This window comes from Acinetobacter pullicarnis (genome assembly GCF_006352475.1).
GTDB classification, from domain to species: Bacteria; Pseudomonadota; Gammaproteobacteria; order Pseudomonadales; family Moraxellaceae; genus Acinetobacter; species Acinetobacter pullicarnis.
The window spans coordinates 749,730-807,400 of the sequence record NZ_VCMZ01000001.1 but is presented as its reverse complement, the minus strand read 5'-3'; the positions used below and the strand labels follow the sequence as shown (position 1 = coordinate 807,400).

Below are 57,671 nucleotides of genomic sequence, written 5' to 3'. Positions count from 1 at the left end.
CCACCAATATCAATCACCAAACGCCGACCACTATTGGCCAAAGTGTGTGATACCCCCAAATAAATCAGACGGGCTTCTTCTCGTCCTGCAATAATTTCAATCGGCTTAGGTAAAATTTCAGCCGCTTTTTGAATAAACTCTTGACCATTTTTAGCCTGACGTAAGGCATTGGTCGCGACAATCCGCAAACGATTCGTCTGTACAGAACTCAAACGCCCAACAAAACGGGCTAAACAAGCAAGACCGCGTTGTTGCGCAGCCTCAGTCAAATTTTTATTTTCATCTAAACCAGCAGCCAATTGTACTTTTTCTGACATAGAGGCAACTTTTTTAACTTCACCGTGATCAACACGGGCTATCGCTAAATGAAAGCTGTTTGAGCCCATATCAATTGCGGCTAACAATTCTTCATCAATTAAAAAATCAGACATTATTTATACAAGCTCTACGAAAACTGCGCTTAGATTAATTCACCTACAAGCAATTTAAAAGCCATTTATACAAGTACAATGAATGAGCCCTATATTTTCTTTATATATGACAATTGTGTTACACCGATCGTCGATATCGTGAGCTCCAATTGGACAATTTAACAATTAAGATTGAAAATTTACTTATTAATCGACATTGTTAAAAATGATGCTGTAATGAAGTAATATAGAATACATTGATTGCATCATCTTTATCACTATTTTGGAGAAAACCCATGTCTGGCAATATTGTAAATACGACCGATGAGAACTTTGAAGCTGATGTTCTAAACTCAGACACCCCTGTATTGGTTGACTTTTGGGCAGGTTGGTGTGCACCTTGTAAAGCAATCGCACCTGTACTTGAAGTACTATCAACTGAATATCAAGGTAAAATCAAAATTGTAAAAGTTGATGTCACGACATGTGAAGCCACAGCAGTAAATTACAACATTCGTAATATTCCAGCACTATTATTGTTTAAAAATGGTGAAGTTGTGGCTCAACAAGTCGGTGCTGCACCTAAATCAAAATTGACCGCGTTTATCGAAGACAACATTTAAGTCTCCTTTAATCGTAAAATACCGAATGCGTTATATTTATAGCGCATTTTTTTCATTCGAAAATTGACAAAGCGCTATATCTCACTTATATTGCTTGCACAAGAAGCATGAAGATTTATTATTCATCGTTTCTTATTAGGACACAAAACATAAAATCGCCACTCGGCAATAGGATTTGTTTCATACATTTTCTCCTCGAAAGTACTTATTAGATTTTAAGCATTGATTATTTTAAACAATAATCACGGCTAACCTCTTGCAATGTGACGATTTTTACTTCTTTCTCTATATCCGTGTACTACACATATCCTTATATCTATCTGATCATTTATGAACTTAACTGAACTCAAGAAAAAACCTATTGGCGAACTCATTAAAATTGCAGAGTTTATGGGCCTTGAAGGAATGGCGCGTAATCGTAAGCAAGACATTATCTTCGCCATTTTAAAGCGCCACGCCATGAATGGTGAAGAAATTTTCGGAGATGGTGTACTAGAAATTCTCTCTGATGGTTTTGGCTTTTTACGTTCGGCAGCGGGCTCTTACCTTGCAGGCCCAGACGACATCTATGTGAGTCCATCACAAATTCGTCGTTTTAACTTACGCACAGGTGACACAATTACCGGCACGATTCGTCCACCGAAAGAAGGCGAGCGCTACTTTGCATTACTAAAAGTTAACCAAATTAACTACGACACGCCTGAAAATTCTCGTAATAAAATTTTATTTGAAAACCTCACTCCATTATTCCCGACTGAACAAATGGTCATGGAGTTAGGGAATGGCACATCTGAAGACCTTACTTCACGTGTTGTCGACTTAATCGCGCCAATCGGTAAAGGCCAACGTTCAATCATTGTTGCTCCACCTAAAGCTGGTAAGACAATGTTATTACAGAACATTGCTCAATCGATTGTCCGTAATAATCCTGAAGTTTTTCTGATTGTTCTTCTGATTGATGAGCGCCCAGAAGAAGTAACTGAAATGGAACGTACTGTTCGTGGTGAAGTCATTGCCTCAACTTTTGATGAAGCACCTGCGCGCCATGTTCAAGTTGCAGATATGGTTATTGAAAAAGCAAAACGCTTAGTTGAACACAAAAAAGATGTGGTTATCTTACTTGACTCAATTACTCGTCTCGCTCGTGCTTATAACACCGTGATTCCATCATCTGGTAAGGTTCTCACTGGTGGTCTAGATGCACATGCTTTAGAACGTCCAAAACGCTTCTTTGGTGCTGCACGTAATATTGAAGAAGGTGGTTCACTCACTATCATTTCTACTGCGCTGATTGAAACTGGCAGCAAGATGGATGATGTGATCTACGAAGAATTTAAAGGTACAGGTAACCAAGAAATTACACTTGATCGCCGTATTGCCGAAAAACGTGTATTCCCAGCAATGAATATCAAGAAGTCAGGTACACGTCGTGAAGAGCGTCTCATGGACGAAGATAAACTACGTAAAGTTTGGATCTTACGTAAACTCCTCCACCCAATGGATGAGCTTGCTGCAATGGAGTTTTTACTCGATCGCATGAAAGAAACCAAAACCAATGATGACTTTTTTGACCAAATGAAACGTAAAGCGGCAAATTAATTGAGTTTTACGATAAAGCCCTCTTTTTAGAGGGCTTTATTTTTGGTTGACTTTTTTTACATACAATTACAATTAGATTTTAAAAATGTAATTTTTAATATACCCATTTTTACCACCCCACATCAAATGACAAAAATCATTAATTTTTAATGATTTAATTGGATCATCCCTATTAATATTCGCTTTTTGATTGTTAATAACTGTTAATAATAAAAAGTTTTTTCAAATTCTTAGTAGAAATTCTTCGTGCGCAGTGATAGCATGTTCACAGACCAGTTAGGCTGCTCCATGCGTTGTTAACCTATCTAACGTTAGGAAGAATAAAAGCACACAACAGGCTAACTAAGGTTTTTTTTTATCTCAAATATTTTAATGAGAGTGATGCCATGTTATTCAAGAAAATTGCTATTGCTGCTGCTGTTGCCACTACTTTAGCTTTCGTTGGTTGTACTAAGAAAGATGACAAAGCTGTAGATACTGCTGCTGCTTCTCAAGCTGCTGTTTCTGAAGCTGAAGTTGCTGCTTCTGCTGCTGAAGCTGAAGTTGCTTCTGTTGCTGCTCCTACTGAAGCTTCTGCTCCAGTTGACAACGCTCCTGAAGCACCAGCTTCTGAAGCTGCAAAATAATCTTTATTGATTATTAGCTAAAAAAGAGAACTTTTCAGTTCTCTTTTTTTATGCCCATTATTTGATAAGAATACCCTGACCGAACACAGCACAAGCAGCATCGCTCATAAGTGCATTAGATAAGACATCCACCCGCCACTGCAGAACAAGCTAAGAATAAGAATCGCTATCCACTCAGCAAAATAAAAGATAAAAAAAACCCAAGTCTTAACGACCTGGGATCTTTTCACTAGATGACTGAAACTCAATCATCAATCAGTTCTGTACCCACACGCTGTCTAAACTTCTGCCCTGCACGGAAAGTCACTACACGTCGTGCAGAGATCGGAATCTCCTCACCCGTTTTAGGATTACGCCCTGGACGTTGACGTTTATCACGCAATTCAAAATTTCCAAAACCCGAAAGTTTTACCTGTTCGCCCGCTATTAATGCTTGGCTAATTTCATCAAAAAATAGCTCAACCATTTGCTTTGCTTCACGACGGTTTAAACTCGTAAGCTCACTTAAATGATCAGCCATTTCTGCTTTTGTTAATGCTGTCATGAGGCCCTCAATGTCGCTTGATAAGTGTCTTCCAACACTTGAATAATATGATCCATACCAGTTTTAATTTCAGCATCTTCAAGTGTGCGCGTAGGGTGTTGCCACAACAATGCAAAAGCTAGAGAACGTTTGCCCTGTTCAACGCCTTGCCCCTTGTAAACATCGAACAACCAAGTAGAGCCTAAGAACTCACCACCCGTTTTTCCGATAAGTTGCTGAATTTCGCTAACATTAATCTTATCACTAATTAAAAGCGCAATATCACGTCTAACTGTTGGAAAACGTGATAATTCTGTAAAACTAGATACATAAGTTTGCAAAACAGCACTCTGATCTAATTCAGCAACCCAAGTAGCGCTCAAATCTAGTGCATCTTCTAAATTTGGATGTAAACGACCTAAATACCCAATCGACTTCCCATCAACCATAATCTCAGCAGATTGACCAGGATGTAGCCATGCACGCGTTGAACGTACATAGGTAGCTTCAACACGACCTGCAGCAAGAATTGTTTCCACCTCACCTTTCAGGTCAAAGAAATCGATTGCTTGCGCTTTAGCATGCCAAGATTCAGCATGTTTCGAACCTACTGCAATAAATGCCAAAGTTGGAATTTGTTTGAGATCATTAATACTCGCTGCATTTTGGTAGTCAAAACGCAATCCGACTTCAAACAAACGGACCCGGCTTTGCTGACGATTCAAGTTATATTGCACACATGGGATCAAACTTGAAAGTAAGCTTGAACGCATCACGGCCAAATCACTTGAAATTGGATTAGCCAACCTTAATGGCTTCACCTCAGGATTCAGTTGTTTTTCTAACTTCTCATCAGCGAAACTAAAGCTGATTGCTTCTTGATAGCCCAAATCAACCAAAGTCTGACGGAGTTGTGGCAACTCAAACTGATCCGCATGTGCTGCAAACTTCACATCGAGCACAGGCAAACTAATTTGAATATTGTCATAGCCGTGTATGCGTGCAATCTCTTCAATCAAATCTTGGTAAATTACCAAGTCATAACGATGTGATGGTGGCAATACAGACCAAATACCTGCAGCAAGTCGCTCAACCTGACAACCTAAGCGCACCAATGCCGCGTCAATGAACTCTTCATCAATGTGATAGCCCAATAAAGCATCAACTTGTGTCTGATTTAAACCAATTAATTCACGCTTAGGCAATTGTTCAAGGTTTTCAGCCGTAGTAATCGGACCAAATTCACCACCCGCCAATTCCTGAATCAATTGCGAGGCTCTATGTATAGCTTGTAAAGGCAGCTCAAAGTCCACACCGCGCTCATAGCGCTGCGAAGCATCTGTATGTAGGCCATAACGTCTCGCACGACCTGCAATCGCCAATGGTGCGAAGAATGCAGATTCAAGAAAAATATCATGCGTCGTATCACTTACAGCTGAAGAGGCGCCACCCATGATCCCAGCCATCGCCAATACCTGAGCATCATCGGCAATCACCATAACGTCATCAGCTAATTTAACTTCTTGATCATTCAACAAAATTAAACTTTCGTTTGCGACTGCTTGACGAATGTGGATCGTGCCCTCAATTTTTGCGGCATCAAATGCATGCAAAGGTTGACCGAGTTCCATCAAAACATAGTTGGTGATATCAACCAAAATACTATGCTGGCGAACACCAGAACGTGCGAGTGCTTGGCTCATCCAGTCTGGCGTTGCTGCTTTGGTATTTACATTTTTAATCAGACGACCCAAATAGCGTGGACAACCTGCCGTCGTTACTTCTAAACTCTTTTCATCACTCAATGTTGCAGCAACTGTTTTCAATGCTGGTTCATTCATCGTGATTTCATTAATGACTGCAACTTCACGCGCAATCCCACGAATACTGAAGCAGTCACCGCGATTTGGCGTAATACTAATATCAATCACATGATCATCAAGCTGCAAGTATTCACGAATATCTACGCCGACAGGAGCATCATCAGGTAATTCTAAAAGACCATCAATTTTATCTTCAAGATCAATTTCAGAAGCACCACATAGCATCCCTTGAGATTCCATGCCGCGCAATTTGCCTTTTTTGATTTTGAAATCACCCGGAAGTACAGCACCAATCGTTGCAACTGGCGCTTTCATGCCGACACGTACATTCGGTGCGCCACAGACAATCTGTAAAATTTCATCTGTACCAATATTTACAGTTGTCACACGTAAGCGATCTGCATCAGGGTGTTGCTCCACAGTGAGCACTTCACCGACAACCACCCCCGTAAATGGTTTTGCTGCTGGTGAGATTTCATCAACCTCAAGACCCAACATCGTCAACTGATTAGACAACGTTTCACTATCAATGGCTGGGTTAACCCACGTACGCAACCAATTTTCGCTAATTTTCATATCTTTAAAATCCTAAAATTCAAATTTTGTTTTAAGCAAATTGACGTAAGAAACGCACATCATTTTGGTAGAACATGCGCAAGTCGTTAATGCCATAACGCAACATTGCAAAACGCTCAACACCTAAACCAAAAGCAAAACCTTTATATTTTTCAGGATCTATGCCTGCAGCACGCAGTACATTGGGATGCACCATACCGCAACCCAAAACCTCTAACCAACGGCCACGTTCATCCATAATGTCAACTTCAGCACTTGGCTCTGTAAATGGGAAGTATGATGGACGGAAGCGAACCTGTAGGTCTTTTTCAAAAAATTCATTCAGTAAATTGATCAGTAAGCCTTTTAGCTCTGCAAAGCTCGTATTTTCAGCAACATACAAACCTTCAATTTGATGGAACATCGGTGAGTGGGTTTGATCCGAATCACAACGATACACACGTCCAGGGCAAACAATCTGAATTGGTGGTTGCTGATTTTCCATAGTACGTACTTGCACACCTGAGGTATGTGTACGCAGCAAGTGATTCACATCAAAGTAAAATGTGTCATGCATCGCACGTGCAGGGTGATGTCCAGGAATATTCAATGCTTCAAAGTTATGATAGTCATCTTCAACTTCTGGGCCTGTCGCAATCACAAAACCTGATTTTGTAAAGAATTGGCAGATACGCTCTTGAACTTGCACAACGGGGTGAATACTTCCTAAGCTTTGACCACGCCCAGGCAAGCCAATATCAATGGTTTCTGTTGCGAGCTTTTGAGCTAAAGCGGCTTGATGTAATTCAGCTTGACGCGCTGTCAATGCTGAATTAATCGCTTCCCTTACCGTATGTAAGGCAGCGCCTTGAACTTTACGCTGTTCAGGTTCCATTTTACCCAGCGCTTTTGATTGTTCTGCGAGCTGGCTTTTTTTCCCTGTAAATTGCACCCGTACATGTTCCAGTGCAGCAAGGTCTTGAGCTGCTGCAATTGCAGCAAGCGCTTCGGTGGTCAGGGCTTCCAGTGACATATTAACTCTCAAAGAAACAATATAAAAAAATAATAATTTAACCGCCTATTCTAACAGTTTTTAGGTACATTGAAGAAGCTTCCTCTACAGGAAAATCAGATTAGTATTCTTGTTAAATAAAAGTATAAAATATGTGCATTGTTACAGAGATTATCCTATGGCCCTCGATCAAATTTGGAAACAACAACTCACCCTGGTGAGCTACGGAAATGAGTTCTTTGCACAACGTTTAGACATTAAACAATGGGTGCAACATCAAGTTTTTAATCAACATCAACTTGCATTTCGTGACTTGCACAATCAACATTTGCTTGCTCAACACTTTCAAATTTGGCTAGAAGCATTGAAACAACAAGGTGTGAGCCGAATTAGCTTGCATCATGCGAGTCTGTTAGAAAAAGAGCAAAATCCAAATAGTAATGTAGAATTACTACCTATTTCACATTTTATTGTTAGCCATCATGGCCAGAAAAAAATAGCCTGGATCTTTGGTCAAGAACTTGCAGAATGGTATCTTGCCGAAGAAAATTATACATTCCCACCCTTACAACAATCGCAATTACGTCACGAAACCTATTGGCGATTTGAGCTCAACCCCAAATTATCCAAACTAGTCGATCAAGATCTAAACACTCCAAACTGGGATGATATTGAAGCCTATACCGAGTTTGAGCTATTCGAAAACAAATGCGCACAAGGTTTTAGCGCACCAGAACAGACAGAAATGCCTTACTTTGGCATTACCGATCATGCCATGCAATCCTTAGAATATGAACAGTACTTACCCTTACTCCCGAATCACTTGCCTGCAACATATGCCCATCAGACCCTGTATCGACTCGAAGCACTCTCAGAATATATACAAACTAAAATCAACCATCCATACGATGAGCAAGGTGAAATCCTAAGCCCCGAAATACAAATGAACTTACGCCATTTCTCACAAAAAGTTGATGAAATTACCGCAAAATTCATTGTAAAAGTTGCCAATCACTATACCACTGCGCAACTGAGTGTTAAATCTAAGCCATCGCCTTTTGATCCTGAGCCACAAGCACAAGTCGCAATCAATCCTCGGACTGAAATGCCGTATGCACAACAATCACCAAATACAAATAAAGTAAGTAAATTTAATGTACTGACTTTAATCATCATCACCTTGGCCATTTGCTTAGCTGCCTATTATTGGGGGCTATAACATCGCAGAGATCAGTTTGAGATTCTCATGACGCAAAATATTCGGTAATAAGCTGCGCTCTTTAGTTGCAGTTTATTACCCCAATGCGAGTTTAAGTGATTTCTAATACTGTAAAATCTAGATGAGCCATTGATAACAAATAATATTTAGACCATCAGCATAATCAGAAGCATCGCTTTGATCGGTTTTTTTCGCGCCTAATTTTTCATAGAACAAGCAACTTGGATTTCGATCAAACACCTCAAGCTGAACTTGATGATAATCAAATGCTTTACAGAGTGTAAAAGCCAGTTGCAGCATTGCTGTGCCAATGCCTTGACCTTGGCTTTTCTTCAACAAATAGAGTGCTTTGATCTCTGCAACATTTTGATTAGGAATCAGATAAACATCCATAAAGCCTTGAATCTGCTCCTCTTCTTCACACACCCAAACTTGATGATGACCATCTTTCATAACGTACTGCCAAATTTGCTGACACTTGGCAAAATCATGCGCATCCAAAATCGCAGGACGAATGATCCCCTGATAGCTTTCCATCCAACTTTTCACATGCACCTGTGCAATCGCATCAATATCGGCATGATTTGCAATTCTAATCATCAAAATCCTCTTTTTATTCTTGATATGATATTGATAAAACGAGTCTTAATAGAAAGATGCTTGAATATTACAAATCGATCATATCTAAGCCGATATAGCGCTTCAAGAGGTGATACTTCATAAATAATCAAATGCTTATTAAGCTTGGAAATTTAAATGAATTAAATCAATTCGGGCAAAATTTTCTTATTTCACCCAACATTGTTTAGGCATAAAAAAGACCGCAACAGCGGCCTTCTTAACAAGCAGTTTCATCAAATCAGAGCAACTTCACTCGTGCCTGCATTAAAGCAAAGCCAAGCAAATTCAAACCCTTCCAGTGCAAGGGCTGCTTTGCATCTGCATGATCTGCAGCAAGGCCTATCCCCCAAATTTTATCAACGGGTGATGCCTCAACTAAAACTTGAGTCTCCGTCCCGATTAAAAACTGCTTAAGCAAGGAATTCTGAGAGAACTTTGCACAATTACCTTGTACAACAATGTCAAAGCGCTGCTGCTGCCAAATGACATCATCATAGCCCTTCACTAAACGCCCCAAAGCCTTCATCTGCTTAGGATCAGCAGAAGCAATAATCTGTTGAAAAATTTCAGTATCTTTAAATAATTCTGCTTTTTTAGCCATCATAAACTGTTCAGCTGACTGGTATTGAATACCGTCCACTTCGAATATCGATGGAAACCATTGACTCAGGCAGCTCTGATCGACAGCCATTTTGTTCTTTGGGGTGTGTCCCCAAAAGCACAAATAGTTAAACGATTTCCCCTGCTGCACTTGGTTTTGTAAATCGGTTAAATAATTTATATCGTTCATATTTTTAAAACTCTATCTTAAGCTTAAGTCCTTAGACTTAATCAAATTGTTGTAGGTAATCTTGAATCTGCTGTCGAGACTTCATTTGAATAAATTTAATGTGTTGCAATTCAGGAGCCCGCATTATGCTCAGATATTTTTACGATTTTTCTGATGTATTTTAAGCAATCAACCTGCAATCTATTCGAAACAAAACCATAAAAAACAAAAAAGACCGCAAATGCGGTCTTCTTTAAATCAACTTAGCTTATGCAGCTAATGCGCTTTTCGCTTTTTCAGCGATAGCAGCAAATGCAACTGCATCATGCATAGCGATGTCAGCAAGAACGCGACGATCGATGATGATTTGTGCTTTTTTCAAACCAGAAATCATACGGCTGTATGATAAACCGTTTAAACGCGCACCAGCGTTGATACGAGCAATCCATAGAGCACGGAATTGACGTTTCTTTTGACGACGGTCACGGTAAGCGTATTGACCCGCTTTGATTACCGCTTGGAACGCTACGCGATAAACGCGCGAACGTGCACCGTAGTAACCTTTAGCGCGAGCAAGAATTTTTTTATGACGGCGATGAGCCTGTACACCACGTTTTACACGAGCCATTTATAATCTCCTTAGATGTATGGGCACATACGACGAACTGAAGCCACGTCACTGACGTGAACCATTACACAGCCGCGCAATTGACGAATACGTTTAGCAGATTTTTTGGTCAAAATGTGGCGTTTAAATGCTTGTTTACGCTTGAAACCGTTTGCAGTCGCTTTGAAACGTTTAGCTGCACCACGGCGAGTTTTTAACTTAGCCATAACAACCTCTTTAATCACCTGTTCGGCACGTGTGCACCATTGCAACAACGACCTGCAGGTAAGGAAGGCAGCATTCTAAATCATTCCAGTACAAAACGAAAGCATTAACGTGGATTTTCCTTCAGCTTTGCTCCGAATAATAGATGACGAAATCAACATATAGTATTGCTCGACACTCAACCTGCTCAAACAAAGCCTAGAACAGCAAAGTAAATAAAAATATAACGGCCTGTTTTAGCGATGCTTACCATCAATAAAAAACGATAAAAGTTTTCTTTCAGCAGGCCTGCAACCAACGTGATTGGATCACCAATAATCGGCACCCAACTGAGCAGCAAGGACCAATAACCATATTTTTGATAGATCACCTCTGCTTTGGCCATTTTGACCGCAGAGATTGGAAACCATTTACGATCTTTGAATTGTTCTATTTTAATACCAAAGTACCAATTTACGCAGGAACCTAAAATATTCCCTACACTCGCAAAAGCAATCAACCCAAATATCGAGTATTTATTTTGTAGCAATAAACCAACCAATACCGCTTCTGATTGTAATGGCAGTAAGGTTGCAGCGCCAAAGGCTGAGATAAAAAGCAGTAGATAAGCCATATCAGAGAGAATTACGTTTAATCTGCCTAGACAGATAGATAGCCATTGAAAATATAAATGGCAACAAATAAATGCCCCAGTAGGTCAGTTGACTACGAACAAACCTTTGCAAGCCTGTGAGTTGATCACGCCCCTCTGCAACTGCAGCCCAATCAATATACAAATGATGATAGCTGTAGTTTAAAAGCACCTGTATGAACGCAATCAGGCTAACCAATACTATTGTCAATTTGAGTGAGTTTTGCAATTTTCTTTGAAGCCCTGCAAAGAGTAATGAAAAAATTAAATTACTAAGCGACATAAATAACAATACAAGTAAACCAACTTGGTCAACTGCATAGGCATCCTGCATTAGGCTACACAATATGGCTGAAGCAGTGAGTAGACTCAATGCAATTATCCAATGTCTAAAAAATATTTTCTTCATAACACTGGGGATTCGCCCACGTCAAAATGCACATTGGATTCGTCGGAAAAGTACGCTTTTCTGAGAGCAACTCAAATAAAAAACAATAACTTAAGTCAATCAAAGCTGAATCGATAATGCTTTTTGCACTGCTGGTCGCGCAGTCAACCTCTCAACGTATTCTTTAATATAAGGATAGTCTTCTAACTGAATTTGTTGCCACTCATGTCTTAACACCCAAGGTAATATTGCCATATCAGCAATCGAGTAACTTCCTGCGACATACTTCTGCCCAATCAATTGTTGATTCAGTACCTTATACAGGCGCTTGGTTTCATTCACATAGCGTTCAGTCGCATAGGCAATGCGTTCAGGTGCAAACTTACTAAAATGATGATTTTGCCCTAACATTGGACCAAAACCACCCATTTGCCACATTAACCACTGCTCAACCTCAACGCGGTCTTGCTCATCTGTCGGATAAAACAAAGCTGTTTTGCGACCAAGATATTGTAAGATTGCACCTGATTCAAAAACTGAAATGGCCTCACCATTCGGTCCATCTTGATCAACAATGGCTGGAATTTTATTATTTGGGGATATTTTTAGAAAGTCAGGTTGAAACTGGTCATTTTCAAGAATATTGATCGGGAAAATTTGATATTCCAATTCCATTTCTTCTAAAGCAATCGTAATTTTCTGCCCATTGGGTGTACCCCAATAATATAAATCAATCATTTTAGATCCTTCGTCACTTGGAATTATTTGCAATATTCAACTTTATTTTAGAGAAATTTAAAAGATAAAGCTGCTCTGAAGTATGCACTTTTTCAGCATCTATATGTTATCAATCTCAAAACAGCATTAAAACTAAAAACTTTTATAAGAATGCAGCCATAAAAAAAAGCACTGCATGGAGCAGTGCTTTTTTGCGGAATGGGATTACTTTTTCTTTTTAGGTCCAAGTAACATACCCATTTGACGACCTTCCATTTTCGGTGCTTGTTCAACTACACCAAATTCAGCAACATCTGCTTCAATTTTCTGTAATTGTGCCAGACCCAACTGTTGATGTGCCATCTCACGACCACGGAAGCGTAAAGTAATTTTTACTTTATTACCCTCTTCCAAGAAACGCTGAATAGCACGCAGCTTCACATTGTAATCACCGATATCTGTACCGGGACGCAACTTAATCTCTTTGACTTGTACTTGATGCTGCTTCTTTTTTGCATCTTTTTGCTTTTGTTTCAGATCAAATAGATGTTTATTGAAGTCCATAATTTTACAAACAGGTGGTTCTGCATTAGCAACAATCTCAACAAGATCAAGCTCAACTTCTTCTGCAGCACGCAAGGCTTCGCTTAATAAAACGATTCCTTTCTGTTCTCCATCTGCACCAACGAGACGTACTTCTTTCGCACGAATCTCGTCATTTAGTGCAGGACGATTGCTTTTAGCACCTTGTTGTTGGTTACGATCAGGCTGTTTAATCTTTCTTACTCCACAATATACCGGCCACGTTCGGCTACGGCTGCTTTCACTAAGTCAATAAAGGCATCAATTGACATAGTCCCTAAATTTGTTCCTGAGCGGGTACGCACATTCACGGTACCATCCTCAACTTCTCGATCACCAAGGACCAATAAGTAAGGAACACGCTCTAAAGTACGCTCACGAATCTTAAAGCCGATTTTCTCATTTCTCAAGTCTGAAATGGCACGAATTCCACTTTCTTTGAGTTTTGCAACCACTTGCTCGCAAGCAACTGCCTGAGAATCGGTAATATTCATGACACATGCTTGGATTGGTGCCAACCATGGTGGCATAAATCCTGCGTAATGTTCAATAAGTATACCAATAAATCGTTCAAAACTACCAAGAATTGCGCGATGTAACATGATTGGATAATCACGATCATTGTCTTCAGTGACATAACTCGCGTCTAAACGTTCTGGCATATTCGGATCACATTGGATCGTACCACATTGCCAAACCCGACCGAGACAGTCTTTTAAAGAGAATTCAATTTTCGGACCATAGAATGCACCCTCACCTGGTTGTAATTCCCAAGGTAAGCCCGCTGCATCCAATGCATCAGCTAAAGCTTTTTCTGCGGTATCCCACATTTCTTCGCTACCTACACGTTTTTCAGGACGTGTAGACAATTTCATTTGCACTTCTTCAAAGCCGAAGTCTTTATACACATCTAAAGTCAGTTGGATAAATTTAGAAACTTCTTCAGCAATTTGCGCTGTGGTACAAAAAATATGTGCATCATCTTGGGTAAAACCACGTACACGCATAATACCGTGTAAAGAACCAGATGGCTCATTACGATGACAAGAACCAAATTCAGCTAAGCGAATTGGGAGTTCACGGTAAGATTTTAAGCCTTGGTTAAATACCTGTACATGACACGGGCAGTTCATTGGTTTGACGGCATATTCACGACTTTCTGAGTGGGTCGTAAACATGTTTTCAGCATAGTTTGCCGCATGTCCCGATTTTTTCCACAAGCTGATATCAACGACTTGCGGAGTACGAATTTCTTGGTAACCATTCTCATTTTGCACTTGACGCATATATTGCTCAAGTACCTGATAAATAGTCCAACCATTCGGATGCCAGAACACCATACCTGGTGCTTCTTCTTGCATATGGAAGAGATCTAAGGCTTTACCAATCTTACGGTGATCGCGCTTTTCAGCTTCTTCAATACGTTTGATATATGCCGTCAGCTCTTTTTTGTCTGCCCATGCTGTACCATAAATACGTTGTAACTGTTCGTTTTTCGCATCACCGCGCCAGTATGCGCCTGAAATTTTAGTCAACTTAAATGATTTTAAAAACTTAGTATTCGGTACGTGCGGACCACGGCACATATCCAAATAATCTTGATGGTAGTACAAGCCCAATTCTGTTTCTTCTGGCATGTCAGCAATCAAGCGTAACTTATATTCTTCGCCACGTGCGGTAAATTCTTCAATCACCAATTCACGCGGTGTCATTTTTTTGATGACCTCATAATCTTGGTCAATCAATTTTTTCATACGTGCTTCAATTGCAGCCATATCATCCAAAGTGAATGGCTCAGGTGTCCAGATATCGTAATAGAAACCATCTTCAATGACTGGTCCAATTACCATTTTCGCTTCTGGGAACAACTGTTTTACCGCATGTCCGACCAAATGCGCGCAAGAGTGACGGATAATTTCCACCCCGTCTTGATCTTTTGGTGTAATAATTTGTAGGCTCGCATCTTCAGTGATCATGTCGCTGGCATCGACTAATTGACCATTCACGCGTCCTGCAACCGTATTCTTTGCAAGGCCTGGCCCTATACTTTGAGCCACTTCTAAAACGGAAACTGCTTGGTCGAAACTTTTTTGGTCGCCATTTGGCAATGTAATAATCGGCATAAAAAATCCTTAAGGAGTGATGCCCCATACTGAAGAGCATATCACCGCGAGATTATGATCGAGGATCTACCTCAAGATAAAATCGGTGGGAAATAAATAAATTAGGTGTAAAATTTTACACCTTAAAAGAAGATTAATAAACCTTTGTCTCAGTTTTAAAAATTAGGATCACGCATAAAGCGTTAATTAGGTTATAAAGAATATCAAATTAAAAACAATAACAGTCATTTAAGTAAAGAAATTGAATAAAATTTTATCAAAGTACTGCTCACCTAAGCTTGAATAAACCGCGCTTAAATTGGCATATATGCAATAAAAACCAAACAATCCTCATAAGATAAATTACAGTCAGACCAACCCCAGTCTCAATAGACCTTTATCTACATCTGTATCTGCAAGCTATTCATGATGCTGTAAAATTACGCCACTAGGCCTAGGTTAATCACTTAATAAATATATAAAAAATATATAAAACCAATTCAACTGTATCAGCCTAATCGCTTTGTTTTAATACGATATATACATTACATAAAAGATGATTGTTTTTACTTTGACTGTCGCTATAAAGCAGCAAAGCACCTCCTAGCAGCAGTCCCGATCCAGTAATACCGTGGTCTATCCAACTATTTTCCAAAATAAAGCGCGACTAAAGCATAAATGCAATCTGTTGTGATAATTTATATCTTCTAAAACAGTGTGCTTAAAAAAATTAAATGGAGTTAATAAAATGAGCGCTTATGATGAGCTTATCCGCACCCCTGCCAACTTTGTGGCCTTAACACCGCTGCGTTACTTAGAACGTGCAGCCTATATTTACCCACACCAAGATGCGATTGTGCATGGCCAGCGCCATATCAGTTGGCAACACAGCTATCGTCGCTGTCGCCAGTTTGCCCATCAGCTTCAACAGCTTGGTATTCAAAAAAATGATACGGTTTCGGTCTTATTACCGAATATTCCGGCGATGATCGAAGCCCATTTCGCTGTCCCGATGGCTGGTGCCGTACTCAACACACTTAATACTCGGCTAGATGCTAAAACGCTAGGATTTATGCTTGAACATGCTGAAACCAAAGTACTTTTGGTCGATCCTGAATTTGCAGCTGTCGCACAGGAGGCGATTCGTCTAGCACCTCAACAGATTATTGTCATTGATGTCGCAGATGTTGAGTATGAACACAATGATACGAGCCCACGCATTGGCCAGATCGAATATGAAGATTGGTTGGCTGCTGGAGACCCTGATTTTGACTGGCATCTCCCGCAAGATGAATGGGATGCGATTAGTTTAAATTACACTTCTGGCACCACTGGCAATCCAAAAGGTGTGGTCTATCATCATCGTGGTGCCTACCTCAATGCTGCCAGTAATATTTTGGCTTGCGGTATGAAACCACGCGCGACATATCTCTGGACTTTGCCTTTATTTCATTGTAATGGTTGGTGTTTTGCTTGGAGTATTGCAGCCAATGGCGGTACCAACATTTGCTTAAGAAAAGTCGATCCAGGCTTGGTCTATCAACTGATTGACCAATATAACGTTGATTATTTCTGTGGTGCACCGATTGTTTTGTCAATGTTAATTAACACCCCGAAAGCTCAACAGATTCAATTTAAACATCGTGTCGAAGTCATGGTGGCCGGTGCAGCACCACCTGCTGCAATTATTGAAGGCATGCATCATATTGGTATTCATGTGAATCATGTCTATGGTCTGACTGAAACCTATGGCCCATCTGGGCTATGTGCAACTCAAGCGGGTTGGAGCGAATTGTCAATTCAAGAACAAGCCCAACTGCACTCACGTCAAGGCGTGCCGTATCCTCTGCAAGATGCCATGCGTGTGCTTGATCCTGATACCATGCAACCAGTTCCAAATGATGGTGTCACCATGGGTGAAATCATGTTTAGAGGTAATATCGTCATGAAGGGGTATTTAAAGAACCCCGAAGCAACCGCAGAAGCTTTTAAGGGCGGATGGTTCCACAGTGGAGACTTGGCTGTGTGCCAACCCGATGGCTATGCCAAAATTATGGACCGTTCCAAAGATATTATTATTTCTGGGGGCGAAAACATTTCATCTTTAGAAATTGAAGAGGTGCTCTACACCCATCCCGCGATCATGACTGCAGCTGTGGTGGCAAAACCTGATATGCGTTGGCAGGAAGTTCCTTGTGCCTTTATTGAACTCAAACCAGAAAGTAATGTGACCCCCGAGGAAATCATTGAATTCTGTAAAATACATTTGGCACGCTATAAAGTACCCAAAGATGTGATTCTCATGGAAATCCCCAAAACATCGACTGGAAAATTACAGAAATTTATCTTGCGAGAATGGGCAAAACAACACGCTGAAGCAGAAAGCTAATTTTGGCCAAGTTCTTCTCAACCCATCAACCTGTCAAATAAAAGCCGCTGTCTTGGTATCAAAGACAGCGGCTTTTTATCATACAATGAGTCGGTAAAATCGATCACTTTACCGATTCATTATCAACAGCTTAATCTATTCATTTACTTGGTGTTTTCAGAAATCAAAGCCACTTGTTGTACATAGTTAAATAGCTTTAATTTTGATGCTTCAAGCTCTTCAGCAGAAACTTGCTGCTTCACATCACGCTCAATGCGCAACAAATGCTGACGCAGTGGATGTCTTTCTGAAGCCTTGTGCATTTTGGTGAATTCATTAATCGCAGGATCGCCCTGAGCAATCATACGATCCACCCAACGCTGTAATTGTGCGGTTTTTTTCGCACCTTGTTGCGGGGTTAAATAAGATAAAATGACTGTTTCATCTTCATTACGCAGGAGTTTACCAATTCGGAGGAACTGACGGCGGCGCGCTTCAAACGAACTAATCTGCTGCACTTCTAACAATGCATCAATTAAACGCTCTTCCACTGGAAGATTCTGGATTTGTTTTTTAGGAAGGTCAGCCAATTGCTCACCCAATGCGGCCATACGCTGCACTGCTTTCTTTTGTTCCGTTTTACTTGCACGCCCTTCTAAAGAATCAAAGTCATCTTCAGTGAAACGTTGCGTTCGTCGTGCCACGATTATTCTGCCTCATAAAATTTTGCTGCGAACAGTGCTTGAACTTCGGACAAAGCTTGATCTTCGTCTACCCCGTCAATCACCAATCTTAATGTCGTACCTTTGCCTGCACCTAACATCAATAAAGAAAGAATATTTTTGGCATCCACCAACTTATCCCCTTTCCCTATTTGAATTGAAGCACGGAACTTGGTCGTTACTTCAATTAGTTTACCCGATGCGCGCGCATGCAATCCCAATTTGTTGATTACATCTATAGTGGTGTCAATCATGCCAGTGCTTCATTTCTCTATGTAAAACTTGAACCGGCCAGTCCGCCATAAGCGCTTTTGTTAACCGATCCACCATATAAACAGAACGATGTTGACCACCTGTACATCCAATTGACACCGTCACATAATGACGATGACCTTCTGAAAAAGTAGGCAACCATTTTAATAACAACTGATAAATATCTTCAAACATATCGTTAGCAAGCACATTTTCAGACAAGAACTCACGCACGGGCGCGTCCAAACCTGAATATTTGCGCAATGCTAAATCCCAATGTGGATTGGGCAAATGTCGCACATCAAAAATAAAATCGGCATCCAATGGAACACCATATTTATAACCAAATGACTGTAAAATCAGAATTAAGTTATCCGACTGCCCCAACTTAGACAATAAGATATCTTTTAAGTCATGCACACTTTTATCGGTGGTATCAATTTGCACCGTTGCTTTGAGTTTGATCGGGAGCAATAAGGTTTTTTCTTCCTGAATGCACTCATTTAAACTCTGGCAACGGATCGCCAATGGATATGGGCGACGCGATGCACTAAAACGCGAAAACAATTCTTGATCATTGGTGGTCAAATAAATGACATCCACAGATCCATGTTTCTGGAGCTGCTCGAACACCCGATCAAAGCCTTGTAAATCCTCTTGGGTGCTCCTCACATCAACACCCAAAGCCAATTGTTCAAGATTGTTTTCTTTGTCTAGTTTTTCAACGATTTCAGGAAGCAATACCAAAGGTAAATTATCGATACAGTAATAACCCAAGTCCTCAAGCACCTGCAAAGCAGAGGACTTGCCTGAACCAGATTGTCCTGTCACGATAAGTATACGTTTCATGGCATGGCATTCCTTAAAACAATTTATGGTTGAATGTACTTAAGCTGTAGATTATCAATCAAACGCGTGTTACCGAGCTTCGCTGCGACAAACAATACAATATCTTTATCGAACTGTTCAACATTTTCTAGCATCGGTGTTCTTGCTTCTACATAGTCAACTTCAAAGCCGACTTCGCTCAGCGCATTGCGTAAATCTGCCAACACCTTAACCAAAGCTTCGCCTTGATGCAAATGCTGCTCAGCCAATTTTAAATTTTGATAAATGTTTGGGGCAACTTTACGTTGCTCCTCACTCAAATAAGCATTGCGTGAACTCAACGCCAAACCGTCTTCAGCCCGAGTGATCTCCACACCAATCACTTCAACAGGCATGTTTAAATCACGCACCATTTGTGTAATAACGGCCAACTGCTGAAAATCTTTCTGGCCAAAAAAAGCATAATTGGGCTGAACCATATTAAACAATTTAGTCACCACCACCGCCACACCATCAAAATGGCCTGGACGTTGTAAACCACACAGATCATTGGTGATTTGAGCAACACTAATATTGGTCAAGCGTTGATGCTGACCATACATTTGTTCAACAGAAGGTGCGAACAATACGTCACAGCCCGCTTCTGCAAGCAAATGACTATCTTGCTCTAAGGTCCGTGGATAACTTTCAAAATCTTCATTTGGCCCAAACTGAATTGGATTAACGAAAATACTCACCACGACCACATCACATAAGTTTCGTGCTTCACGGACTAAATTTAAATGTCCTTGATGCAGATTCCCCATGGTCGGCACAAAACCAATGATTTTACGTGCTGAACGCGCAGTTTGCAGCGAAGCAGACAAACCCTGGATGCTGGTTTCCATTTTCATGATTACAAGTCGCCTTGAAAACTATGTTGTTGAGTTGGGAAATTCTGTGCCAAGACTTCGCTATGAAAAGCCTTGAATGCATCTTGAATTGCCGTCGCTCCAGATTGATCTTGCATAAAATTACGTACGAATTTTGCCACATGACCTGCATTTAGCCCAAGCATATCTTGAACCACCAAAACTTGGCCATCAGTATCGACACCCGCACCAATCCCAATGACTGGAATTTGTGGGAACAATGCAGCGACTTCTTTGCCCAACTGCGCTGGAACACACTCAAGTAATAACATTGCAGCACCGGCATCAACCACGGCCTGACAATCGGCAATCAGTTGATCCGCCGCTTCACGGGTTTTACCTTGGACTTTATAGCCACCAAAGACATGTACCGATTGCGGTGTAAGCCCTAGGTGAACACAGACAGGCACACCATTGCGAGTCAATACTTGAATGACATCGGCCAACCACGCACCACCTTCAATTTTGATCATCTGCGCACCGGCTTGCATCACCGTTCGCGCATTTTCAATCGTCTGCTCAAGGGTTGCATAAGCCAGAAATGGTAAATCAGTCATAACGAATGCATGCTGATTGCCACGACGTACCGCAGCGGTATGATAAGCCATATCTGCCACAGTTACGGGCAAGGTAGAGTCATGCCCCTGGATCACCATACCCAAAGAGTCGCCCACTAAAATAGAATCAATTTCAGCAAGTTCCATTGCTTTCGCCATGCTGGCGTCATAGCAGGTTAAACATGAAATCTTACGCCCCTGCTGTTTGAATTGTCTTAAATCACTGAGACTAATCATGATGATATTCCTCTATTTCCGCGAGTTCCTTGACACATTACAGATCAAAATTTACCCAAGATGAATCTGCAAGCACAGTTAAGGTTGATTGCTGCACCAATGCAAGTGCTTGCAAACATTGACCCTGAATTTGAAGTGTAGCGTCCAAATCTAAAAGCGGAACCACTACAAAATCGCGCTCCATAATACCAACATGCGGTACAGTCAGTCGCTCATTTTGAATATTTTTTTCACCATACAGTAAAAGATCAAGATCCAAAGTCCGCTCACCCCAATGGCGCAAGCGTACTCGGCCCGCTTCTTGCTCAAAACCTTGCAAAATATCAAGTAATTCTAATGGTGCGAGCGCTGTTTCCAGTTGAGCCACAGCATTCACATAATGTGGCTGATCTTGAGGTCCCATGGGCGGGCTTTGATAAAGCTTGGAAACTTTAACGGGTCCGAGTGCTGCCAACTTTTGTACAGCCTCGACCAGTATTTGCTGAGAATCACCTAAGTTACTTCCCAGCCCAATATAACTTAACACGGTCATTGTGTTGGTCCAAAAACCACTTGTGTTAAGTCACGTTGTACCCGTTTTCTTTTTAGAATGGGGTGATCATGATCAATACCAGCCGCAGCTTTTGGCGTATCAGCCCGTGAATTATCACGACTACGGAAGTTATCTGCCAAACTGGCTGGATCGTTATTGGTTCGCGGTTTACGCGAACGGCGATTGCGAACGGGCGTTTCTTTCACCAACGGTTCGATCTGGGCAACTTCAGCATGTACAGGCGCATTCACATTATTTTTAGCGTTGTCCGTATCTGCTGCTTTGCGACGGGTTTTCGCGCGCTGACGATTGTAGGCACTAATGGCCTTCTCTTTTTCGTCATAACCCATATTTTGGTAAGCATCCCACCAACTGCCCATACCTTGTGTGGTGTTATCACCTGACTTTTCACGTAACAGTAAAAAGTCAAAGCCCGCTCTAAAACGCGCATGGCCAGATAACGCCTCGATTTGCTGTGGTTTTGGATTGAGCAAACGACTTTGCATTTCCCAAACTTCACGAATAAAGGTTTCAGCAAAGCGTGGAATAATAGTCCGTGTTGCTTGGCGCTTAAGCACGTCCAAACCCGCTTGAGCACGTGCTTCAGCAGGTACAACACCTTTATTTTGATAGAACTCAACACGCTGTAAGAATGGTTCCCATAGCAAGACGGCATAAAAGAACGCCGGATTGATGGTTTTCCCAACTTGGATACGCTGATCGGTATTTTGTGCAGCACGGTCAATAAACGCAGAAAGTTGCGGTGGAATGTCTGCAAACAATTGTTTCCAAATACCGAACTCGATGAGCATCGGCAATACGCGATACAAATGCCCCATGGTAAAGAGTTTTTGTGACTCATCATAAAGGCGATGTGGTGACACATCACGCAGCAGCTGGGTCATTTCTTCGGTAAAGATATCCAAAATGCTTGGATCAATATTAAAATTTAGTTTTGCTGCAAAACGTAAAGTACGCAGCATACGGACAGGATCTTCTTCAAAACGTAGTAACGGTTCACCGAGTAAGCGTAAAGTTTTCTTTTTAATATCACTTATGGCATCACAAAAATCCAATACTACGGCTTTATGCGGCTGATAATACATGGCATTAATGGAGAAATCTCGTCGAGAGAAATCTTGTTCAATGGTTCCCCAGTTATTGTCTCGTAAAATCATACCCGAAGCAGAAGTGACCGCTTTTTTAGGTGGCGCTCGAAAAGTCGCCACCTCAACCAATTCACGGCCTGAATAGACATGAGCCAATTCGAATCGACGACCAATGATGCGACAACGTCGCCCAAAGACTTCTTTGACTTGTGAAGGCGTCGCGTTGGTAACAGCATCAAAATCCTTTGGATTCAATCCCAACATAAGATCACGCACACCACCACCGACAATATATGCCTCGTAGCCTGCTCGGGTTAAACTGTCAATAACATCTAAAATGTAAGAAGGTAATTGAGCGGTGGATAAACCACACTTAGACGCGTGCAAAGTTTGCAAAAGACGCTGTCTCCTACGTCATAACGTAAAAAAATAATTGCGTTCATCATATATCTAACGCAATCAAAGGGCAATTTGATTCTATAAATCTCAGTTTTAAATTTTAGTTGTTAATGATTCATGTGAAGATTACAAGAAGGTATCTGACTGACTTTTTGGATTACAAAGCTAATTGTGTTCGGTTTTTTTCAAACGTTTGCTCACCAATGCCTTTTACATTTTTAAGCTCTTCAATCTTTTGAAAAGGTCCATGCTGCTGGCGGTAATCAATAATTGCTTGGGCTTTTTTCGCCCCGATGCCTTTCAATTGTTGTAACTGCTCAACTGAATCGGTGTTGAGATGCACCTGCAGCATTGCGGTCACAGCTGGCTCTCGCTCCATTGTTGTTGACGAGGGAAGAGTACGACTTGCCGGTGTTACTGCTGGTGCAGTTGGCGGTTGTGCTGAATCTGCTGTTGAGGGAGGCTGCTTCGTGGAGAGATTTTGTAAACGTTGATCTTGCGCCACTTGTGCAGCTTTCCAGTCGGCATAGTCCTGATCAAAAGTTTGTGCCACAACCATTTGACTGAGACCCAAACAGCAGTACAGCAGCCTGCCCACGATTGAAACCCATTTCAAACTGAGCATGCATACCTCCCAACCTCATACTTGAATCACGACAATGTCGATTGTTTTAGAAATAGCTTAGCCTGATCCCACAGTGCATCCATTTCCGCCAAGCTCATGTCTTCAATTTGCTTATTTTGCTGTAACGCTTGATCTTCAATATATGCAAAACGTTGCTTAAACTTATGGATGGTGCCTTGCAAAGCCGTTTCACTACAAAGGTTGAGTTTACGACCGACATTAATCAATGAAAATAGGCAATCGCCCAGTTCATCTTGCATTTCATCTGTTTGTTGCGACTGACAGGCTTGCTTAAATTCTTCCAGCTCTTCCTCTAATTTGCTGTAGGCATCCGCAACATTGGCAAAATCAAAACCGACTTTCACCACACTTTCTTGAATGGCCTGCGCTTGGACAATTGCAGGCCCAGGCTTAACCACCGCCAAGCGTGATTGAAGCTGCGGTTGCTGTGCGCGTTGATCCGCTCGCTCTTGTTGCTTAATCTGCTGCCACAGTGCAGATACTTGTTCAGTGGTGAGTGTTTCGAATTCTTCTGCCTGAAAAACATGAGGATGCCGACGAATCAATTTATCGGTTAGGGTTTGCACCACATCATTAAAATCAAAAGCACCTTGTTCTCGATACATCTCGGCCTGAAACACCACTTGCAATAACAGATCGCCCAGCTCTTCACGTACATGCTGCACCTCTCCTGCATGTACGGCTTCCGCAACTTCATACGCTTCTTCAATGGCGTATGGGGTTAGTGATTGCGGTGTCTGCGCTTGATCCCACGGGCACTTTTCACGTAATTGCTGCATGACATCAAGGAGCTTCTCAATACCCATTATTTCAATCCTCTATTCCCTATTTCTGGCCAATTAAATTGTGTCGATCACAGTGAATCAGTCGTGATAGCACTGGCAGCAGTATAGGGCATAGAAACTGAAAAATCGGCTTGTCAGCTATATTGTAAATATGTTTTATTACTAAAATAATTAAGAAAACTGAGAAAAATAATGACCAACAGCATCTTCATTAGTGGCGCAGCACAAGGCATTGGTGCCGCCATTGCAAAACTATTTTATCAACGTGGCTATCGTGTTGGTATTTATGACATTAACCAAACATTAGCAGCCAACCTAGCCAAACATCTTGGGCCACGTGCACGTGCAGGCTTACTTGATGTCTGCGACTATGCGCAGTGGCAAAGCACTTTAGCAGAATTTGCAATTTGGGCGGGTGAACTCAATATTTTAGTTAACAATGCTGGGGTCTTATATTCTGGACCGTTTGAGCAAACTGAAATCACAGCCCATCAACGCACGCTACAAATTAATGTCACAGGCGTGATCAACGGCTGCCATGCTGCACTGCCTTGGCTCAAAAAAGCGTCACATGCACAAATCATTAACCTTTCATCCGCATCTGCGATTTATGGGCAAGCCGATCTCGCCTCTTATTCAGCCAGTAAGTTTGCTGTGCGCGGATTAACTGAAGCACTGAACATCGAGTGGAAAAAGTACGGTATTCGAGTGCTTGATGTTATGCCGCTCTTCGTACAAACAGCGATGGTACAAGACATGCAAGCCGCCAGTATCGACAATATCGGTATCAACCTCACGGCTGAAGATGTTGCACAACACATTCTCAAAGTTGCTTTAAGCAAAGACCATCGCCTCGCTGCAACCCATCATCCGATTGGGCTAAAAACCCATTTGCTTTACCATCTGTCTGCACATAGCCCACAATTTCTCAACCGCTGGGCCAATCTACAGCTCAGCAAAAGTAAGTTGCCAGCGCGATAACCCACTCTAATTCACGCTGCAACATATCAGTTTCACTGAGTGAAGCAGACAAGACAATCAATCGGCTGAGTAAGCATAAAAAAGGCTGTCTTCAATAGACAGCCTTTTTGCAACCACCGAGCAACCACATCTTGCTCATCGGTATCGCTTAGTTCCCCTGAACCAGTCGACGTGCACTAATAATACCTGGTTGTTGCTCTAAACGTGCCAACAAACGGGATAACTGCGCCAAACCTTTGACCTCAATCAACAACTTCATATTGGCAATTCCATCTGCTTCTGAGATGGTATTGACCTGTCGAATATTGATTTGATCGGAAAAAATCACTTGGGTAAGGTCTTTGAGTAAGCCACGACGGTCATAGGCTTCCACCACAATCTGTACGCTTTGACCACGGGTTGGCTGCATTTCCCAATCGGCTTCAACTGCCCGCTCAGGTTCCTGATTAATCATACGAATATAATCAGGACAGATCACTTTATGGATGCTTACGCCACGATTTAAGGTGATATAGCCCGCAATCGATTCCCCATGTACTGGTTGACAACATTGCGCCACATTGAGCTCCACATTATCAAGACCATCAATCAAAATCCCATGTGCTGACAAGGTATGACTGGCACGTGGATTTAACGTCGGCTTAAGGACTAACTCAGGCTCATCTTGATCGAGATGCATGTGTCTGTTTACTTGATTCATCAAGGCATGCAGACTAATGTCACCACTGACCAACGCCACCAAAATATCTTCACCATTTTTCACATTAAAGTGAGCACAGTAATCGCTTAAATCGATACTTTTCGGGTGAATCGCCAAACGCGAAAGCTCTTTACTGAGGAGTTCGCGTCCAACTTCTAAATTTTGACTGCGATCTTGTTGTCTAAACCAATGTCTCAGTTTGTCACGCGCACGTGCTGTTTTAATATAACCCAGTGAATTGACCAACCAATCACGATTTGGTGCGCGATCTTTTTTGGTTAAAATCTCAACCTGCTCACCGGTTTTTAAGGTATAGGTCAGTGGTACATAGCGCTGATTGACGCGCGCGGCATAGCACTTGTTCCCAACTTCGGTATGCACATGATAAGCAAAGTCTAAAACAGTTGATCCGAGTGGAAGCTCTTTAATGTCGCCATCACGACTAAACACATAGATCTTTTCAAATCCTGCAAAGTCTTGGATACGCTCAAAATCTTCACTTTCATCTTCTTTATGCGCACTGCTTTCATTACGTTCTTGATAGTTTTCCAACACAGAACGCAGCGAGTGCAAACGATGATTAAAGGAATAATCGGTGTTCTTCGCACCTTCTTTGTAATTGAAATGCGAACAGACACCGAGTTCAGCCTCTTCGTGCATTTCATAGGTACGAATTTGAATTTCGAGTGATTTACTCTCAGCAATTACTGCGGTATGCAACGAGCGATAACCATTCGGCTTGGGATTGGTAATATAATCATCGAATTGGTTGGGAATATGTCGCCAAATCTGATGTGCGATGCCCAAAGCGTGATAACACTCAGGAACACATTTCACCAAAACTCGAACCGCACGAATATCATAAAGCTGATCGAAACTTAGATTTTTACTCTTCATTTTTCGATAGATCGAATAAATATGCTTTACCCGACCCGTGATATCGGCTTCGATTCCCAATGAAGACAATTCAACTCTGAGTTTCTCCACCACAAACTGAATGTACTGTTCACGCTCTAAGCGTTTTTCATTGAGCAGGGTGGCGATTTCTTTATAACGTTCTGGTGCCAGAAAACGAAAGGCTAAATCTTCGAGTTCCCATTTCAGCTGTGCAATACCCAGACGATGCGCCAAAGGTGAATAAATCGTTAAAATCTCTCGGGCAACGCGTTCTTGTCGCTCCTTTGGTGAATGTGCAAGCTCACGCAAAGCAAATGTTCGTTCCGCGAGTTTGATCAGTACAACACGTACATCTTCCGTCACTGAAATCAGCATTTTATAAATGCCGGATAAATGTTCGCGCTGATTATTATTAAAGTGATCTTCTAAGCGTTTGTTTTTTTCAATAAGTTCAGAAAGCTTCCCCATGGCCAAGGTGCCCTTGACCAAATTGTAAACCTGATCGCCAAACTTCAGTTTGATCTCATCTAAGCTGGTCAGTTCCTCACGCACACTACGATACAACAATGCAGCAGACAAAGTATCTTCGTCAACATGGAGATGGGCCAATATGTCCGCCATCCCAAGACCTGTTGCAAAGGTATTGTTACGATAGCGTCCAGAGAAACTAAGCTCTTTTTGCAACACCAATTGCGCAACTTCGGCCAACTGCTCTAACTTTGCACCGTCTAAAATGACACTAACCCGATCCAACCAAGAAACCAAACCTTGTTGCGCTTCATCGGCATGTTCTACAGTCGTTTCATCTGCCAACTCACTGAGTCGTGCAGGTAACAGCTCACGTACTGTAACCATACCCTTCTCCTCTCAAGCAAATATTCATTCCGCTCTCCATTTTAATCGATGAGCGCTAATTTTTTTCAAATAAAGCAATGGATTCGACATGTTCAGTATGTGTAAACATATCCATTACGCCTGCCTGTTTTAACACATACCCATACTTGGCTAAAATACCAGCATCACGCGCCAAGGTTGCAGGATTACATGAAACGTAAACTATTTTCCGTGCACCAAAACGAGGTAGATACTGCATGACCTGTTCTGCACCCGCGCGAGGCGGATCTATTAATAATGCATCAAACCCTTGATTTGCCCAAGGTTTCTGTGAAAAATCTTTTGTTAAATCTTGTGCGTGAAATGTAACATTAGTGATATTATTTTTCTGTGCATTTTCTGTACCTCGCTGCACCATCGCATCACTTCCTTCAACCGCCACCACTCGGCCCTGTGGCCCAACCCGTCGTGCTAAAGCCAGTGAAAAGTTACCCAAACCACAAAATAAGTCTAAAACGGATTGACCTTGTTCTAGCGCAAGCAACTCACATGCCAGATTGACCATTTTGACATTTATCTCTGCGTTTACTTGAATAAAGTCAGTTGGGTGAAAACCAAATACTAAATCTTCACTGTCAAAACGATAATGCAAACGACTGGCCGCTTCAGGCTGATCAACGCGATGCACTGAATCACTTGCGGCTGGTTGCAAATACAGCTGCCATTGCCGTTCAAGCGCAAACTCACGCAACTTTAAAAGATCTGATTGAGAAAGCGCTGCGGTATGGCGTACCAATAATGCAATCTCTGAGTGGCCTTTCACCAGCTCAATATGACCAATATCTGCCCTTCCATCTAAACCCTGCAACAATGCATGTAAAGCTGGCAAATGCTGATCCAGTGCAATATCCAACACTTTACAAGTTTGAATCGCTATCAATTGATTGCTTTGTGCTTCTCGAAAACCCATAACAAGTTTCTGTTTCTTCGGTAAATAGCGCACACCAATACGCGCCTTATGCCGGTAATCAGAACGTGTAGTACGCAAAGCTGGCAGCCAGCTTGTTGGCATAATGCCAGCAAAATGTTGTAAATGAGATTGCAGCATTTCTTGCTTAAGCTGAATTTGCTGATCTGGATGAATATGTTGCAGACTACAGCCACCACATTCAGCGAAATGCGGACACATCGGTTCTGTACGCTGTGGACTTGGTGCACTCATCAATTCAATTTGTTGTGCTTGTTCAAACTTAGCACTTTGATGGGTTAGCTGAGCACGCACAATCTCACCAGGTAAGGCATTGCTAATGAAAACTTTTTTCCCATGCTTTTCAGTGGGGTGTGACGGGTCTGTCCCATAGTGTGCGATACCGCGACCTTCGTGGGAAAGACGTTCAACTTGAAAAACATAATGGGGTAATGCAGATGTTGGAGCTTTGAAGCGACGTTTCAAAATTCGACCTAATCAGAGAGGGCCAGAAAAATCTGACGCTGTAAACGCAGTGTGCTGCGACGTCTCGCGCCAAGACTGTAAAAAATCTTGTTGCTGAGGTTGTGTTTGTAAGTAAGTAATCGTGGCTTCAATCCATAAGCGATGGTCTTCACTCAGCATTTGGCCTTTTAACAAGCTCCAACGCAAATAGATCAACCATGTATTTAAGACATCACCTTCACAGTAACTACTCAGTTCGAGCCATTGCTGATGTTTCACATAGTCAGGAATAAAGTAACCAGAAACCCCACGCTTACCCGGATAGCCAAGTAAGTGCGCAACATCATCAAGCTTTTGAAAATGGCGACCATTAAACATGGCCATCACATCCATTAAATCAACATGACGATGGTGGTAGCGATTTTGGTAGTTATTATAGCGTTTCTGCTGATCAATTTCACCTTGATCAAACAAACTTGGCGCTGACAAGCCATGATACATCGCACGGAATAAGATTACAGGTAAATCAAACTGCGAACCATTCCAACTGACTAAAGTCGGATGACGTTTATCAAAAATAGATAAAAACTTGCTTAGAATTTCTGCTTCGCTCCATTGCGCTTGGCTGAATGAAAACAGGCGCATACCACCATTTTCATCGATCCATAAGCCTGAGATACAGACAATTTCGTGCAGCGGCAAGCGCTGAAAATCCATACCTGACTCTTGGCGACGCAACTTGGTCAAAGCCTGTTCTAAATCGGCTTGTTCTAGATCTAGCCCATATAAATGCGCGCCCGATTTCAAATCGGTCAGCGTCTCAATATCAAACACTAAAACTGGCAGGCGCATAGCGCAGACGTACTCCCAAGTTACCTGACTTCAATTCTGTTGGTTCTATTGAACGTTCAAGACGCCAATACAATCTTCAATTCAATACTAAACCAAAGCGTCAACTTAGTCTTCAACCGAAAACAGACCTGTTGATAAATAACGATCGCCGCGATCACATACAATGCACACAATGACAGCATTTGGATTTTGTTCAGCAATACGTAACGAGGCCCAAACCGCACCACCCGATGATGTTCCAGCACTAATGCCTTCTTGGCGTGCCAATTGACGCATGGTTTTTTCAGCTTCAATTTGCGGAATATCTAAAGTTTGATCCACACGGCTACGCTCAAAAATAGATGGCAAATAGGCTTCTGGCCAACGACGAATCCCCGCAATGCTGGCGCCATCTTCAGGCTGTAGGCCAATCACTTGAATATCTGGGTTTTGTTCTTTTAAATATTTAGACACCCCCATGATGGTGCCTGTGGTTCCCATTGAACTGACAAAATGGGTGATTTTACCGCCCGTTTCCGCCCAAATTTCAGGACCCGTAGTGAGATAATGCGCTTCAACATTGTCTGGATTGCCAAACTGATTCAGCACAAAGCCTTGTCCATTTTGTTGCATCTCAAGTGCAAGGTCGCGCGCACCTTCCATGCCTTGTTGTTTGGTCACTTCAATCAATTCAGCCCCATAAGCACGCATCGCATCTTTGCGTTCTTGGCTCATGTTGTCTGGCATGATCAATTTCATTTTATAGCCACGCATGGCTGCAACCATCGCCAATGCAATACCGGTATTGCCACTAGTGGCTTCAATCAAGGTATCCCCAGGCTTTATTTCACCGCGCTTTTCCGCTTGCATAATCATGTTATATGCTGGACGATCTTTCACAGAACCAGCTGGATTATTTCCTTCTAGCTTCGCCAATACGGTTGCTTGAGTATGGCTGGCCAAGCGCTGCAAACGAACTAAAGGGGTTTTTCCAACATAATCATCAAGTTTAAATTGGTCAGTTGAAAAATCTGGTGAAATATGGCGCATGGTATCAACCTTGAACGAGGTGCCGCTATTGTATGAAAAAATAACCCAAGCTGCACCCATTTCATCGCTTTTTAATCTGACCGTTTAAAGCACCATCATTTTTTCTAAAGCATGTTAATATGCGCGGCATGGGGAAAAAGTGGCTCGAGTCATGTCTAATTTCAACAGAAAGCTCTACAAACGTTTAAAACTCAACCATGCCTATGGGCAGTTGATTGCTTTAATTTTCGTCCCAATCATGGTACTCGCCTTTGTTGGTGCTCTTCTGGTGATGCATGAAACAGCGAATTCATCTACCGCAAAACAACGCTTTAAAGCGATTGAGATCTTAGCTCGGCATCAATATACCGCTGAGCAACTGGTTCGATTACAACAACTGAATCCTCAAAAAAAACAACAAGCTGAAACTATTCTTCAAAGCATTCTAAATGAAAAACATGTAATCAGCGCCGTGGTTTTAAACAGCCAACAGCAAAACGTATTAAGTGTCGGTTATCGCAATAAACGTGATTGGCCCAAGATTCCCCAAAATGCAACTTTTTTTGGCCCGATTGCCAATAATGGCAACTACTTATATGGAATGCGTTTAAATACAGCAGCGCCACAAAAAAGTGAATGGTTGGTGATTGAACTCGACAATCAACCGCTTGCTATTACGCGGTATCGCGTTCTCATCGTCCTGATTGCAACCGGTTTATTAACACTCTTGTTGCTTTTACTGTGTCTGAATTTTTACTCTAGACGCTGGATTGCACCGATGTATGAAATACGGATGCAGTTACAACGCTTAAGTGCAGATACCTTAGATCAGCATATGGTGATTAATAGCACTGGAGAATTACGACTTTTACAACGTGACATTGCCAGTGTGGTAAAACGACTACATTTTAGTTTTCTCGAATTAAAAGAACACACCGAACAAACAGAAGACGATTTACGCCGTACGCTCGACACCCTTGAAGTGCAAAACATTACGTATAAACAAGCACGTGACCAAGCGATTTCATCCAATCAAGCCAAATCGGTATTCTTGGCCAATATCAGCCATGAATTACGCACCCCCTTAAATAGTATTGATGGTTTTATTCACTTGATGCTGCGTCAAGAAAACCTCAACCACGAGCAAACCCTATATTTACAAACCATTCGTAAATCATCGGCACATTTGTTGGCACTCATTAATGATGTACTTGATTTTTCTAAAATTGATGCAGGTAAACTGGAACTCGAAACAGCACCCTTTGACTTAGAAGAAGCCATTTTTGATGTGATGGATATGTTGTCGCCACTGGCTGCACAAAAGCAAATTGATATGGCCTTTTACTATGCCGACAATGTCCCACGTTATGTGATTGGTGACGCATTGCGCGTCAAACAAATCTTGACCAATCTGATTTCAAATGCGATTAAATTCACTCCAGATGGTGAAATTATTGTTCGTGCACGTACAGAACAACACAGCAGCAATCAATGGCTGCTGCATTTCAGTGTGCAGGACAGCGGCATTGGCTTAAGTGGTACAGATCGTAAACGTTTATTTGAATCGTTCTCTCAAGGTGATGCATCGGTAACCCGCCAATTTGGTGGAACTGGACTCGGCTTGGCAATTTCTAAACAATTGGTCAACTTGATGCATGGGCAAATTGGCTTTGAAGACAACCAAGAACGAGCACCCACCGAAAAAGGCTCAACCTTCTGGTTTACAGCCATGTTTGATCTAACCCAGAATGCATTTGTTGAACATCAGAACTTCTCAGATATGCATGTGGTTTCATTTGTTGCCCACCCTGCAACAGCACATGTATTACGTCATTATTTGGAAAATTATCAAGTTCAACATACGGAAACCCAATCGATTCTCGATTTGTTTAGCCGCTTGAACTCATTGGCAAATGCCAGTGATGATACTTGGCTCATTGTTGACCACAGTGGTGATACCGAAGCATTACTCAAAGAAATTCGCAATCGCTATCAAGGCAATCTTGCTGTTTATGGTTATCAAATGACCTTAGACCCCAATATGCTGCATCAGTTTAAAGCACGTGCGCTGTATCAGCCATTAAGTCGTACAGCCTTGATTCAATTGCTAGAAAACAAGCCGCTGCTTGCACCCGAACTTAACGATGACTTTAAGGATCGAGATTTACATATTTTGGCGATTGATGATCACATGCCAAATCTAATCGTCCTTGAAGCATTATTGGGTGAACTCAATGTTGAAACCACCAAGGCATCAAGCGGTCAAGCAGGACTACAGATTATCCAACAACGGGTTGAACAAGGTTTAAAACCCTTTGATCTGGTGTTCATGGATATTCAAATGCCAGTCATGTCGGGAATTGATACCACACGTGCCATTCGTTCGCTTGAATCCACTTTAGATGGTATGCGTATGCCTATCATCGCATTGACGGCACATGCCCTTGCAGATGAAAAACAAAAACTGCTCAAAGTCGGCATGGATGACTATGTCACCAAACCGATTCAAATTGAGCAAATCATTCAAATTCTGACGCATTGGACCAGCGACAAGTTTATTAAACCACTGCAACAAACTGAAAAAACGGTTTATATTGAACGGGTTGACCCACAAATTTTAGACTGGAAGCAAAGCTTACAGCTGGCTGCCAACAAAGAAGATTTGGCACAAGACCTCCTGAAGATGTTGGTTGACAGTTTCCCGACAGAAATTACGGAAATTCAGCAGTTAATTGAACTCGAAGACTTCCCGCAACTTGAGCATGTGATTCATCGTCTTTCTGGTGCAACACGCTATGTCGGTACGCCAAAGTTGCAGCATGTGACGGCTGAATTTGAACAGTTTGTATCGACCTTACGTAAAGAACGACGTAAAGCCGACCCAGCATTTATCGATGAGGTCACGCAGCGCCTAGAGGAACTAAAACATGTTATGGATGATGTGGTTGCTGCTGCAGAGAAAGTCTTACATCACTAAGTTCATCCCATCGGACTTCGGTGGGATGACTTCCGCTCCAAGTACAAGCCTTTTTCCGTGACTGCACTGTCATCTCTCGCCGCTGAACGCATGCTATGCTGCGGCTGAAAATAAATAAGAGTGAAAATTCATGGCACTAGTTAGTATTGAAATCAATGATGGCATTGCAACCGTCAGCCTAAACCGTCCAGAAAAACGTAATGCAATGAGCTTTGATCTATTGCGTGAGTTGGTCAACGTTGCTGAAAAAATTAAAAAAGATCGAAATATCCGCTGCGTGGTACTCACGGGTGAAGCACAGGTATTTAGTGCAGGAATTGACTTAAGCGACTTAAATGATCCGAAAAATAAACTCTATGCAGCGTGGGAACTGATCAAACCAGGACAGAGCCTGTTTCAAAAAGCTTTTTTAATTTGGCAAGAATTGCCTGTTCCTGTCATTGCGGCAGTTGAAGGCTTTTGCTTTGGTGCAGGAATGCAATTGGCATTGGCAGCGGATATCCGTATTGCGCATCCAAATACGCAAATGTCAATTATGGAAAGTCGCTGGGGATTGGTACCCGATATGGGATTGACACGTTCAATCAAAGGCCTCGTTGGAATCGATCTGGCCAAAGAACTGAGTCTCACCGCTCGAATCTTTGATGGTCACTATGCACAACAAATTGGTCTGGTCACACACCTCGATGAACAGCCACTCAACAAAGCACTGAGCATTGCACAAGAAATGCAACAACGCTCACCAGATGCCTTGGTTGCAGTAAAGCGTGTTTTGGATGCCATGCAAAATACGCCAAACAAAGCCTTACGTTTGGAAAAAATTTGGCAACTCAAATTGTTATTGGGTAAAAATAGTATTTTGGCACGCAAAAAAGACAAGAACCCTGAAGTTCAATTTCAACCGCGTCAATACAAGTAACAGCGTATAAAGCACACGGTGTAGTCGCCTAAAACCCTCATTCCTCGCTTAACCCAATCAGACCAAGGAGAAGTAACAAATGGATTTGCAGCAACCGAAAATTGCCTTTATTGGTATGGGGCTAATGGGAACACGTATGGCGACTCGCTTATTACATGCGGGTTTAGATGTTGCAGTCTGGAACCGCAGCGCTTCTGCCTGTGAGCCACTGCTTGAAATTGGCGCAACTGCATTGCAACTTGCAGATATTGGGGACTACCCGACGGTCTTGCTGTGTCTTGCAGATGACCATGCCGTGCAATCGGTATTTGAACAACTTTCTCCCTATTTAACTGCTGGACAAATCATTGTTGATTTTTCTAGTCTTTCAGTCGCTTGCACCCATCAACTGGCTCACCAAGCAGCACAGTTACAGGTTACTTGGATCGACTCTCCTGTATCTGGTGGTGTCGTCGGTGCGGAACAAGGGAGCCTTGTGGTCTTTGCAGGCGGTGATTCTCAGGTGATCGAGGCACTAAATCCAATCTATCAAGTTCTTACACAGCGCGTGACCCGTATGGGCGAAGTCGGTACGGGGCAAGCCACCAAAATCTGCAACCAATTAATTGTGGCAGCCAATAGCAGCCTCATCGCAGAAGCCGTCGCCTTGGCAGATCTAGCTGGTGTGGATACCACGCTTTTAGCTCCAGCACTTGCAGGCGGTTTTGCCGACTCTAAACCCTTTCAAATTTTAGCGCCACGGATGGCCACACATCAGTTTGAACCAGTGCAATGGAAAGTGAAGACTTTATCTAAAGATTTAAACAATGCAGTTGCACTGGCTGCTACATTTAAATTGGATATTCCCGTCGCCACTCAAGCGTTACAGCAACTGCATCAACATCAAACTCAAGGTTTTGCAGAAGCAGATTTATCCACAGTGATTCAGCAGGTTGAACTTTCGAAATAGCCCAACAAAATTGGCTGAACAACACGCTGCAACGCGAATCTAATTATTATTCGACCGCACCAAGGGAATGGTTCCATGCTAAAACTTGCCGTTAATCTTTCGATGATTTTTACAGAAGTTCCGCTATTACAACGTTTTGCATTGGCCAAAGCACAGGGCTTCAATACGGTTGAAATTCAATTTCCTTATGTGCACAGTATTGACGAAATTGCCACAGCACTGTCACAACATCAATTACAACTTTGCTTAATTAACGTCCCCGCAGGCGACCTGATGCAAGGTGGTTGTGGTCTTGCTGGTGTGCCTGGCTGTGAAGCTGAATTTGCCGCAGCCATCGAGCAAGCGATTGCCTATGCCAGCCAATTACAGGTGCCGACTGTAAATATTCTCGTCGGTAAACAACCCGAAGGCATTGCATATGCAGACTGTTTAGATACCCTGACACAAAATTTACGCTTGGCCTGTGATCGTTTAGCAGCACATAATATTCAACCCGTGATTGAAATGATCAATGGCATCAATATGCCTGGTTTTTTAATTCAGCGCATGGCTCAAGCACAAGACTTGCTGACACGGGTTCAGCGTCCAAATTTAAAACTGCAATATGACTGTTACCATATGGCGATGATGGGTGAAGATGTCATTCAATGTTTTCAAAATAATCGCCAGCACATTGCACATATCCAATTTGCAGATTGTCCCGGTCGCCATGAACCAGACACCGCAGAACTCAATTTCACCGGATTTTTCCAAGCCATTGCACAAAGTGGTTATACTGGCTTTGTCGCAGCAGAATATGTCCCCAGCCAAATTTCGCTACAGAGCTTGCAATGGAAACAGCGTTACTTTCCAAGCGAAACCATGTAATAAAATCGAATCGCATTGTTTTAGATCGATAGCACTGCAAAATAGTGGTCTATCCAACCGCAAAATTTGAATTTTGCAGCCAAAGACGTTATATTAACCAGTGAATCATTTTTCAGGAAAATATTCTTCATATGAATTTAGAACCATCACAACGCGCTTCTAATTCTCACGAAATCTCCATATCTACCCAACAGCAAGATATCAACGCTTGTTTGAAAGTTGTTCATGAAGCACTTCTTGATGTAAAAGCCAAAGAAATTGTTGAAATTGATGTCAGCCGCATCAGTAATGTTTCAGATGCAATCGTGATTGCGAGCGGAACATCAACACGTCATGTCAAAGCACTTGCCGACAACGTTGCTGATGAAGCACGTAAAGCTGGCTTCCGCCCGATTGGTGTTGAAGGTGAACGTGATGCAGAATGGATCCTCATCGATTTAGGCATTGTGGTTGTACACGTCATGCTGCCAACTGCCCGTAAATTTTATGATCTTGAAAGTTTATGGCGTGGTAATCCTGAATCTGCCGCACAAGTCTAATATCGAATACAAGAAAAGCGACCAAAGAAGTCGCTTTTTTATTGTCTGATCATTTAGTTAAATCATTCGCTTTAACACCTAGCTTTCTTTAGCGCAGCGCATACTCAAATCAATTTACAGTGGTTATGCTCAAACTGAGTCGTTCTGTTTAAGCTGTATTTTGCGCTTTGCATTCCACCAATGCACCACTTTAAACATCAGAAAAGCAAGACCAAAACTCCAGAGGAAAATCACAATTACGCCTGAGAATTGTGCGAATATGGTCGCCTCGCGGCCGCTTAACAGTTTGGAGTGATCAACAAATGCCAATATTAAGGTTCCCCAAATACCACAAATACCGTGAATCACCGTGACATCAATAATATTCTTGACGCCAATCCAACGCTTAAGCAGATTTGGAAGAACAAAGACCAAAACCCCAGCCACAAAGCCAATAAAAATGGCAGCAGTGATGGAAACCAAGGCACAGCTGGCTGTAATCGCAACCAAGCCACCCAAGCCCGCTTTAATCAGCGATTCGAGTGTAATGCTCTGTTTATAGCATTTCCCAAAGATAATCATCGCAACAATTGCGGCAATCAAAGTTGAAACGGTATTTAACACCACATCTTCGATATCGACTTTTATCGCAGTAATGTAGCCAACATTTAGACTTGACCATGCCAACCACAAGACAAAGCCAGCCAAGCCCATTGCAAGTGTTTTATAGTCATCGAAAATAATATCTTTACGGCGTAAGGATTCTTGTTGTTCTCGGCCAAAGACCACATAACCCGCCAATACAATCCAAGCAGCGGTCGAATGCACTACAGTCGAGCCAGCAAAATCGATAAAACCGAGGCTCTTTAAAAAACCACCATAATTCATCACACCACCCCAAGCAGAGCGACTGGTGATAGCAAAAATTGCAAATGAAATAAAGAGTGAGATCCACCAATATTGCAGCAAGGAGATCTTTCTTGGAATAATCCGACTGACCACCATCGTGACTGTGGTGCTCATTAACACGTAGAAAACCAATAAATTGAGGTGCCAAGTTTGCAGAGGCGCTCTAAAGAAAATCAACTCTCCCCTAAACCACAGCTCATAATAATACATCGCTGCAATATAAGATAAGTTACCAATCAATGCGGCCATATAGTTGATTGCAAAAATACGCAATCGTTTGGAATCAGGATCGTAACCACCTTCGACCATCGCAAATCCCATTTGCATCAACATCACAAATAGGCCGCCCAAGAACAGCAACGTGTAATCGGGTGAAATATGAATTTTGGGAATATCCTCTACAGCCCAATTGCTGGCGAAGGACAAACATGGCAGCATAACCATTAAAACAATGAATAAATATTTAAACAGGCCCATGCGCAAGCCATCCTTCCAATTTATGAAATAGTTCAATCAACACCATTCGATATTTTTCTAAGGACCAAGGATTACTCTTAATATAAAAATGACTTAATAATGATGGATATTAGCACAACTTAAGCCGACGAAAATAGCAACAAAAAGGGATAGGCATTCTAAAAAGTTTTTAGTATTCAAGCTTATTTTTTAGACAAAATTGACCAAAAATTAAATTTCACTCAAAAACTCAGCAGCCTCTAGGAGTGCAGACTAAACCATTCATTTAGAGAAAATCAACAAACTTATATACATTCTGTGCTTTTATTTTTATTTTATGTAGTTTAACTAAAAAGACCACCCGAGGGTGGTCTTCAATCAATGTCGCTTAATTAGTGACCTGAGCCATTAATCGCTTTGGTCATATCTTCAACCACTTTTTTGGCATCACCAAAGATCATCATGGTTTTATCGTTATAGAACAAATCATTATCTAGACCAGCATAACCGGTTGCCATCGAACGTTTGATCACCATAATGGTTCGTGCCTTATGCGCTTCAAGGATCGGCATACCATAAATCGGTGAGCTAGGATCATCTTTGGCGGATGGGTTAACCACATCATTGGCACCAATCACCAGCACCACATCTGTCGCTGGAAAGTCTGAGTTAATCTCATCCATTTCCAAAATATCATCATAAGGGACATCTGCTTCAGCCAAAAGTACGTTCATGTGCCCAGGCATACGACCTGCCACTGGGTGAATGGCAAAACGTACAGTCACCCCTTGCTCTTTCAATAGATTGGCAAGTTCTTTCACCGCATTCTGTGCACGACCTTGTGCCATCCCATAACCCGGCACAATCACCACGCTGTCGGCATTTGACATTAGGAAGCCCGCGTCATCGGCAGAACCTGAGCGATAGTTACGTTGTACCTGATCGCCAGTATTTGCCGTTGCAGCAACGGCATTACCGCCCATGGCACCACCAAACAAGACATTGAGGATCGAACGGTTCATCGCTTTACACATAATGTAAGACAGAATCGCACCAGAAGAACCGACCAACGAACCTGCCACAATCAACATATTGTTTTCAAGCGTGAAACCAATACCTGCTGCGGCCCAACCTGAGAATGAGTTCAACAGCGACACCACCACGGGCATATCACCGCCACCGACGGGTGCAATCCAAACCCAACCCAAGATCAGTGCAAGTACTGTCATTGCCCAAAATGCTTGCATGTTGCTGGTGGTGAAGAACAAGATTCCACAGACCAACATTGCAGCAAAGATAAGCGCTTGAACTGGTTTAACCCATGCACCAGAAATAGTTTTGGCCCATTTTTTTGCAGCCAGCTTGCCATAAGCAAATACCGATGCAGTAAAGGTAATTGCCCCAACAAAACACCCGACAAACAATTCAAATAAATGAATTTTGCTCATGTGTGTTGGCTCAATTCCAGCTGCGGCAAGCGCAATACCATCTTGTGCAAACAATGCTGTCAATTGGTTGTTATGCAAAATTGCAGCAATCGCAATTAATACCGCAGCCAAGCCGACCAATGAATGCATCAGCGCCACAGTTTCAGGCATTTGTGTCATTGGAACAGTGCGTGCACGTGCAATACCGACCACTGCACCCAGTACCATTGCGCCACCAATCATCCAAATGACTGGATTATTCGCGACAAAAAAAGTGGTGACAACCGCGATTGCCATTGCAATCATGCCGTAACGATTGCCTTGAATCGCTGTCTTTGGCCCAGATAAGCCACGTAACGTAAGGATAAAGAGGATGGCCCCAACCAGGTACAACCAATTTGCATTTTCTTGAATAAATTCCATGGCAATGCCCTCTTATTTCTTTTGCTTAGGCTTAAACATTTCCAGCATACGTGCTGTCACTGCGAAACCACCAAAAATATTAATACTTGCCAAGAACACCGCAACCGCGCCAAGCACACTGATTACATTAATGCTTTGAAAGGCCACATGACCTTCTAAACCCAATACCGGCATACCGACTGTTTGCAACATCGCACCGACCACAATAATTGAGGACAAGGCATTGGTCACTGCCATTAAAGGCGTATGCAAGGCTGGCGTTACACCCCAAACCACGTAATAACCCACAAAAATGGATAAGACGAAAATTGTAATAGTTTCAACCATGAGCTCTCTCCTTAACCACGCTTCAACAGCACTTCGCCGGCATGCGTAACCAATAGGGCTTTTTGAATTTCATCACTTTGATTGATAGCAAATGTTTTGCTCTCATCAAATAAAGTCTCAACGAAATTAAAAACGTTACGTGCATACAATGCTGAAGCTTCTGTCGACAACGTCGATGGAATATTCGGTATGCCTAAAATGGTCACGCCATTTGCTGTCACCACATTTTCACCGCACTGTGAACCTTCCACATTACCGCCACTTTCAACCGCCATATCGAGGATGATTGAACCGGGTTTCATTTTGGCCACGGTTTCTGCTTTGATTAAACGGGGTGCATCACGGCCTGGCAACAACGCTGTGGTAATCACAATATCGGCATTCGATACCGCTTTATCGACGATAACAGCCTGATCTTGAATGTATTGTTCACCTGGCATCCAGCCATAGCCATTTTTGGCGGCATCGGCTGCTTTTTGTTTTTCTTCATCAGACATCGGAACGTCTAACCATTTACCACCCAGAGATTCAACTTGATCGCGTGCAGTTGGACGCAAGTCCGTGGCTTCAACCACAGCACCGAGACGTTTAGCCGTTGCAATTGCCTGTAAGCCTGCAACACCTACCCCCATAATCACCACACGTGCCGGTTTTACCGTACCTGCAGCAGTCATTAACATCGGGAACATGCGCTGATAAGCACCGGCAGCAAGCAAGACCGACTTATAACCAGCGAGGTTGGCTTGTGAAGATAAGACATCCATGTTCTGTGCACGAGATAAGGTCCGTGGCAGCAGCTCCAAAGCAAATGCAGACACTTGTTGCGCAGCAAATTGCTCAAGTTCTGTATTACGATAAGGATCAAACATGGCAACAACGGTTGTGCCTGAGGCAAGCTTTTGAATCTCGTCACCTTTAGGCGCACGAACCTTCAAAATAATTTGGCTACCGCAATAAGCATCTTCCGTAATTTTTGCGCCGACCTGTTCATATGCACTGTCAATATACGCGGCTTTAACACCAGCTCCACGTTGAATGACGACATCATGACCAGCGCTGATCAATTTCTTTACGGTCTCTGGTGTAGCAGCGACACGATTTTCACCGATAATGGTTTCGGTTGGAATTCCGATCTGCATGAGCATTCCTCAAGCTATTGTTTCTTCAAGTCAACATTGCAAAATGCAATGTTCCCCCAGGATGCGTTGTTCTGAATTTTTGGATTTTAATTGAACCATTTGAAATTACTACCCACTATTTATTTAATAAATGGGCACATTTTGAACTGATGATTCATTAATTTATCGACTTCAGCTAATATTCACCGGTTTTGCTTGGCTAAAACTTGAATTTGCACACACTTTGTTCGATGTTTCATCATCGTCCAGTGCTGCATCTCGTTCGTCGCATCAGCGCTCAAATCTCAGACTACTTTATAACGATCAAACCAAGCGACTGAGCAGTGCACCTTGCCGCTCCACTGCACCTTCAAAACAGCACAGATTAGATTCTATACCCGTTTAAGATTGCTACACCGGAAATCGAAGAGATCGGATAAACTGAAATTTCGAGTTTGCTCACTGCCCCTGAACAGAAAAAACACAAACCCGCAGCGACTCAAGAAGCAATATCGATGCCTTTATTTCATTGCAAATCGCATGGCCTATCTCGTCTCAAATTGATGTGCAATAGCATCGCCATAAAATCAGCCAATCTGCCCAAATGATTCAGTAAAATATTTATAAAAAATATGCTTTGTCATTTTAGCCCGTGATAGTAGATACAAATTATGCCGTTTCAATCAAAAAACGCACTATTTTGAAGCGTTCACATGCAACAATAGATTCCTCATCGACCGATCTAATCAGAAAGTCAAACTGTGCTTTCACTTTTAGACAGATGACTTTTATACTAAGGCCCGTTGTCATCCCCAGACGCCAAGAAATCCAGCCATGAAACCGAGCTTAACGCAACAGCAACTGGGATCGTTATGTGCCATTGGTGCCGCATTTCTATTTAGCAGTAAAGCGATTTTCATTAAACAAGCCTATGCGATCTCAAGTACTGTCGATGCAACATTACTGATGGCACTCCGCATGGCCAGTGCTTTGCCGTTCTTTTTGCTGATCTGCTGGCTGTTTAGACGCAATAATCAAGGCATTGCAAAACGCGACTGGGCACTCTTAATTCTTGCTGGACTCATTGGCTACTACTTTGCCAGCTGGCTCGACTTTATTGGTTTGATGTATATCAGTGCATCATTAGAACGGATTATCTTATTTCTTTATCCGACGTTAACGGTTTTGGCATCAAGTGTTATTTATAAACAGAAACTGACCACTAAAACCCTCTTTGCCATTGTATTGAGCTATGGCGGTACGGTCTTGGTGATGCTGCAAGAACAAAACAGCGCACCACAACAAAGTCACTTTTGGTTAGGTGCCAGTTTGGTCTTTGCCAGTGCTGTTGCCTTTGCCAGTTATTTATTGCTCACTCCACGGCTGATTCATAAATTTGGCTCGTGGAATTTTACTGGACTCGCCTTAAGTGTTGCCTGTGTCGGAACCTTAGTACATTATCTGCTGGCGACTCCACAACCGATCGCACTGATCATGCAATTGCCCATGTCCGTGATTGGCTATGGGGTGGGACTTGGGGTCTTGGTCACAGTGCTGCCGACAATTTTACTGATGCAAGGGATTCAACGCATCGGTGCATCACAATCGGCAATGATTGCCTCGGTTGGTCCTATTCTCACCATTTTATTGGCGGTGGCTTTTTTAGGTGAGCAATTAAATGCCATACAATGGCTCGGCTGTCTGCTGAATATTGTTGGAATATTGATGATTAGCCTGTCAAAAAACAAACTTAAACATTAGAATTTATTGATTATTTATGCATAACCAATGCAACTTATTTCGTCGATTAATAGATCGTCTTCATCATCAATGGACTTTATATGCACTTTCAAATTGTTTCTCCAAGCAGCTGCGTTGAGCCAGAACAAATTCTGCTGGCGCAAACACATTTACAAGGCTTAGCTCATCAAGTCACTTTGGCTGAACATGTGATGGCACAATATCGTTATTTGGCCGGTTCTGTCGAGCAACGCATTGCCGATTTAAAGCAAGCCTGTCTTGACCCCGACATTGATGCGATTTGGTGTGCGCGTGGGGGCACAGGTGCATCACAACTGCTGCCGTATTTGGGCGACTGGATGCTCAACAAACCGATTATTGGTTATTCGGACAGTACCGTTTTACTCAACTATGTGGCCATGCACGGTGGTCAAGCTCTGCATGCACCGGTCTTTCAAGAAATCGCCTGCAAAAATTTAGCGCACAATCCTATTTCCGCAGATGCACTTGAGGTCATTCGCCTGCTAGATGCAAACACTGCCCAAAACGCAAATACCGCACAACGCCATGCTTATGATCTACAACCAGTGAATTCGATTGCGCAACAGGCATACGCCTTACACGACAAGGGCTTAAGCGGCAAAGTGTTAGGGGGCAACTTAACCGTATTATGTACCCTACAAGGTACAGCAAATGCGTTAAAACTCACGGAACCAAGCCTGTTACTGCTTGAGGATGTCGGTGAACCGTTTTATCGCCTTGAACGCAGCCTCAATCAGCTTTTACAAAGTATTGATGTTAACCAAATCAATGCCGTAGTCATGGGTGATTTCTACCAATGCCCACAAAAAAATGTTCCCCATGATTTGCCACAGATTTTTGCCGAACATCTCGATCCATTACAGATTCCACTGTATCAATCTCAAAGCTTCGGTCATGGTGCACATAACCGACCTTTTTGGATTGGGAAAATGGGGCGTATTGAGCAATTACAGCTCTTCATCGAATAGGCCAACAAGCTTTTGATCGATGATTTGGGTGAGCAAGTCCTGAAAATGGGTGCCATTGGATTCTTCGGCAAACTTGTCATTCGGATTGCGCAGCGGACATTGTTTTAAAGACAGGCAACCACAGCCTATACATTTATCTAACTGCTGACGCAATCTGAGCAAGCCAATGATTTGCTGATCCAGATCGGCTTGCCATTTTTCTGACATTTTTTTCCAATCACTACTGCTGGCCATACGATTACTGGGCAGTACGGCCAAGGCATCTTTAATATGCTGTAAGCTAATCCCCACCTGTTGCGCGACTTTAATAATCGCAATTCGGCGCAACATCCCCCGTTGATAACGTCGTTGATTGCCTTGGGTGCGGGTACTTGAAATCATCTGCTTTTCTTCATAGAACCGAATTGCAGAAACACTGACCCCACTTCGTTGTGACAGCTCTCCAATACTGATCCACTGATGCGCATCTTTTTCTGACATAAACCGCTTGACCTCAACCTAACTTGAGCTTTGATACTAACACAACCTCATTTCCTCAAGCGTCACACAATGAATTTTGTCTCGCAGCATCAGCACATCCCGTCCTTTGCCTTTATTAACCCCACGCCCCATACATCGGCAGCGGCTTCGCCCTTAGCACATGGTCATGCCGTAGAAGTACGCCATTTTCTGCGGGTGGTGCATCTATCTGAACAAGGTCGAAAAAACCGTCAAGGTGAAATTCCCCCCGATTTTCAAGAACAAGTGCAATATGCTTTTGAAAATATACTATTCGTTTTAAAAGAGGTCGATGCTACAATTCTCGACCTCGCAGTGTTACGCATTTATGTGGTTGAATATGATGCCAATAAATATCAAGCTGTAACACAGGTTATGCAGCAGCTATGGGAAAACCAGCCTTTTCCAAGCTGTAGCCTGATTCCCGTTCCCTGCTTAGCTTTACCCGACATGCTGATTGCAATTGAAGCAACCGCCTATTGCTTATAAGGCGTTTAATCTGGAAGTTCGATGTCCCCTGTATACGATATTACGCACAATAAATCATTGCTTTGGTTAATGGCGATTGCCTGTGGGCTCTGCGCTGGCGCGAACTATTATTGCCAACCACTAATCCACTCTATTCAACAGTACTTTGCAGTATCCGAATCTCAAGCCGCATTGACCGTCACTTTTGCGCAAGTATCCTATGCACTCGGCCTCCTGTTTATTGTGCCTGTTGGCGATATCGTCAATAAAACCAAATTTATTCCGATCTTGATGTTCTTTGCCGCGGTCGGTTTATTGATCTGCACTTTTGCAGTCAATTTACCCATGCTTTGGGTGGGCACCATTATCGTTGGATTGTTTTCAGTTGCAGCTCAAGTATTGATTCCATTGGCGGCTATTGCTACCCGACCAGAAAAAACCGGTGAAGTGGTTGGCTTTCTGATGAGTGGTTTGTTGGTTGGCTTATTGCTGTCCACCAGTTTATCGGGATTATTGTCGAACCTCTTTAACTGGAAAGTGATTTATATGGTGAGTGCGGTCTTGATGCTGATCTTGGCCTATCTGTTAAGCGCCAAACTTCCTCAAGTTGCCACGTCCCAAATGAATTATCTGGAAATATTTCAATCCATGGCACGTCTGATGCTGAGTGAGCGACGCTTAGTTTATCGCGCCCTGATTGGCGCCTTCTGCTTTGCTGCCATGAGTATTCTGTTCTCAACCATCGCGGTGCTGCTGACTTCATCGCCCTTTAATCTCTCCGATGTATTTATTGGGGTAGTGACGCTGATTGGGGTCTTTGGCGCTTTAGCCACCACGAAAATCGGTAAACTTGCCGACCGTGGGCATACTCAAATCCTGACTTGGCTCGGTATCCTGACCTTTGTAATCAGTTGGGTTTTTCTATATTTCGGTGGCCAATCCCTAATTAGCTATATCTTGGGTTATGGCCTGATCAGCTTGGCTTTGGTGTTGGTGCATACCAGTAATCAAAATATTATTTTTCGCTTACATCCCAGTGCAAAGTCACGGATTAACTCCATTTATATGACCTTTTACTTTGCTGGTGGCGCCTGTGGTTCAGCGCTTGGGGTCTATGCATGGCATCATGGTGGTTGGATCATGACCTGTAGTGTTGGACTGGCACTCGTGGGCGGTGCTGCATTGTTTACTTTGCTTGACCATCATTATCAAAGTAAATTTTTAACTGCCAAGGCTGAAGGTTAAGTCATTGGCAACACCGTTATGAAAACAAAAATCCGAAGCTAAAAATACTAAAACAAAAATGCTGAGCATGTGCTGCTCAGCATTTTTTATTGCGATACAAACTTTCGTTTTAGCTTAATTCGTCGCGTTTAAAAACTCGACTGCGCTTTTCGGGGCTGTATCCACCTGTAGGTTAAAAACATCGGGACGTGAATAATGCCCACAGACATCATAATCAAGATTGGTTTGTTGAATCATGCTTAAATCTATATCCGCATAAAGTTCAACTTCTTCATCATAAACAGGCCCTGCCAGCACTTCCCCATATGGATTTACGATCATGCTGCCGCCATGCATCAGGTAGTCATCCTCCTGATGATCTTTCATAATAAATTGTTCTTGAAAATAATCAGGATAATCAGAAAGTTTGGTCACCTGACACGATGACAGCACAAACACCCGACCTTCAACTGCAATATGAATCATTGAACTGGCCCAAGTTTTACGGTCATCTGCAGTCGGTGCACAGTAAATCTCAGTTCCTTGTGCATACATCGCTTGTCTTAATGCCGGCATATAATTTTCCCAACAGATCACACTGCCAATTCGACCATAAGGGCTATCGACAGTTTCAATGGTTGAACCATCGCCAAAACCCCAAATCAAACGTTCTTGTCCTGTTGGCATCAGTTTACGATGGATACCTGCAACACCGGTTTCTGGTGCCAAAGTCACACAAGTACAGTACAAAGTACGACCATATTTTTCGATGATGCCAATGACCGTATGCACCCCCGTTTCAGTAACGGCTTTGGCCAGTCTTGCCATTTCTGGGCCATCTAGACTCACCGCACCTTCCACATATTTTTGATACAGTTTGCGTCCATCCATGGAACGATTTCCAACCACGCTGCCAAAATGACTGCCCTTTGGATAACCCCCAATAAAGGCTTCGGGAAAAACAGCAATCTTGGCACCATTACTGGCTACTTTTTTTAGAATTTCACATGCTTTATCAATACTTTTCATTGCTTCAAAAGGAAAGGATGCAGCTTGAATTACAACAACTTTTGTCATGGTGATACTCCTTGATTATTCATCGCTCAACAAATCTTTGCCTTTGGTTTCAGGCAACATAAAAAATAAAATGAGAAAACAGCAGATCGAAACACCGGCCAAATAAGCTGAAGGGATATTGGGATTTCCAGTCCATTGAATCAGTGCCACCGCAATGAAAGGACCGGGGCCGGCAAGCACCGCAGAAGCAATGTTATGGCCCAATGCCGCACCAGTTGAGCGAATTGAAGCTGGGAAAACTTCAACCAAAAGAACTACATTTAGCACAGCGGCATTACAGACGAAGAAACCAAGCAGCAGCAACGAGACTAAAATAAGAAAGCTATTGCCAGTGTTCCACATCAGAAAAATAGGATATGCAGACAGCGTTAAACCTGCTGCTGTCCATAACAATGGTTTACGACGCCCGACTTTATCGACCATACGTCCAACAAAAGGATGCATAAAACAATAGATCAACAATGCCAAACTACAGATCCAAAGTGCCGTGATCTTCGGTAAATGCACCACGTTCACAAGGTGATTCGTCGCATAGGTGATGAAGTAATAAAGTGAAACACCAAATAAAGCAGAGAATGAAAATGCAATAATAAAAGAGCGCATTTTGCTCTGAAACGGAATAACAGGAATGTTGTTTTCTGCCTTACGCTGCTGCAACTCCATGTAGATTGGGGTGTCTTCTAAACGACGGCGAATAAAAATTGCTAAAAAAGTCATCCCGATTGAAAGCACAAATGGAATCCGCCAGCCCCAATTCATCACTTGTTCGTCAGTCAGTACCGAGTTCAACACTGCTGCCGTTGCCGTACCCATTAAAAAGGCAATCCCTGCGGTACAGGTAATTAAACTGGCCGCTCGGGCACGTCGGTCATCATCGGCACTTTCCAACAGAAAAATACCCGCACTCGACCACTCTCCACCAACCATCATGCCTTGTAAAAAACGCAAAATAATTAGAATGATCGGTGCCATAATTCCAAGTACGGCATAGCCAGGTAATAGCCCGATGAGGGTGGTAAAAACCCCCATGCCAAAAACAGTGACCATTAATACAAATTTTCGACCAAACTTATCGCCTAAAGGCCCTAAAACCAAGGCACCGAATGGTCGTGCAATAAAGCCGACTGCAAACACAGCCAATGAAGACAGCAATGATATGCCGGGCTCATCCGATGGGAAAAAAACCATTCCGATGACTGCGGCAAAATAGCCATAAATTGCAAAATCGAACCATTCCATGAAGTTGCCAATACCAACGGCAACCGCTTGTTTCGTGGTTAATTTTCTCTTTGATTGGGAAGGTTTTCCCGCTGCATCCCTGAAAGATGGTGTATCTTGTGCATCCATACACAAAGTTCCCCTGTTATGATTGATATCAATATCTAGGATATGAGCATGCTTGTTTAGTGCTCAAATTGAGTGTAGATATTTGAATTTAATAGGCAAATGAAATATAAAAATGACTTATAGTAATCTCAGTAATATCAGCCGCATCGACCTGAACCTATTGGTTGCCTTTCAAGCCTTGATGATTGAGCGCAGTGTCACCCGTGCAGCAAAGTCACTGTTCCTCACTCAAAGTGCGGTCAGCGCTTCACTGCGCAAGCTACGCGTCATCTTCCAAGACGAGCTTTTTATCCGCACATCACATGGCATGAATCCTACGGATAAAGCAGTTGAAATATCCCCCATTATCAATGAAGCGCTGAAGAGTATTTCAGACCTGATTATTCGGGTAACCCAAGAAAATGACTTCTCACCTGAAAGCACAAAAGAGACCTTTCGAATTGGCTTAACCGATGATGTTGAATGCCTTTTAGCCCAAAAAATCATAAGTGAAGCGCAAAAACGCTCCTTGGCGGTTAACTTTGTTTTTTTACAGACCAATAGCCATTTTTGGTTAAAGCGCTTTACCGAAGATGATGCAGATCTGGTGATCTGCTCAAATCCCAAAAGTATGAGTTCGCAGTATCAGGCAGCAGATTTATTTTCATCTTCATATTCATGTGTTTATGACAATGATGTCTATCAACTTAAGCAAGCAATGCACTTTGAAGGCTATGTTTATGCGCCACATGCACGGGTGATTTTTGACGGTGGTCGTGTCGGATTCTTAGATGAATTCTTTGAAGCAGAAGGTTATAAACGTAAAGTTAAAGCTACTTTTTTTAATTTTTCGACCGCAATCAATTCCATTATTGGTACGGATTTAATCGTGACCATGCCGACTTATGGCGCCGAACTTTTTGCTGAAAATAACAGTAAAATTCGCGTCAATCCTGTGCCCTTGCACTTGGCACCCTCTTTTACCGTTCAGATGATTTGGAATGTTGAGAATAAGCAAGATTCACGTATCCAATGGCTAAGAAACTTTATTTTAGAAATCACAACAGATATTCGAACAGAACTTCGAGTACATACGCAAATTCACCTATAAGTCAACTTTACTTAAATTACTAAAAATAATTTAAAAAAAATAATCGACCTATAGGTAAAAATATAATATTGAAAATGAAGCACGATACTAGCCGACCTACAACATCGCACTCAATATCCTTCAGCCCAAACGCAAGATAAATGAATATGCTCATTCAAAGATAAAGAATACACACATCCAATATTACTCTTTATTTACTTGGCATTAAATTAAGAAAATATCAAGTAAATAACATCTCCGACAAAGAAATGATAACAACATCAATCAACGATATAACCAAGTTATGCCTATGTTCATGATATAACCACATGATTCCAAAGTAAGACTTGAGAAAAATTATGAAAACAGTAGGAAATGATTTAGTTCGCCATCAACTGCATGAAAATCGGAAATGGTATTTAGCCTTAGGAACTTTGCTGACCTTATTTGGTCTTGTCATGTTCATCTCTTTGCCTTTTGCAACCTTAACCGCCGTATTAATCCTCGGTGGACTAATGATGTTTGGTGGTGTTTTTACCTTTATCGCCGCATTTAAATTTTTTGAAGGGGGCTATCGTTGGCTCTGGGCACTGTCTAGCATCTTATATATTATCGCGGGTTATTATGTTTGGGCGACCCCAGTACAAGCGGCCATTGTCCTCACCGCAATCTTGGCAATTTTTCTGATTATCTCTGGTATTTTGCGTACACTGGGTGCGCTGTTATACCGTATTGAAGGTTGGGGTTGGTCATTATTCTCCGGCATATTAACCTTCGTCACTGGTATTATTATTATGCAAACGCCAGATGCACCATTTTGGGTATTGGGCTTATTCTTGGCAATGGATATTCTCTTCCAAGGCATTAACTATTTAAGACTGGCTTCTTATATTCGACGTGAAGTACCCAAAAGCTCAGCAGACTAATTGACGTTATTGCTTATTGGGCGCGTCGCTGGCGATGATGGAATCGTATTCATCGCCAGCGACACATAACACTGCACTTTCATGCAGTATGACTGACATTATTCATCATCAATACGAGCAAACTCTTGTTCAGGTGTGCCCTTCACCAAATGATGCCGACTATAAAAAATAAAATATAAGATAAACACGATATAAATTATTGCGGCAATTAACCATATTTTAGGATTTACCATCAAACCGGCCACCACAGCAATCGCAGCTAAAATCAAGGCAATAATTGAAGTCACAATCCCACCCGGTGTTTTATACGGACGGGCTAAATCAGGACGAGATAAGCGCAGTTTGATATGCGACAGCATCATCAACACATAAGAAATCGTCGCACCAAAGACCGCCATCAAAATCAGTAAATCTCCCTCACCACTGAGTGACAATAAAAACCCAACAATGCCCGGGACAATAATCGCCAATGCTGGTGCTTTATTGGCATTGGTCAGCGATAAACTTTTCGGTAAATAACCAGCACGAGATAAGGCAAAAATTTGTCGCGAATAAGCATAAATAATCGAAAAGAAACTGGCAATCAAACCAGCTAAACCAACGAAATTCACAAAACTAGCCAGCCAAGTATTTTGTCCATACACTGCTTTTAAGGCATCAACCAATGGTGCTCCTGAGTTTTTGAGTAAGTCCGCACCTGCAGCGCCCGCACTTAAAAATAAAATCAATAAGGCAAAAGCCGCTAAAATAAGCATGGCACCAATCAAGCCTCGTGGTAAGGCACGCACCGGATCTTTAACTTCTTCGGCTGCCAAAGGAACCCCTTCAACCGCCAAGAAAAACCAAATCGCATAAGGCACTGCTGCCCAAATACCAATATAACCAAAAGGCAAAAAGGCACTGGCACCGACATTATTTCCCGCAGCAATATTAAATAGATTTTGGCTATTAAAATGCGGAATCATCGCAATAATAAAAACCAGTAATGCGATACAGGCCACCGAGGTAATTACAAACATGATCTTTAATGCTTCGCCTGCGCCTTTTAAATGCAGTCCCATAAACACCAAATAACAAATTAAATAGATTAGCCAACCACCCACGCCAAATAAAGATTCGCAATAAGCACCAATAAAAACAGCGATGGCAGCAGGTGCAATCGCATATTCAATCAGGATTGCAGTCCCCGTCAGATACCCCCCAAAAGGCCCAAATGCAACCCGCGCAAAGCTATAACCACCGCCAGCCGTGGGCAACATGGTCGACATTTCTGACATCGCCAAACTCATACACAAATACATGAACGCCACGATCACCGTCGCGATAAACATACCGCCCCAACCGCCTTGAGCCAGTCCAAAGTTCCAGCCCGCAAAATCACCCGAGATCACATATGAAATGCCAAGCCCAACCAAGAGTAGCCAGCCTACCGCGCCTTTTTTTAACGTGCGTTTAGCAAAATATTCTTCTTCACTTACAGAATGTTCCACATTCAATTCAGATTGTTTCATTTTATCGCAACCACCCTGTCTGCTTATTTATGAATTCCATCTTGCGTAAAAATAAAGCGGAAGACTTGACCTTAAAATGCTTCCAGATCATTTGAAGTCAAGTTCCATGATTTTTTCTTTTATAAGATCGAGTCAGGGCAATCCACATGCCAGACAAAAATCTAAGGAAGGAGAATTTTATGTCAGTTGAACAAAATGAATATTTAAGCCATAACCAGCTCTTACAACTGGCTAGCCAGGCGATGACCTTCTATTCAAATGCCTATCAAGGCGATATTCGTTTATTGTGCCAGTCTGAAAATGCGACCTTTATTATTCGTACCCCGCAAGCGCGTTATGCACTGCGGATTCATCGTCCGCATTACCACTCCAAGCAAGACATTGAAAGTGAATTAGCATGGCTCGATGCACTCAATAGCAATGGTATTGCAGTCCCCCAAGCCATTCCTGCACAACAGGGACAACGCGTACTCTGCTTAAATTTAGATGAAAACACCCAGCGCTATGCGGTGCTGTTTAATTGGGTGGATGGTGAAATGCCCACCGTCGATGTGAGTCCAGCGGCATTTCAGCAATTGGGACAAATTACGGGGCGATTACATCAACATAGTAAGCAATGGCAACCACCTGCACATTTTAAACGCATCGTGTGGAATCACCAGACCATGGTTGGGTCTGACGGACACTGGGGCAACTGGCAGCATGCACCACATTTAAATCCCCAAGATCACCGCATTATTGATGAGACACTGGGCATTATCAAAGCCAAGCTCGATGATTTTGGTCAAGGCGCAGATCGCTATGGTTTAATCCACGCAGACCTGCGTTTAACCAATTTACTGCTCAATAATGAACGCATTGGTGTGATTGATTTTGATGACTGCGGCATGAGCTGGTTTATGCATGATTTGGCCGCTGCGATTAGCTTTAATGAACATCATGCGGCTGCACCAGAATGGGTTGAGCATTGGCTCAAAGGCTATGAGCGCATCGGCCATATTAGTGATGCCGAATATGCACTTATTCCCACCTTTATTATGCAACGTCGGATTCAAATCATGGCATGGAATGGATCACATGCCAGCACCGAAATGGCACTGAGTTTAGGTGATCAATGGTCAAATGAAACGGTACGCTTATGTAAAAAATACTTGGCGAACCAAATGCCAGTTGGTGTATAACATTGGATGGTCAAGCCGATTTCAGGCTTCATAAAATTTAATTTATATTCATGGAGTAGATGCACAAGGACGTGCTTTTAAAGGAATTAATTAAAAAGCTGGTATGCATTTTGCTCTAAATATTAAATTATAACAACAAAGGGATTTCTCATGATCCATATCCATTCAACTCAATTGATTGGTGAAGTAACCAATATGAGTAACCAAGGGGTATTGTCCGCAGCTGCATCGGGTTTGAGTGATTTTATTATTCAACAAGGTGCCGATGTTGACCGTGTTTTTGGCAGTAGCGGCATCAATCCCGAACGCTTACTTAGCCCTACGCTGAGTTTGCATTTACCTAACTACTGTAAAGTCCTTGAATACGCAGCGGAACAATCTGGCTGTGACAACTTTGGGCTCTACTATGGTCAACAGTTTCAACCTAAGTCATTGGGACTGATTGGCTATATTGCACTTTGCTCCCCCGATTTAGAAAGCGCCCTCAAAAATATGGCCAACTACTTTCATTTACATCAAAAAGATACCATGACCCGCATGCTCGATCTTGGTGAATGTTGGCGCATTGACTATCAAATTCAACATGGCGCCATCTTAACCCGTCGCCAAGATGCAGAATTCACCATCGGAATATTCATGAATGTTATTCGTGAAATGTTAGGCCAGCATTATTCCCCACGTGAAATTCACTTTGAACATACTCGGCCTGAGTTTTGGCAAGAACACAGTAAATTATTTAATGCACCAGTATTTTTTGAACAACCTTATAATTCAATCGTCTTACTTAAAAAAGATTTGCAATGCAGCATGCCTATGCACGATTCAATGCTGTTCAAGGTCATGCTCGATACTTTACATTTGCTCAATGTCGCTACTCCGCTGCAAAGCTTAAGCGATCAAGTCCGTTCCCATATTCAAATTGAGCTGGCGGATGGCGAACCTCATTTAGAAAAAATCGCCAGTGATTTAGGTTTTACCAGTTGCGTTCTCACCCGTAGACTTAAAGCCGAAGGTTTAAATTACAGCGCCTTGGTCGAAGCGGTACGTTGTGAACTGGCAGACTATTATATTAAACAAAAAAATATTCCCATTTCTGAAATGGCCTTTCTGTTGGGCTACTCAGAAGTCAGTGCATTTTCTCGAGCATTTAAACGCTGGTTCGGGGTCAATCCACGACAGTTTAGGCATTAGAGTACAATCGCAACCCTCTCCCCAGCCCTCATCCCAAAGGGCATAGGTATCTACACATCTTTTGATATGCTGTTTACAATCCAAAGTAATCCATCCCTTGCGCAGCAGCGCTGCTCATCCATTTTTCTAAGGAAGGAGCGTTGTGTATCAAACTCAGTATGATATTTAATGGAAGTTCCCCTCTTTGGAAAAGAGGGGTTAGGGGAGATTGGGGATTTCTAAAATTCAATGAAATTTACACTCAGCCCTAAATTCCGAATCTAAACAGGACTTAAATACCTTGTATTAAGCTCAAATAAATTACGTCTTTCGACTAAATACATTTCTTAAATATTTGTGTAGATACCTATGTCAAAGGGAGAGAGTTTTTTCTTATCTCATCCCAAAGATGATATTCAGTTTTTTTACTTATTTCATCCCAGAGAGAGTCATTTTTACCAATCAAGTTTAGTTTTTTCCATCCCACGCCGCAGTATTCACCGTCACTTGGGTCGGAATCAGTTTTAATTGATAAAACAAGTCGGCAATATGCTGCTGTGAGGTCAACACCTCAGGCGTTAAAATTTGAACCGTACTCGGCTTCGGTTTTTTGCTTATCACCTTTTCCGCGACCGCCAAATCGATACCGGTACTCTCCGCTAAAATCTGTGCCGTTTCTTGGGGGTGTGCATCAATCCACTGATCTGTTTTATTCAGCACCTGAATCACTTTTGCTGCACTTTCCGGATGTTGCTGTATAAATTTCGGCTGCGCTGAATAGAATGCATAGGTATCCGATAATTCAGTCGAATCAAAGATGTTATTGGCACTGCCATTCAGTTCAGTTGCACTGATGTAGGGTTCCCAAATTGCCCAAGCATCCACCGCTTTTTTATCGAGTGCAGCACGTGCATCCGCTGGGCTGAGCCAAATCGGTTGAATATCATCCCAAGTTAAGTTGGCCTTTTTCAATGTTTCTGCCAAAAAATTATGGGCACTTGAACCTTTGGTAACTGCAATACGTTTGCCTTTTAATGCGGCAATATTTTTAATCGTGCTCTCTGGTGGAACCAACAGTGCATGTGCCTGTTTGGATGAAGACTCGGAAGCTAAATATTGCAAACCTTTTCCTGCAGCCAGTGCAAAAATAATCGGTGCGTCACCGGTATAACCAAAATCAATGGCGCCAACGGACAAGGCTTCTAGCGTCTGTGGCCCTGCTGGAAATTCTTTCCACGCCACTTTGGCATTGGCAAATTCCTGTTCAAAAAAATGGTTCTTCTTGGCAACAATCAGCTTAAGTGCCGCTTTTTGATAGCCAATTGATAAGCTTGCAAGTGGTGCTTCCAGCTGTTTTTGCGGTTCTGGATTGGGTGTCTTGGCACAAGCAAAAAGTGCCAGACTCAATCCAAACACAATGAATAACCGTAGTGCAATAAGAGATTTCACTTGAGATACTCTTGAAAATGATTTGATTTACAACGTATAGCAAGTTTATTTATTTGAAAAATCTTTAGATTTTATATCCATATATCAAAATCTTAGGATCCTACAATTAATTTAAAGCTCCCTCTCCTGAGCCCCTCCATCACACGAGCATGTCCCCCTCTCCCCTGCCCTCATCCCAAAGGGAGAGGGAGTCGAAAACGAAAAAAAGCCCACGATGTGGCATCGTGAGCCAAAGAGCAAAAGTTAAACTTTATGGATTAAAGGTTAAGCGTTATGCCTTCAATGCAGTTAACGACTGGTCCAAAGCACCGACCAGCCAATCAATATCTTTTTCTTGAAAAGCCAACGGTGGACGTAGTTTTAAGACATTGCCATAAGGCCCAGCCACAGAAGTGAGGACCCGATGCGTATTACGTAATTCTTCAATTAAATTGAGCGCCAAAGCTTTATTGGGTTGTTTGCTATGCCGATCAGTTACCAGCTCAAAGCCAATGAATAAACCTGCACCGCGCACATCACCAATACAGTCATGTTTCTCCATTAACTTGCGAAGTTCAGCTTGTAACTGTGCACCGACTTTCTGGCTATGTGCTTGTAACTCTTCTTCTTTAATGACATTGAGCACCGCTTGTGCAGCGGCCATCGCCACGGGGTTGCCACCAAAGGTATTAAAGTAAGGAATGTGATCACTAAAGCTGGCGAGCACATCACTTTTCGCCAAGAGTCCAGAGACTGGAATTCCATTGCCCATCGGCTTACCTGTGGTAATCACATCTGGAATCACGCCATGACGACCAAAGCCCCAAAATGAATCACCCGTTCGGGCAAAACCAGGCTGTACTTCATCGGCAATAAAAATCCCGCCATTGGCATGCACCACATCAACCGCTTTTTTCAAAAAGCCGACTGGATTTGGCATTACCCCATCTGAGGAGAAAATCGAATCTGCCAAAAAGCCTGCGAATTTAATCCCATTGGCATTCATATCATCAATTTGCTGTTGAATTTGATTGGCAAACCAATCACCTA

55 protein-coding genes (2 of these 55 cut by a window edge) are annotated in these 57,671 nt (G+C 42.4%); 19 read left to right on the top strand and 36 right to left on the bottom strand.

Annotation, left to right across the window (positions count from 1 at the left end; genetic code table 11):
• Window positions 1–431 carry the 5' portion of an exopolyphosphatase gene (ppx, locus tag FD716_RS03410; RefSeq protein WP_139850963.1) on the bottom strand. 1,090 nt of this gene lie to the left of the window's left edge, so 431 of the gene's 1,521 nt are visible here — the first part of the coding sequence; its start codon is at window positions 429–431; its stop codon lies off the left edge, out of view.
• Between the two features lie 275 nt (window positions 432–706).
• Here ppx and trxA point away from each other — a divergent pair, with 275 nt between their 5' ends.
• From trxA to FD716_RS03395, 3 genes are all read left to right on the top strand, one after another.
• Window positions 707–1,033, top strand: a complete 327-nt coding sequence (gene trxA / locus FD716_RS03405) for a thioredoxin (protein WP_139850962.1) — start codon at window positions 707–709, stop codon at window positions 1,031–1,033.
• A 330-nt stretch (window positions 1,034–1,363) separates the two neighbouring features.
• Complete coding sequence (gene rho / locus FD716_RS03400) at window positions 1,364–2,632, top strand: transcription termination factor Rho (RefSeq protein WP_139850961.1); 1,269 nt, start codon at window positions 1,364–1,366, stop codon at window positions 2,630–2,632.
• A 293-nt stretch (window positions 2,633–2,925) separates the two neighbouring features.
• Window positions 2,926–3,258 (top strand): hypothetical protein, encoded by a 333-nt coding sequence (locus tag FD716_RS03395; RefSeq protein WP_407641863.1) that lies wholly within the window; start codon window positions 2,926–2,928, stop codon window positions 3,256–3,258.
• 244 nt (window positions 3,259–3,502) lie between these two features.
• On the opposite strand, the gene FD716_RS03390 is transcribed toward FD716_RS03395, so the two are convergent.
• Genes FD716_RS03390 through pheS form a run of 3 tightly spaced genes read right to left on the bottom strand, consistent with a single transcriptional unit; the run spans window position 3,503 to window position 7,192 of the window.
• Window positions 3,503–3,802 (bottom strand): integration host factor subunit alpha, encoded by a 300-nt coding sequence (locus FD716_RS03390; protein ID WP_139850960.1) that lies wholly within the window; start codon window positions 3,800–3,802, stop codon window positions 3,503–3,505.
• Complete coding sequence (pheT, locus tag FD716_RS03385) at window positions 3,799–6,180, bottom strand: phenylalanine--tRNA ligase subunit beta (RefSeq protein ID WP_139850959.1); 2,382 nt, start codon at window positions 6,178–6,180, stop codon at window positions 3,799–3,801. The genes FD716_RS03390 and pheT overlap by 4 nt, the downstream gene beginning before the upstream one ends.
• A 31-nt stretch (window positions 6,181–6,211) precedes the next feature.
• The gene (gene pheS, locus FD716_RS03380) at window positions 6,212–7,192 is read right to left on the bottom strand and encodes a phenylalanine--tRNA ligase subunit alpha (RefSeq protein ID WP_139850958.1); all 981 of its coding nucleotides are present in this window, start codon (window positions 7,190–7,192) and stop codon (window positions 6,212–6,214) included.
• Window positions 7,193–7,349: 157 nt separating this feature from the next.
• Between pheS and FD716_RS03375 the strand changes: the two genes are divergently transcribed.
• Window positions 7,350–8,390 (top strand): hypothetical protein, encoded by a 1,041-nt coding sequence (locus FD716_RS03375; protein WP_139850957.1) that lies wholly within the window; start codon window positions 7,350–7,352, stop codon window positions 8,388–8,390.
• Between the two features lie 117 nt (window positions 8,391–8,507).
• Here the strand turns inward: FD716_RS03375 and FD716_RS03370 are convergent, their stop codons facing one another.
• The 9 genes from FD716_RS03370 to thrS all read right to left on the bottom strand — a co-directional run bounded on the left by FD716_RS03370 (window position 8,508) and on the right by thrS (window position 15,053).
• Window positions 8,508–8,990 carry a GNAT family N-acetyltransferase gene (locus tag FD716_RS03370; protein WP_139850956.1) on the bottom strand — a complete coding sequence of 161 codons (483 nt, stop codon included), beginning with the start codon at window positions 8,988–8,990 and terminating at the stop codon, window positions 8,508–8,510.
• Window positions 8,991–9,249: 259 nt separating this feature from the next.
• Window positions 9,250–9,801, bottom strand: a complete 552-nt coding sequence (locus FD716_RS03365) for an NADAR family protein (protein WP_139850955.1) — start codon at window positions 9,799–9,801, stop codon at window positions 9,250–9,252.
• A 247-nt stretch (window positions 9,802–10,048) separates the two neighbouring features.
• Entirely contained in the window at window positions 10,049–10,408 is a 360-nt protein-coding gene (gene rplT, locus FD716_RS03360) for a 50S ribosomal protein L20 (protein WP_086189120.1), read from the bottom strand.
• Window positions 10,409–10,419: 11 nt separating this feature from the next.
• On the bottom strand, window positions 10,420–10,614 hold the full coding sequence (rpmI, locus tag FD716_RS03355) for a 50S ribosomal protein L35 (RefSeq protein WP_001096359.1): 195 nt from the start codon (window positions 10,612–10,614) through the stop codon (window positions 10,420–10,422).
• 185 nt (window positions 10,615–10,799) lie between these two features.
• Window positions 10,800–11,225 (bottom strand): YqaA family protein, encoded by a 426-nt coding sequence (locus FD716_RS03350; RefSeq protein ID WP_139850954.1) that lies wholly within the window; start codon window positions 11,223–11,225, stop codon window positions 10,800–10,802.
• Between the two features lies 1 nt (window position 11,226).
• The gene (locus FD716_RS03345; RefSeq protein ID WP_139850953.1) at window positions 11,227–11,577 is read right to left on the bottom strand and encodes a hypothetical protein; all 351 of its coding nucleotides are present in this window, start codon (window positions 11,575–11,577) and stop codon (window positions 11,227–11,229) included.
• 174 nt (window positions 11,578–11,751) lie between these two features.
• Window positions 11,752–12,369, bottom strand: coding sequence for a glutathione S-transferase N-terminal domain-containing protein (locus FD716_RS03340; protein ID WP_139850952.1), 618 nt, complete (start codon window positions 12,367–12,369; stop codon window positions 11,752–11,754).
• Between the two features lie 204 nt (window positions 12,370–12,573).
• A complete protein-coding gene (infC, locus tag FD716_RS03335) occupies window positions 12,574–13,125 on the bottom strand; it encodes a translation initiation factor IF-3 (RefSeq protein WP_139850951.1) in 552 nt (183 codons plus the stop codon).
• 5 nt (window positions 13,126–13,130) lie between these two features.
• Window positions 13,131–15,053 carry a threonine--tRNA ligase gene (gene thrS, locus FD716_RS03330; protein WP_139850950.1) on the bottom strand — a complete coding sequence of 641 codons (1,923 nt, stop codon included), beginning with the start codon at window positions 15,051–15,053 and terminating at the stop codon, window positions 13,131–13,133.
• Window positions 15,054–15,780: 727 nt separating this feature from the next.
• Here thrS and FD716_RS03325 point away from each other — a divergent pair.
• Window positions 15,781–17,421, top strand: coding sequence for an acyl-CoA synthetase (locus FD716_RS03325; RefSeq protein ID WP_139850949.1), 1,641 nt, complete (start codon window positions 15,781–15,783; stop codon window positions 17,419–17,421).
• A gap of 143 nt (window positions 17,422–17,564) precedes the next feature.
• On the opposite strand, the gene yjgA is transcribed toward FD716_RS03325, so the two are convergent.
• The 9 genes from yjgA to mazG all read right to left on the bottom strand — a co-directional run bounded on the left by yjgA (window position 17,565) and on the right by mazG (window position 24,393).
• Entirely contained in the window at window positions 17,565–18,104 is a 540-nt protein-coding gene (yjgA, locus tag FD716_RS03320) for a ribosome biogenesis factor YjgA (RefSeq protein ID WP_139850948.1), read from the bottom strand.
• Between the two features lie 2 nt (window positions 18,105–18,106).
• Window positions 18,107–18,376, bottom strand: a complete 270-nt coding sequence (locus tag FD716_RS03315) for an HPr family phosphocarrier protein (protein ID WP_139850947.1) — start codon at window positions 18,374–18,376, stop codon at window positions 18,107–18,109.
• Window positions 18,369–19,223, bottom strand: coding sequence for an RNase adapter RapZ (gene rapZ, locus FD716_RS03310; RefSeq protein WP_139850946.1), 855 nt, complete (start codon window positions 19,221–19,223; stop codon window positions 18,369–18,371). The genes FD716_RS03315 and rapZ overlap by 8 nt, the downstream gene beginning before the upstream one ends.
• Window positions 19,224–19,246: 23 nt before the next feature.
• Window positions 19,247–20,095 carry a pantoate--beta-alanine ligase gene (gene panC, locus FD716_RS03305; protein WP_139850945.1) on the bottom strand — a complete coding sequence of 283 codons (849 nt, stop codon included), beginning with the start codon at window positions 20,093–20,095 and terminating at the stop codon, window positions 19,247–19,249.
• Window positions 20,096–20,097: 2 nt separating this feature from the next.
• Entirely contained in the window at window positions 20,098–20,907 is an 810-nt protein-coding gene (gene panB, locus FD716_RS03300; protein WP_139850944.1) for a 3-methyl-2-oxobutanoate hydroxymethyltransferase, read from the bottom strand.
• Between the two features lie 37 nt (window positions 20,908–20,944).
• Window positions 20,945–21,439, bottom strand: a complete 495-nt coding sequence (gene folK / locus FD716_RS03295) for a 2-amino-4-hydroxy-6-hydroxymethyldihydropteridine diphosphokinase (RefSeq protein ID WP_139850943.1) — start codon at window positions 21,437–21,439, stop codon at window positions 20,945–20,947.
• Entirely contained in the window at window positions 21,436–22,944 is a 1,509-nt protein-coding gene (gene pcnB / locus FD716_RS03290; protein WP_139850942.1) for a polynucleotide adenylyltransferase PcnB, read from the bottom strand. The genes folK and pcnB overlap by 4 nt, the downstream gene beginning before the upstream one ends.
• Window positions 22,945–23,104: 160 nt before the next feature.
• Window positions 23,105–23,572 carry a ComEA family DNA-binding protein gene (locus tag FD716_RS03285; protein WP_139850941.1) on the bottom strand — a complete coding sequence of 156 codons (468 nt, stop codon included), beginning with the start codon at window positions 23,570–23,572 and terminating at the stop codon, window positions 23,105–23,107.
• A 26-nt stretch (window positions 23,573–23,598) separates the two neighbouring features.
• A complete protein-coding gene (gene mazG / locus FD716_RS03280) occupies window positions 23,599–24,393 on the bottom strand; it encodes a nucleoside triphosphate pyrophosphohydrolase (RefSeq protein WP_139853599.1) in 795 nt (264 codons plus the stop codon).
• A 177-nt stretch (window positions 24,394–24,570) separates the two neighbouring features.
• Between mazG and FD716_RS03275 the strand changes: the two genes are divergently transcribed.
• A complete protein-coding gene (locus tag FD716_RS03275) occupies window positions 24,571–25,359 on the top strand; it encodes an SDR family oxidoreductase (protein WP_139850940.1) in 789 nt (262 codons plus the stop codon).
• A gap of 148 nt (window positions 25,360–25,507) precedes the next feature.
• On the opposite strand, the gene FD716_RS03270 is transcribed toward FD716_RS03275, so the two are convergent.
• The 4 genes from FD716_RS03270 to cysM all read right to left on the bottom strand — a co-directional run bounded on the left by FD716_RS03270 (window position 25,508) and on the right by cysM (window position 31,103).
• Window positions 25,508–27,811: a RelA/SpoT family protein gene (locus tag FD716_RS03270; RefSeq protein ID WP_139850939.1), complete on the bottom strand. Its 2,304-nt coding sequence runs from the start codon at window positions 27,809–27,811 to the stop codon at window positions 25,508–25,510.
• A 55-nt stretch (window positions 27,812–27,866) separates the two neighbouring features.
• Window positions 27,867–29,243, bottom strand: coding sequence for a 23S rRNA (uracil(1939)-C(5))-methyltransferase RlmD (rlmD, locus tag FD716_RS03265; RefSeq protein WP_139850938.1), 1,377 nt, complete (start codon window positions 29,241–29,243; stop codon window positions 27,867–27,869).
• A gap of 12 nt (window positions 29,244–29,255) precedes the next feature.
• The gene (locus tag FD716_RS03260) at window positions 29,256–30,074 is read right to left on the bottom strand and encodes a 3'-5' exonuclease (protein WP_139850937.1); all 819 of its coding nucleotides are present in this window, start codon (window positions 30,072–30,074) and stop codon (window positions 29,256–29,258) included.
• Window positions 30,075–30,179: 105 nt separating this feature from the next.
• Window positions 30,180–31,103, bottom strand: a complete 924-nt coding sequence (cysM, locus tag FD716_RS03255) for a cysteine synthase CysM (RefSeq protein WP_139850936.1) — start codon at window positions 31,101–31,103, stop codon at window positions 30,180–30,182.
• 151 nt (window positions 31,104–31,254) lie between these two features.
• Between cysM and FD716_RS03250 the strand changes: the two genes are divergently transcribed.
• From FD716_RS03250 to rsfS, 5 genes are all read left to right on the top strand, one after another.
• Window positions 31,255–34,059, top strand: a complete 2,805-nt coding sequence (locus FD716_RS03250) for a GacS-like sensor histidine kinase (protein ID WP_139850935.1) — start codon at window positions 31,255–31,257, stop codon at window positions 34,057–34,059.
• 130 nt (window positions 34,060–34,189) lie between these two features.
• A complete protein-coding gene (locus FD716_RS03245; RefSeq protein ID WP_139850934.1) occupies window positions 34,190–34,978 on the top strand; it encodes a crotonase/enoyl-CoA hydratase family protein in 789 nt (262 codons plus the stop codon).
• A 79-nt stretch (window positions 34,979–35,057) separates the two neighbouring features.
• The gene (locus FD716_RS03240) at window positions 35,058–35,927 is read left to right on the top strand and encodes an NAD(P)-dependent oxidoreductase (RefSeq protein ID WP_139850933.1); all 870 of its coding nucleotides are present in this window, start codon (window positions 35,058–35,060) and stop codon (window positions 35,925–35,927) included.
• Between the two features lie 75 nt (window positions 35,928–36,002).
• Entirely contained in the window at window positions 36,003–36,794 is a 792-nt protein-coding gene (locus FD716_RS03235; RefSeq protein ID WP_139850932.1) for a hydroxypyruvate isomerase family protein, read from the top strand.
• Window positions 36,795–36,925: 131 nt separating this feature from the next.
• Window positions 36,926–37,333, top strand: coding sequence for a ribosome silencing factor (rsfS, locus tag FD716_RS03230; RefSeq protein WP_139850931.1), 408 nt, complete (start codon window positions 36,926–36,928; stop codon window positions 37,331–37,333).
• Between the two features lie 129 nt (window positions 37,334–37,462).
• On the opposite strand, the gene FD716_RS03225 is transcribed toward rsfS, so the two are convergent.
• The 4 genes from FD716_RS03225 to FD716_RS03210 form a co-directional block, all read right to left on the bottom strand.
• Window positions 37,463–38,698 carry an ammonium transporter gene (locus FD716_RS03225; protein WP_139850930.1) on the bottom strand — a complete coding sequence of 412 codons (1,236 nt, stop codon included), beginning with the start codon at window positions 38,696–38,698 and terminating at the stop codon, window positions 37,463–37,465.
• Window positions 38,699–39,069: 371 nt separating this feature from the next.
• Complete coding sequence (locus FD716_RS03220) at window positions 39,070–40,527, bottom strand: NAD(P)(+) transhydrogenase (Re/Si-specific) subunit beta (RefSeq protein WP_139850929.1); 1,458 nt, start codon at window positions 40,525–40,527, stop codon at window positions 39,070–39,072.
• A 12-nt stretch (window positions 40,528–40,539) separates the two neighbouring features.
• Complete coding sequence (locus FD716_RS03215) at window positions 40,540–40,854, bottom strand: proton-translocating transhydrogenase family protein (RefSeq protein ID WP_139850928.1); 315 nt, start codon at window positions 40,852–40,854, stop codon at window positions 40,540–40,542.
• Window positions 40,855–40,865: 11 nt separating this feature from the next.
• Window positions 40,866–41,993 carry a Re/Si-specific NAD(P)(+) transhydrogenase subunit alpha gene (locus FD716_RS03210; RefSeq protein WP_139850927.1) on the bottom strand — a complete coding sequence of 376 codons (1,128 nt, stop codon included), beginning with the start codon at window positions 41,991–41,993 and terminating at the stop codon, window positions 40,866–40,868.
• An 813-nt stretch (window positions 41,994–42,806) separates the two neighbouring features.
• Between FD716_RS03210 and FD716_RS03205 the strand changes: the two genes are divergently transcribed.
• Window positions 42,807–43,733, top strand: a complete 927-nt coding sequence (locus FD716_RS03205) for a DMT family transporter (protein ID WP_139850926.1) — start codon at window positions 42,807–42,809, stop codon at window positions 43,731–43,733.
• Window positions 43,734–43,813: 80 nt separating this feature from the next.
• Window positions 43,814–44,722, top strand: coding sequence for an LD-carboxypeptidase (locus FD716_RS03200; RefSeq protein ID WP_139850925.1), 909 nt, complete (start codon window positions 43,814–43,816; stop codon window positions 44,720–44,722).
• Here the strand turns inward: FD716_RS03200 and soxR are convergent.
• Entirely contained in the window at window positions 44,702–45,202 is a 501-nt protein-coding gene (soxR, locus tag FD716_RS03195; protein WP_139850924.1) for a redox-sensitive transcriptional activator SoxR, read from the bottom strand. The genes FD716_RS03200 and soxR overlap by 21 nt on opposite strands.
• A 69-nt stretch (window positions 45,203–45,271) precedes the next feature.
• Here soxR and FD716_RS03190 point away from each other — a divergent pair, with 69 nt between their 5' ends.
• On the top strand, window positions 45,272–45,709 hold the full coding sequence (locus FD716_RS03190) for a RidA family protein (protein WP_139850923.1): 438 nt from the start codon (window positions 45,272–45,274) through the stop codon (window positions 45,707–45,709).
• 21 nt (window positions 45,710–45,730) lie between these two features.
• Complete coding sequence (locus FD716_RS03185; protein ID WP_139850922.1) at window positions 45,731–46,933, top strand: MFS transporter; 1,203 nt, start codon at window positions 45,731–45,733, stop codon at window positions 46,931–46,933.
• 114 nt (window positions 46,934–47,047) lie between these two features.
• Here the strand turns inward: FD716_RS03185 and FD716_RS03180 are convergent, their stop codons facing one another.
• Complete coding sequence (locus tag FD716_RS03180) at window positions 47,048–47,989, bottom strand: carbon-nitrogen hydrolase family protein (protein ID WP_139850921.1); 942 nt, start codon at window positions 47,987–47,989, stop codon at window positions 47,048–47,050.
• Window positions 47,990–48,004: 15 nt separating this feature from the next.
• Window positions 48,005–49,336 carry an MFS transporter gene (locus tag FD716_RS03175; RefSeq protein ID WP_139850920.1) on the bottom strand — a complete coding sequence of 444 codons (1,332 nt, stop codon included), beginning with the start codon at window positions 49,334–49,336 and terminating at the stop codon, window positions 48,005–48,007.
• Window positions 49,337–49,448: 112 nt separating this feature from the next.
• Between FD716_RS03175 and FD716_RS03170 the strand changes: the two genes are divergently transcribed.
• Both FD716_RS03170 and FD716_RS03165 read left to right on the top strand, forming a co-directional pair.
• On the top strand, window positions 49,449–50,426 hold the full coding sequence (locus FD716_RS03170; protein ID WP_139850919.1) for a LysR family transcriptional regulator: 978 nt from the start codon (window positions 49,449–49,451) through the stop codon (window positions 50,424–50,426).
• Window positions 50,427–50,764: 338 nt separating this feature from the next.
• On the top strand, window positions 50,765–51,331 hold the full coding sequence (locus FD716_RS03165; protein WP_139850918.1) for an HdeD family acid-resistance protein: 567 nt from the start codon (window positions 50,765–50,767) through the stop codon (window positions 51,329–51,331).
• A gap of 98 nt (window positions 51,332–51,429) precedes the next feature.
• Here FD716_RS03165 and eat read toward each other — a convergent pair whose 3' ends face one another.
• Window positions 51,430–52,842: an ethanolamine permease gene (gene eat / locus FD716_RS03160; RefSeq protein ID WP_139850917.1), complete on the bottom strand. Its 1,413-nt coding sequence runs from the start codon at window positions 52,840–52,842 to the stop codon at window positions 51,430–51,432.
• Window positions 52,843–53,021: 179 nt separating this feature from the next.
• Between eat and FD716_RS03155 the strand changes: the two genes are divergently transcribed.
• Together FD716_RS03155 and qhpR are read left to right on the top strand one after the other, a co-directional pair.
• Window positions 53,022–54,023 carry a phosphotransferase enzyme family protein gene (locus tag FD716_RS03155; protein WP_139850916.1) on the top strand — a complete coding sequence of 334 codons (1,002 nt, stop codon included), beginning with the start codon at window positions 53,022–53,024 and terminating at the stop codon, window positions 54,021–54,023.
• 150 nt (window positions 54,024–54,173) lie between these two features.
• The gene (gene qhpR / locus FD716_RS03150; RefSeq protein ID WP_139850915.1) at window positions 54,174–55,214 is read left to right on the top strand and encodes an AraC-like transcriptional regulator QhpR; all 1,041 of its coding nucleotides are present in this window, start codon (window positions 54,174–54,176) and stop codon (window positions 55,212–55,214) included.
• 447 nt (window positions 55,215–55,661) lie between these two features.
• Here the strand turns inward: qhpR and FD716_RS03145 are convergent, their stop codons facing one another.
• Both FD716_RS03145 and FD716_RS03140 read right to left on the bottom strand, forming a co-directional pair.
• Window positions 55,662–56,642 carry an aliphatic sulfonate ABC transporter substrate-binding protein gene (locus FD716_RS03145; RefSeq protein ID WP_407641862.1) on the bottom strand — a complete coding sequence of 327 codons (981 nt, stop codon included), beginning with the start codon at window positions 56,640–56,642 and terminating at the stop codon, window positions 55,662–55,664.
• 271 nt (window positions 56,643–56,913) lie between these two features.
• Window positions 56,914–57,671 carry the 3' portion of an aspartate aminotransferase family protein gene (locus FD716_RS03140; protein ID WP_139850913.1) on the bottom strand. Its footprint extends 586 nt past the window's final position, so the window shows 758 of its 1,344 coding nt (coding positions 587–1,344); its start codon lies off the right edge, out of view — the gene reads right to left on this strand; its stop codon occupies window positions 56,914–56,916.

Excerpts from the sequence above, each read along its gene's own strand:
- FD716_RS03350 (WP_139850954.1), bottom strand. The coding sequence starts at position 11,225 with ATGGCTTATCTACTGCTTTTTATCTCAGCCTTTGGCGCTGCAACCTTA.
- FD716_RS03235 (WP_139850932.1), top strand. The coding sequence starts at position 36,003 with ATGCTAAAACTTGCCGTTAATCTTTCGATGATTTTTACAGAAGTTCCG.
- trxA (WP_139850962.1), top strand. The coding sequence starts at position 707 with ATGTCTGGCAATATTGTAAATACGACCGATGAGAACTTTGAAGCTGAT.
- FD716_RS03155 (WP_139850916.1), top strand. The coding sequence starts at position 53,022 with ATGTCAGTTGAACAAAATGAATATTTAAGCCATAACCAGCTCTTACAA.
- FD716_RS03390 (WP_139850960.1), bottom strand. The coding sequence starts at position 3,802 with ATGACAGCATTAACAAAAGCAGAAATGGCTGATCATTTAAGTGAGCTT.
- cysM (WP_139850936.1), bottom strand. The coding sequence starts at position 31,103 with ATGCGCCATATTTCACCAGATTTTTCAACTGACCAATTTAAACTTGAT.
- rplT (WP_086189120.1), bottom strand. The coding sequence starts at position 10,408 with ATGGCTCGTGTAAAACGTGGTGTACAGGCTCATCGCCGTCATAAAAAA.
- folK (WP_139850943.1), bottom strand. The coding sequence starts at position 21,439 with ATGACCGTGTTAAGTTATATTGGGCTGGGAAGTAACTTAGGTGATTCT.
- rapZ (WP_139850946.1), bottom strand. The coding sequence starts at position 19,223 with ATGAAACGTATACTTATCGTGACAGGACAATCTGGTTCAGGCAAGTCC.
- FD716_RS03200 (WP_139850925.1), top strand. The coding sequence starts at position 43,814 with ATGCACTTTCAAATTGTTTCTCCAAGCAGCTGCGTTGAGCCAGAACAA.
- eat (WP_139850917.1), bottom strand. The coding sequence starts at position 52,842 with ATGAAACAATCTGAATTGAATGTGGAACATTCTGTAAGTGAAGAAGAA.
- FD716_RS03340 (WP_139850952.1), bottom strand. The coding sequence starts at position 12,369 with ATGATTGATTTATATTATTGGGGTACACCCAATGGGCAGAAAATTACG.
- FD716_RS03215 (WP_139850928.1), bottom strand. The coding sequence starts at position 40,854 with ATGGTTGAAACTATTACAATTTTCGTCTTATCCATTTTTGTGGGTTAT.
- FD716_RS03325 (WP_139850949.1), top strand. The coding sequence starts at position 15,781 with ATGAGCGCTTATGATGAGCTTATCCGCACCCCTGCCAACTTTGTGGCC.
- thrS (WP_139850950.1), bottom strand. The coding sequence starts at position 15,053 with ATGCCGATTATTACATTGCCAAATGGCGACCAAAAAAGTTTCGACCAA.
- FD716_RS03170 (WP_139850919.1), top strand. The coding sequence starts at position 49,449 with ATGACTTATAGTAATCTCAGTAATATCAGCCGCATCGACCTGAACCTA.
- FD716_RS03250 (WP_139850935.1), top strand. The coding sequence starts at position 31,255 with ATGTCTAATTTCAACAGAAAGCTCTACAAACGTTTAAAACTCAACCAT.
- rpmI (WP_001096359.1), bottom strand. The coding sequence starts at position 10,614 with ATGGCTAAGTTAAAAACTCGCCGTGGTGCAGCTAAACGTTTCAAAGCG.
- FD716_RS03240 (WP_139850933.1), top strand. The coding sequence starts at position 35,058 with ATGGATTTGCAGCAACCGAAAATTGCCTTTATTGGTATGGGGCTAATG.
- soxR (WP_139850924.1), bottom strand. The coding sequence starts at position 45,202 with ATGTCAGAAAAAGATGCGCATCAGTGGATCAGTATTGGAGAGCTGTCA.
- FD716_RS03180 (WP_139850921.1), bottom strand. The coding sequence starts at position 47,989 with ATGACAAAAGTTGTTGTAATTCAAGCTGCATCCTTTCCTTTTGAAGCA.
- FD716_RS03245 (WP_139850934.1), top strand. The coding sequence starts at position 34,190 with ATGGCACTAGTTAGTATTGAAATCAATGATGGCATTGCAACCGTCAGC.
- FD716_RS03370 (WP_139850956.1), bottom strand. The coding sequence starts at position 8,990 with ATGATTAGAATTGCAAATCATGCCGATATTGATGCGATTGCACAGGTG.
- FD716_RS03185 (WP_139850922.1), top strand. The coding sequence starts at position 45,731 with ATGTCCCCTGTATACGATATTACGCACAATAAATCATTGCTTTGGTTA.
- rho (WP_139850961.1), top strand. The coding sequence starts at position 1,364 with ATGAACTTAACTGAACTCAAGAAAAAACCTATTGGCGAACTCATTAAA.
- FD716_RS03190 (WP_139850923.1), top strand. The coding sequence starts at position 45,272 with ATGAATTTTGTCTCGCAGCATCAGCACATCCCGTCCTTTGCCTTTATT.
- pheT (WP_139850959.1), bottom strand. The coding sequence starts at position 6,180 with ATGAAAATTAGCGAAAATTGGTTGCGTACGTGGGTTAACCCAGCCATT.
- FD716_RS03175 (WP_139850920.1), bottom strand. The coding sequence starts at position 49,336 with ATGGATGCACAAGATACACCATCTTTCAGGGATGCAGCGGGAAAACCT.
- FD716_RS03210 (WP_139850927.1), bottom strand. The coding sequence starts at position 41,993 with ATGCAGATCGGAATTCCAACCGAAACCATTATCGGTGAAAATCGTGTC.
- pheS (WP_139850958.1), bottom strand. The coding sequence starts at position 7,192 with ATGTCACTGGAAGCCCTGACCACCGAAGCGCTTGCTGCAATTGCAGCA.
- FD716_RS03275 (WP_139850940.1), top strand. The coding sequence starts at position 24,571 with ATGACCAACAGCATCTTCATTAGTGGCGCAGCACAAGGCATTGGTGCC.
- FD716_RS03270 (WP_139850939.1), bottom strand. The coding sequence starts at position 27,811 with ATGGTTACAGTACGTGAGCTGTTACCTGCACGACTCAGTGAGTTGGCA.
- panB (WP_139850944.1), bottom strand. The coding sequence starts at position 20,907 with ATGATTAGTCTCAGTGATTTAAGACAATTCAAACAGCAGGGGCGTAAG.
- rsfS (WP_139850931.1), top strand. The coding sequence starts at position 36,926 with ATGAATTTAGAACCATCACAACGCGCTTCTAATTCTCACGAAATCTCC.
- panC (WP_139850945.1), bottom strand. The coding sequence starts at position 20,095 with ATGAAAATGGAAACCAGCATCCAGGGTTTGTCTGCTTCGCTGCAAACT.
- FD716_RS03365 (WP_139850955.1), bottom strand. The coding sequence starts at position 9,801 with ATGAACGATATAAATTATTTAACCGATTTACAAAACCAAGTGCAGCAG.
- qhpR (WP_139850915.1), top strand. The coding sequence starts at position 54,174 with ATGATCCATATCCATTCAACTCAATTGATTGGTGAAGTAACCAATATG.
- FD716_RS03165 (WP_139850918.1), top strand. The coding sequence starts at position 50,765 with ATGAAAACAGTAGGAAATGATTTAGTTCGCCATCAACTGCATGAAAAT.
- FD716_RS03205 (WP_139850926.1), top strand. The coding sequence starts at position 42,807 with ATGAAACCGAGCTTAACGCAACAGCAACTGGGATCGTTATGTGCCATT.
- FD716_RS03220 (WP_139850929.1), bottom strand. The coding sequence starts at position 40,527 with ATGGAATTTATTCAAGAAAATGCAAATTGGTTGTACCTGGTTGGGGCC.
- FD716_RS03375 (WP_139850957.1), top strand. The coding sequence starts at position 7,350 with ATGGCCCTCGATCAAATTTGGAAACAACAACTCACCCTGGTGAGCTAC.
- FD716_RS03285 (WP_139850941.1), bottom strand. The coding sequence starts at position 23,572 with ATGCTCAGTTTGAAATGGGTTTCAATCGTGGGCAGGCTGCTGTACTGC.
- FD716_RS03225 (WP_139850930.1), bottom strand. The coding sequence starts at position 38,698 with ATGGGCCTGTTTAAATATTTATTCATTGTTTTAATGGTTATGCTGCCA.
- FD716_RS03260 (WP_139850937.1), bottom strand. The coding sequence starts at position 30,074 with ATGCGCCTGCCAGTTTTAGTGTTTGATATTGAGACGCTGACCGATTTG.
- FD716_RS03315 (WP_139850947.1), bottom strand. The coding sequence starts at position 18,376 with ATGATTGACACCACTATAGATGTAATCAACAAATTGGGATTGCATGCG.
- FD716_RS03345 (WP_139850953.1), bottom strand. The coding sequence starts at position 11,577 with ATGCAGGATGCCTATGCAGTTGACCAAGTTGGTTTACTTGTATTGTTA.